This window comes from Rhodospirillaceae bacterium, assembly GCA_028819475.1.
GTDB lineage: Bacteria > Pseudomonadota > Alphaproteobacteria > Bin65 > Bin65 > Bin65.
Genome location: JAPPLJ010000026.1, coordinates 67,890 through 119,452 on the forward strand (window position 1 = coordinate 67,890; position 51,563 = coordinate 119,452).

Consider the following 51,563-nt stretch of genomic DNA (forward strand, 5'->3'; position numbering starts at 1 on the left):
GCTTCCGCGATGCCCGCGGCAGGGTCGTCCCGCCTGTCCCGGCACGCGTCGTGAAGCGGTTCAGCGACCGGGACCGGTTCGGCCTCGCCGTAAACGGGCTGCGCTTCGCCGCCCGGGCCGGCACGCAGGCCGTTGCGCCATATGACGGCCAAATTGTGTTTGCAGGATCGTTCCGCAGCTATGGACCGATCTTGATCATCGAGCATACCGACGGATATCACTCTCTCATCGCCGGTCTGGTGCGAATCGATGTCGTGAACCGGCAATGGGTGCTGGCCGGCGAGCCGGTCGGTATCGTCGGGAAAACGGAAACGCCGACTCCTTGGCTCTATCTCGAGCTGAGACAGCGCGGCCGCCCAATCGATCCGCAGCCCTGGCTGGCGGCGGATAAACGCAAGGTAGACGGATGAAACGTATTGCGCTTGCCGTTCTCTTCCTGGTTTCGGCGACGATCGCCGTACCGGCCTCCGCTCCCGTCCGGGCCGCGGACGAGAAGGAACCCGACACCTACAGATATCTCGACCTGTTCGGCGCCGTCTTCGAGCGGGTGCGCTCCGGCTATGTCGAGAAGGTCACCGACAAAAAGCTGATGGAAGCCGCGATCAACGGCATGCTGCAGTCGCTCGACCCGCATTCCAACTATATGAGCGCCGAAGCCTTCAAGGAGATGCAGGTCGATACGGCCGGCAAGTTCGGCGGCCTCGGCATCCAGGTCACGACGGAGCGCGGCATCGTGAAGGTGATCTCGCCGCTCGACGATACGCCGGCCGCAAGGGCGGGCATCCGCGCGAACGACCTGATCACCCATATCGACGGCAAGCCGATCATCGGCATTTCCCTGCGCGAAGCCGTCAACATGATGCGCGGCCCGGTCGATTCGAAGATCACGATCAAGATCCGGCGCAAGGGAGTCGATCCGTTCGACGTCACCATTGTCCGGGCCATCATTACGGTCAAGTCGGTGCGCCACCGGACGATCGGCAATATCGGCTACATCCGGATCACGGCGTTCACCCAGCAGACCAAGGTCGGCCTGGATACCGCGCTCAGCGAATTCCGGCGCAAGCCGGGCAAGGCATGGGGCGGCGTCGTGCTCGACCTGCGCAACAATCCGGGCGGCCTGCTCTCCCAGGCGATCGACGTCACCGACAGTTTCCTCGACCGCGGCGAGATCGTCTCGACCCGCGGCCGCGAAGCCAAGATCAGCAGCCGATACAACGCCAAGAAGGGCGATATGACCGATGGCCTGCCGATCGTCGTGCTGATCAACAGCGGCTCCGCTTCGGCCTCGGAAATCGTCGCCGGCGCGCTGCAGGACCATCGCCGGGCCATCCTCATGGGCACCAAGAGCTTCGGCAAGGGTTCGGTCCAGACCGTCGTGCCCCTGGGCAACCAGGGCGCCATGCGGCTGACCACCGCCCGCTACTACACGCCGTCGGGCCGCTCGATCCAGGCCAAGGGCATCGTTCCGGACATCGTCGTCGAGCAGGCGAAAGTGACGGCGCTGGCGCCGCGCGGCCTCGGCCGGGAGGTCGACCTGCCGAACGCCCTGGATGCGGAGAGGAAGGATAACGGAAGGAAGCAGGAAGGCGCCGGTTCGAGCGGCGGCGACAGTCCCGCGGCGGCCGGCGAGAAGGCGCCCGACGATTACCAGTTGTCCCGCGCCGTCGACCTGCTGAGGGGGCTCGCGCTCTTCAGGAAAGTGAACGGCGGCGAATAGGCGCCGCCGCAGCGGCCGCACCGGCTACGGACGCCGTGACCGGCGCCGCCCCGCCGCCGGCGACGGACGATGCCGGACCGGGCCCCGAATACCGGCGCGGCGTCGGCATCATGCTGCTCAACCGTGCGGGCCGGGTGTTCGTTGCCGAGCGGATCGATACGCCGGGCGCCTGGCAGATGCCCCAGGGCGGCATCGACGCCGGCGAGGCGCCGGCGGCGGCGGCGCACCGGGAACTCGCCGAAGAGACCGGTATCGACACTGTGACGCTTCTTGCGGAGAGCCGCGGCTGGCTCAGCTACGACCTGCCGGCGGACCTGCGCGGCCGGGTCTGGCAGGGCCGCTATGTCGGCCAGGCGCAGAAATGGTTCGCCATGCGCTTCGACGGAGCGGACTCCGAAATCTGCATCGGCGGCGCCCACGCGGAATTCAGCGCCTGGCGGTGGATGGAGCCGGAGCGCCTGCCGGCGCTGATCGTCGGATTCAAGCGGCCGCTCTACGAAACGGTGCTGGCGGAATTCGCCCCGGCGATCGCGGCGCTGGCGCGCGGATAGCGGGGCCGGGGCGCGTCACCGGCCCGGTCGTTTCGGCTGACAGCGGGCGGATATCCGGCGGATCGCCGGGGTTTCGAGGCGCCGGTCAGACCCCGGCGGCGAGCGGCGGCCGGCCGGCCCGGGTACGCCATTTCAGAACCGCGTAAATGACCCTCGACATCCAGGTGGAAAGACGGCTGTGCGGCTTGAGGCCGGCCGCCTTGAAGGCCATCGCCACCGCGCGTTGGACATGGTGGAAACGGTAGAAGCCGTACACCGTCGCGGAGTATTCCCGGTTGGCGGCTTTACGGTCATAGTCGCCGCCCCGGTTGTTCGCCGCGAAATAGGCGTAGGCGAGCTCGTCGTCTTCCGTCTCGCGCGCCCGGCTCAGTGCAACCCAGAAGCGCCGTATTCGGCCGATCCGTTCGATCTCCAGATAGCGCTTCTCGTGCTTGTAGAAGAGCTTGTAGTGCCGCAATTCGTCGGCGGCGATTTTGTGGCAGATTTGTTTGAGCACCGGCTCCTCGGCCGCGTTGGCGAGGGCCGTGTACATGGAAGAGGTGCCGCATTCGACGACGCAGCGGGCGACCAGCTCGCCGACCCGCGAGCCGCGCACGGATCTGGCCATGCCGGTGGGCAGTTTGACGTTGGCGGCAAAATCGTCGAAGGCGGCAGGAAAATCGAAGGACGGATCGGCCATTTCGGCCCAGCGGCCCAGGGCGTCGCCATGCTGGACCTCTTCCTCGGCCCACCCGACCGCAGCTTCGGAAAACTCGGGATCGTCCTCGAACACTTCCTGGAGATACCGGCCGTAATCGCGGCCGTTCTTCTCCACAAGGCTCGCCGCCTTGACGACCTTGAGCAGTTCGGGATCAACCTTGCCCGGGTCGAACTTCTCCCAGGCAATATCGTCGAGCGTCCAGTGCTTCACCGCTTTGCCTCGAACCGTCGGCAGTCCGCTGCCTTCACCGATGACGGGGCGGCCCCCCAATCCGCCCGGATTGACCGCCCGTAATATAGGCGGCGCGCCCCGGCGCGTCCAGCGGTCGGAAGCGTTTACATCCGGTCCGGTCGTGCGATGAAAGACCGGTCAGCCGGCCGCGGCTAGCATGGCTTCGCGCGTTGCGATTCGCGCCTCGGCGGCGGTGCGTTCCTCGGGCGATTTGGCGTCGGCGGCGTCTTCGCGCAAATTCTTCAGTTCGGCTTCGATGGCGTTGCGGTCGATATCCTCGACCCGGACCGCTTCCTCGGCCAGCACCGTGCAGCGCTCGCCGGTGACCTCACAGAATCCGCCGGCGACGAAGATGCGGTCGGTCACGGCATTGCCGTTCCAGACCTGGATCACGCCGGTGCGCACCCCGGAAATCAGCAGCGAATGGCGCGGCAGGACGCCGAAATCGCCCTCGGCGCCGGGGACGACGACCATGTCGACGGCCTCGGAGGACAACAGCCGCTCCGGCGACACCAGTTCGAATTCGACTTTCTCGTCAGCCATGCTTCAGCCCGTTTCCGGCCCGCCCGTTATTGGCCCGTTTGCGCGTTGCCTGCGCAGGCGCCGCTCAGGCGGCCTCCGCCGCCATCTTTCGCGCTTTTTCGAGCGTCTCGTCGATGTTGCCGCACATATAGAAGGCGCCTTCGGGAATGTGGTCGTAGTCGCCGTCCACGATGCCCCGGAAGCCCGAGATCGTTTCCTCGAGCGGCACCTGAACGCCCGGGAAGCCGGTGAAGACCTGGGCGACGTCGAACGGCTGGGAAAGGAAACGCTGGATCTTGCGCGCCCGGGCGACGACCAGCTTGTCGTCCTCCGAGAGCTCGTCCATGCCGAGGATGGCGATGATGTCCTGCAGCGCCTTGTAGGACTGCAGGACCTCCTGCACATCGCGGGCGGTCTGATAGTGTTCCTCGCCCAGGATGCGCGGGTCGAGGATCCGCGAGGTCGAATCGAGCGGATCCACGGCCGGGTAGATGCCGAGTTCGGCGATCTGGCGCGACAGCACGGTGGTGGCGTCCAGATGGGCGAAGGACGTCGCCGGGGCCGGGTCGGTCAGGTCGTCCGCCGGCACGTAGATCGCCTGCACCGAGGTGATCGAGCCCTTCTTGGTGGTGGTAATCCGCTCCTGCAGCGCGCCCATGTCGGTCGCCAGCGTCGGCTGATAGCCCACCGCCGACGGTATGCGGCCGAGCAGCGCCGACACTTCCGAGCCGGCCTGGGTGAAGCGGAAGATGTTGTCGACGAAGAACAGCACGTCCTGCCCCTCCTCGTCGCGGAAATATTCGGCGAGGGTGAGGCCGCTGAGGCCGACCCGGGCGCGGGCGCCCGGCGGCTCGTTCATCTGGCCGTAGACCAGCGCGGCCTTCGAACCCTCGGTGGTGTCTTCGCCCAGCTTGATCACGCCGGATTCGATCATTTCGTGATAGAGGTCGTTGCCCTCGCGGGTGCGCTCGCCGACGCCGGCGAACACGGAAAAGCCGCCGTGGGTCTTTGCGATGTTGTTGATCAGCTCCATGATCAGCACGGTCTTGCCGACCCCGGCGCCGCCGAACAGGCCGATCTTGCCGCCGCGCTGGTAGGGCGCCAGCAGGTCGACGACCTTGATGCCGGTGACCAGCACCTCCTGCTCCGTCGACTGTTCGACGAATTCCGGCGCCGGCTTGTGGATCGGCGAGGTCCGCGTGTGGCCGACCGGGCCGCGCTCGTCGATCGGGTCCCCGATCACGTTGATGATCCGGCCGAGGGTCTCCGGGCCGACCGGAACCTCGATCGGCTTGCCCATGTCCTCGACGCTCTGGCCGCGCACCAGGCCTTCGGTCGAATCCATGGCGACCGTCCGCACCGTGGATTCGCCCAGATGCTGCGCCACTTCGAGGACGAGGGGCTGGCCGCCCCGTTCGGTGTGCAGGGCATTCAGAATCTCGGGCAATTCGCCTTCGAACTGAACGTCCACGACGGCGCCCAGCACCTGCGAGACCTTGCCGACGTTATTCCTGGCCATCGATAGCTCCCGTTCTCTAGAGCGCCTCGGCGCCCGAGATGATTTCGATCAGTTCCTTGGTGATCTGCGCCTGGCGCGTGCGGTTGTAGGTCAGCGTCAGTCCGGCGATCATGTCTCCGGCATTGCGCGTCGCGTTGTCCATCGCGGTCATGCGCGCGCCGTGCTCGCTCGCGGCGCTCTCCAGCAGGCCGCGGAACACCTGCACCGCCAGGTTGCGCGGCAGCAGGTCGGCGAGAATTTCCGCTTCGTCGGGCTCGTAGGAATAGATTGCCGCCGGGGCCCCGGCGCCGCTGTCGGACTCGTCCTCCGCTGCGCTTTCCGGCGGCGCGAAGGGAATGAGCTGCTGGGCGGTGACGACCTGGCTGATGACCGATTTGAACCGGTTGTAGATCATCGTGCAGACGTCGAATTCGCCGGCCTCGAACATCTCGGTGATTTTTCCGGCGATCGCGTCGGCATCCTCGAAGCCCAGCCGGCGCCGGCCGATATCGCTGTAGGCGCCGACGATCGCATCGGCCCAGTCGCGGCGCAGCAGGTCCCGGCCCTTGCGGCCGACGCAGACGATTTTGACCGTCTTGCCCGCTTCGGTCAGCTCGGCGGCCATCTGGCGGGTCCGGCGCACGATGCCGGTGTTGAAGCCGCCGCACAGGCCGCGGTCGGAGGTGACCGCGACGAGCAGGTGGGTCCGGTCGTCCCCGGTGCCGGCCAGCATGGGCGAAACGCCGGCGCGGCCCTGCAGGCTGGCCGCCAGCGAGCCGAGCATCCGGTCCATGCGCTCGGCATAGGGCCGGGCGGCTTCCGCCTGCTCCTGCGCGCGGCGCAGCTTCGCGGCGGCGACCATCTTCATCGCCGACGTGATCTTCTGCGTCGACTTCACGCTCGCGATGCGGTTGCGCAGGTCTTTGAGGCTCGCCATGCCGCCGATCTATCCCTTTGGCTCCGTTTTCCGGCCGGACCGCGCGACTCGCCGGGCGGTTTCGCGGTCCTTCCCGAAAGCCCCGAATCCCTTACGCGAAGGTCTTGACGAAATCGTCAAGGAAGGCCTTGAGCTTCGCCTCGGTCTCGTCGCTGACCACGCCTTCCTCGCGGACCGTCGCCAGGATATCGGCGCCCTTGTCGCGAATCGCGGCGAGATACTGGGCCTCGAAGCGGGTCACGTCCCGCATCGCGATCGTGTCGAGATAGCCGTTCACGCCGGCGAAGATCGACACGACCTGCTCATCCATCGAAAGCGGCGCATACTGGTCCTGCTTCAGCAGCTCGGTGAGGCGCGCGCCGCGCGCGAGCTGGCGCTGGGTGGCGGCGTCGAGATCGGAGGCGAACTGGGAGAAGGCCTCCAGCTCGCGATACTGGGCCAGTTCCAGCTTGATCGATCCGGCGACCTGGCGCATCGCCTTGACCTGGGCGGCCGAGCCGACGCGCGACACCGACAGGCCGACATTGATGGCCGGGCGGATGCCCTTGTAGAACAGGTTGGTCTCCAGGAAGATCTGGCCGTCGGTGATCGAGATCACGTTGGTCGGGATGTAGGCCGAGACGTCGTTCGCCTGGGTCTCGATGATCGGCAGGGCGGTCAGCGAGCCGGCGCCGTGCTCCTCGTTCATCTTCGCCGCCCGTTCGAGCAGGCGTGAGTGCAGGTAGAACACGTCGCCGGGGTAGGCCTCGCGTCCCGGCGGGCGGCGCAGCAGCAGCGACATCTGGCGATAGGAGACCGCCTGCTTCGACAGGTCGTCGTAGACGATCACCGCGTGCATGCCGTTGTCGCGGAAATATTCGCCCATCGTGCAGCCGGTATAGGGCGCCAGGAACTGCAGCGGCGCCGGGTCGGACGCGGTGGCGGCGACGACGATGGAATAGTCCATCGCGCCGTTCTCCTCGAGCGTCTTGACGATCTGCGCGACTGTGGAGCGCTTTTGTCCGACGGCAACGTAGATGCAGTGCAGCTTGGTCGCCGGGTCCTCGTCGGCGTTGACGCCCTTCTGGTTGATGAAGGTGTCGATCGCCACCGCCGTCTTGCCCGTCTGCCGGTCGCCGATGATCAGTTCGCGCTGGCCGCGCCCGATCGGCACCAGGGCATCCAGCGCCTTCAGGCCGGTCTGCATCGGCTCGTGCACCGAACGGCGCGGGATGATGCCCGGCGCCTTGACCTCGACGCGCGCGCGCTCGGCTGCTTCGATCGGGCCCTTGCCGTCGACCGGGTTGCCCAGGCCGTCGACCACCCGGCCGAGCAGGCCGGTGCCGACCGGCACGTCGACGATGGCGCCGGTCCGCTTGACGGTATCGCCCTCGCGGATGTCCCGGTCGTCGCCGAAAATCACGATGCCGACATTGTCGATCTCGAGGTTCAGCGCCATGCCCTTGATGCCGCCCGGGAACTCGACCATCTCGCCGGCCTGGACATTGTCCAGCCCGTAGACCCGGGCGATCCCGTCGCCGACCGACAGCACCTGGCCGACCTCGGCGACATCGGCTTCGGTATCGAAGTCGGCGATCTGCTGTTTCAGGATTGCGGAGATTTCTGCGGCCTGGATGTCCATGCCCTCAGGCTCCCTTCATCGCAAGTTGCATGCGCTGCAGTTTGGTCCTGACCGAGGAATCGACCATCCGGGAGCCGACCCGGACCACCAGCCCGCCGATCAGCGCCGGATCGACCGCCGTCTCGACCCGCACCTTCGACCCGACGGCTTTCCGCAGGGTCTCGGCGAGCCGGTCCAGCTGTGCGTCGCTCAGCGCCGCGGCGCTCGCCACATAGGCCGTTTCCTCGCCGCGCCGCCGCGCCAGCACGGCCAGAAAGGCGTCGATCATTGCGCCCATCGCGAACAGGCGGCGGTTCTGGCCGACGACGCCGACGAAGCGGCGCGTCAGGTCGCCGACACCGGCCCTTTCGAGAACGGCCATCATCGCCGCGGTCTGGACCTGGCGGTCGATGAGCGGCGACCGGACCAGGCGGCGCAGGTCGTCGCTGTCCTCCAGCATGGATTTCAGCCCGCGCAGGTCATCGGCCACGGCGTCGAGCTGTTTCGCTTCGTCCGCCATGTCATAGAGCGCCGTTGCGTACCGCTCGGCGATGCCGCTGGTATCACTCGAATTTGACGCCAAAATCCGATGTCCCGCTCCACGGCATGCGGCGAACCCTCAGCGCCGGAGCGCGGCAGACTGCCGTGGAAATTGGTGATTTTTCCAGGAAATTCCGGGGCGAACGCATGCCCGGACCCCTGCCTGTCAGGCCGGATTTTGCTAACATAGTGGCTTCGGAATCGGCAAGAAACCGGCGCTGCGTAATGTGGCCGCAGCGATTTGCGGGCGGTTCCGGCGGGTACGGCGCCCGGCCCGTTTTTCTCAGGAAAAGCTGTAGGGATCGATATCGACCTTGATCCGGACGCCGCCGGGCTGCGGGGTCCGCGACAGCCAGCGCCGGATATAGTCCTGGAGGTTGACGGTCCGCGCGGCCTTTACCAGCAGGCGGTGGCGGAAGTAGCCGCGCAGCAGGGCGAGAGGCGCCGGCGTCGGGCCGAGCACCGCCAGGCCGTCCTGCACCGGCGCGTACCGTCCGAGCGCTTGCGCCGCCTGCTGCACCGCTTCGGCGCGGCGGCCCGATACGATGATGGCGGCCAGCCGGCCGTAGGGCGGCATGCCGCAGCGTTCGCGCCCCGCCTTTTCCTCGGCGATGAAACCGTCCCGGTCGCCGGCCGCGATCGCCTGCAATACGGGATGTTCCGGCTGCCAGGATTGCAGGATCACCCGCCCGGGACGCTCCGCCCGCCCGGCCCGGCCGGCGACCTGGTTGAGCATCTGCCAGGTCCGCTCCGCGGCGCGCAGGTCGCCGCCGGCGAGGCCCAGGTCCGCATCGACCACCCCGACCAGGGTCAGCCGGGGAAAATGATGCCCCTTGGCGAGGATCTGCGTGCCGATCAGCAGGTCGACCGCACCGTCCCGGACGTCGTCCACCAGCGCTTCCGCAGCCGCCGGCCCGCGGATCGTGTCGCTGGTCGCCACCAGCACCCGGGCGCTCGGCAGCAGGCCGGCGACCTCTTCCGCCAGCCGCTCCACGCCCGGTCCGCACGGCACGAAGCTGTCTTCCGCGCCGCACTCCGGGCATTCGCGGGGCAGCGTCCGTGTGTGGCCGCAATGATGGCATTCCAGCCGGCCGGCGAGCCGGTGCTCGACCAGCCAGGCCGCGCATTGCGGGCACTCCAGGCGCAGGCCGCAGCCGCGGCACAGGGTGAGCGGCGCATAGCCCCGGCGGTTGAGATAGAGCAGGGCCTGCTCCCCCGCCGCCAGCGTTTCGGCGATCGTGTGGACCATGCGGCCGGCGAGCCAGCGTCCGCGCGGCGGTCCTTCCTCGCGCAGGTCGAGCAGTTCGACCGCCGGCATCGCGGCGCGGCCGTGGCGTTCCGGCAGGACCAGGCGCGCATAGCGCCCCCGTTCGACGTTGGCGACGGTCTCCAGCGCCGGCGTCGCCGAAGCGAGCACCACAGGAACCTCCTCGAGCGTCGCGCGGACGACCGCCATGTCCCTGGCGTGATAGACCACGCCGTCTTCCTGCTTGAAGCTCTGGTCGTGCTCCTCGTCGACGACGATCAGGCCCAACTCGGGCATCGGCAGCATGAGCGCGGAGCGCGCGCCGACCACGACCCGGGCCGTGCCGGTCGCCGCCGCCCGCCAGATCCGCCGCCGCTGGGCGCGGGTCAGGTCCGAATGCCAGGGCGCCGGCGCGGCGCCGAAGCGCTGCTCGAAACGGGCCAGCCACTGGGCGCTCAGGGCGATTTCGGGCAGCAGGACGATCGACTGCCGGCCTTGACGCAGCGCCTCGGCGATGGCTTCGAAATAGACTTCGGTCTTGCCTGATCCGGAGACTCCTTCGAGCACGAGGGTCGCATACCCCGCGCCGACCGCCCCGGCGAGCGCCTGCGCGGCGGCCCCTTGATCTGCGGACAGGGCGACTCCGGCGCGGTCCGGGTCCGGCGCCGGCCAGTCCGCGCGGACGGCGACCGGCGCCGCTTCGACCAGGCCGGCCTTCGCCATGCCCGTCAGCACGGCGGACGATACGCCCGCCGCAGCCCTGAGCCGCTCGGCCGCGACGGTGCCCGCGCCGGCAAGCGCGACCAGAACGCGCTGCCGCTGCGGCGTGATCCGCACACCGGGCGGGGCGGGAGCCGCCGCCGGGGCCGCAAGCCGGTAGCCGGTCTCCGGCGCCGGCGGATCGAGCGCCTCCGGCACCGGGACGGACATGCGCAGCACCGATCCCGGCGCGGCGACGGCGTAGGCGGCGATCCAGTCGATGAACCGGCGGTGCGCGACCGACAACGGCGGCGCATCGTGGCGGGCGATCATTGCCTTGAGCCGGTCGTCCGGCACGGCGCCGTCGGCCGCGCCCCAGACCACGCCCGTCATCCGGCGCGGCCCGAGCGGCACCCGTACGAAATCGCCGGGGGACACCGCCATATCCGCCGGTATCCGGTAGTCGTAGCCGCTGCCGACCGGCATCGGCAGCAGCACCTTCGCCCGGTCGCTCCTAGCCGGCATTGTGCGTCAACGGTATCGGCCGACCGGAGGGAAAAATGCATTCCCGCACGCCGTCCGTCGCCAGCGGGCTGTAGGGGAGGGTTTGAAACCCTCCCCTACGATGCCGGCGGCATGTCGGCGTTTCTACTTCTTTGGAGCAATTGGAACCGGCCATGTTGTCAGGTCTCCGGCTTGGCGCGCCGGTGTTGCTGGGCTATCATGAGACCGACGGATAACAGAGCCATTGGCCGGCGGCCAGTGCGTCGCCGGAAGGACACCGGAAGGACAGGACAACCCGATGAAATTCTTCATCGACACGGCCGATCTCAACGAGATCCGCGACCTGGCGGCGACCGGCCTGCTCGACGGGGTGACGACCAATCCGTCGCTGATCGCCAAGAGCGGCGGCGACTTCATGGAAACCATCGGGGAGATCTGCCGCGTCGTGCCGGGCGACGTCAGCGCCGAGGTGACGGCGACCGACTATCACACCATGGTCCGGGAAGGTCAGAAGCTCGCCAGGGTGGCCGACAACGTCGTGATCAAGGTGCCGCTCACGATGGACGGCCTGAAGGCCTGCCGGACCTTCCGCAGCGAGAATATCAAGGTCAACGTCACCCTGTGCTTCTCGGCCGGCCAGGCGATCCTCGCGGCCAAGGCCGGCGCCACCTACGTTTCGCCCTTCGTCGGCCGGCTCGACGACATCTCGACCAACGGGATGCAACTGATCGCGGATATCGTCGGGATCTACGACAACTATCCGGAGATCGAGACGGAAGTTCTGGTCGCCTCGATCCGCAACCCGATGCACCTGGTCGAGGCGGCGCGCATGGGCGCGCATGTGGCGACCCTGCCGCCTTCGGTATTGCGGCAGCTGTTCCAGCATCCGCTGACCGATAAGGGGCTGGCGGCCTTCCTCGCCGACTGGGAAAAGACCGGTCAGGCCATCCTGTCGGAGGATGCGCCGGCCGAGAAAGCCGGCTAGGGCGGTAACCGGGGGCCGGGGCGGTGAGCAAGGCGGAAGTTTCCAGAGCACCGGCGCCAGCGGCCCTCTCGGCCGACCGGGTCGCGGACTGGCTGTGCCGCCATCCGGACTTCCTGACCGACCGGCCGGAACTGGCCGCCATCCTGACCCCGCCTCCGGTGGCCGGCGCCGGCGAGAAGGACGGCCCGATCGATTTCGGCCGGTACCTGGTGCAGCGCCTGCAGCGCGATCTGGCTGCGGCGCGCCGGGGAGAGGCGGCGGCGGTTGACGGCGCGCGCCGGCTGGTCCGGCAGCAGGCGCGGGTTCACGAAGCCTGCTTCGCGCTGATCGACGCCCGCAACTTCGAACAGTTCGTCGAGGCGATCACCCACGACGTCGTCCGCACCCTGCGGATCGACGCGGTCGGCCTGTGCATCGAGGCCGGCGACGGGCAGCCGAACGGCCGAACGCGCAGCGGCGTCAACCTGCTGCCCTGCGGGGCGGTGAATGCGTTGCTGGGCGGCCCCGACATCGCCGAACGATGCCGCGACACCGTCCGGGCCGAGCGCCTGCTGTATGGCGGGGCAGCCTCGCTGGTGCGGTCCGACCTGCTGATCCGCCTGAGCATCGGCCGCGGCGCGCCGGCCGGCCTGCTTGCCCTGGGCAGCCGCGATCCGGACGCCTTCGTCGAGCGCAGCGGGCGTCAGCCCTATCTCTTCCTCGCCCGCGTTATCGAGAGCACGGCCCGCGCATGGCTGGACCTGCCCGGCTAGGAGCGGAGCCGCTTCCGTCCGGGACATCGGCTGGCGCCGGCGAGGAAATCGACGCTGCATTCGATCCCGCGGTCAGCCGCGATCTGAACGATTGGCTGGCCCGGCTGAGGCACGAAAAGCGGGCCTCCGAGCATACGGTGGCGGCCTACCGGCGCGACCTCACCGCCTTCCTGCTGTTTCTCGGCCATCATTTCGGCGCGCGGGCCGATCGCGTTACGCTCGAACGACTCGGCACAGCGGATTTCCGCTCCTGGCTCGCCTCGCGCTCCGACAAGGCGCGCCGCTCGACCGCGCGGGCGGTATCGGCCGTGCGCAGCTTTTACAATTTTCTGGATAAACAGGATATTCTGCACAATCCGACAGTAGCGGCGTTGCGTGCGCCGAAACTGCCCCACGCCGTGCCCAAGCCTCTGAGCGTGGCCGAGACCGGCGAACTGTTGGACATGGCCGGGACAGACAACACGGAGGCCTGGATCGCGGCGCGCGACGAGGCGGTGCTGACGCTGATCTACGGCTGCGGCCTGCGTATTGCCGAAGCCCTGGGCCTGAACCGCAGCGCCGCGCCCTTCGGCCCGACGCTGGTCGTCACCGGCAAGGGCAGCAAGCAGCGCGTGCTGCCGGTCCTGCCGGTCGTCGGCGAGGCGGTGGAACGCTATCTCGCGCTCTGCCCCCATCCGCTCACGCCGGACGGGCCGCTCTTTGTCGGCAAGAAGGGCGGACGTCTCAGCCCGCGGATGGTGCAACTGCTGGTCCGAAAACTCCGGCCGGCGCTCGGACTGCCCGAGACCGCGACGCCGCACGCGCTGCGCCATTCCTTCGCCACCCATCTGCTCGCCGGCGGCGGCGACCTGCGCGCCATCCAGGAACTGCTGGGCCACGCCAGCCTGTCGACCACCCAGCGCTACACCGATGTCGACACCGCCCGCCTGCTCGACGTCTACGACGCCGCCCACCCGAAGGCGAAAAATTAGGGCGATTTGAGACCTGTTGCGCCCCTCGATACGGCGCTGACGCGCCTACTCGGGGTGAGGGATTGGTAAGTAATCTTCTTTACAGACATGCCCCTCGCCCTGAGTAGCCCCGGATTTTATCAGGGGCGTATCGAAGGGCGGGGCGTATCGAAGGGTCAGGCCGCCACTTCCAGGGCGTCGAGGCCAAGTTCGTGGCGCAGTTCAGCGGTCGCGACCCGCTTGGCGTCCTCCAGCGGGATGCCGGTCGCATCGGCGGCGCGCGGGTAGGCGTTGAAGGCCGCGATGGTAGCCGCAGCGTCGACCATGGCGGCCTCGCCCATCGCCCCGGCTACGGCGGCGCGGGCCGCCGCGACCGCTGACGGATCGCGCCCTAGGATCGCTTCGACGAAGGCGTTCAGTTCGCCGCCGTATGGAATCGCGCCGTCGCCGCCGTCCGTGATGGCGGTGAGATCGTAGTCGTCGCCGGTTTCCGTGCCGCTCAACCTGAGCCGCGCCGCATGGCTGGTGGTTCAGTAGTAGCAGTCGAGCATCATCGAGGCGCGCGAGGCGAGAAATTCCATCTGTGCCCGATTGATCGACCGGTCCAGCCCGTCCAGCTCGCGGATGCGCGGGTCCTGCATGTAGAGCAGGTTCATGACCGACCAGAATTTGCGCGCTTCCCCGGGCAGCAGGGTGAGCGACCGGCGGATATAGAAGCCGGACTCGTTGCCGTAGAAATCAGCGAAATCGGCGCTGGCGTTTTCCGGGGCGATGGTGGCAACCCAGCCGGGGCCGTGGGTCGCGGTCGGATCGCGGCGGCGCGGCGGGGCGCCGACTTGCGCCGTCGGCAGGTCCGGCGCCGGCAGCCCGATGGCCAGGGCGAAGATATCGATCACCGTCGCGATGGTCGCCACGGTGACGAGCTCGATATACTCGTCTTCCCCGATGCCGCGGCCCTGGACCTCGCGGCACCATTTTTCCGTCAGCCGCCCGGCGTCGGTGACGACCCGGTGGATGACGTCGACCCACGGCTCGGGCAGATCCGTCGCCGCGTCGTGGTCGCCGTCTATGGCATAGGGCGATAGCGCCGCTTTGCGCGCCAGGCACACCGCGCAGTCCCACGCCGCCCGCGCCTCGCGCACCACGGCCACCCGTTCCGTGCCGGTCAGCCACGCGCCGGTTTCCCCGAGCTGCGCCCAGCCACGGTCGAGCGCGGCGGCGAGGTCGGCCCGGATCGGCAGGGGTGCGGCGGTGAAATGGCTCATGGGCGAAAGCTACTGCGAGGGCCGGCGGCGATCAAGGCGGCCGCATTCAGCTTTTTTCAGCCCCGCCCGTTTCGACAAATCCGGATACGGCAGATCGAAGTTCCGACGCAAATATCCTGCGAAATTCCTTGCGCTCCCAATCCGTCAAGTCTCTACCGAGACGATTTCGCAGGCGCGCCAATGTCGGACGGTCGATTTCGGGTGGGATCAGGTCTCTGTTCGTGTCTAAATATCTGACGATACGCTCAACGTCTGGCGTTTCCAGCGATGCTATAGTGGATTTCGTTTCGACCGCCGCATCTGCTCCGAACCCGGTCGATTGGGCTAACCCGGCATCTCTTGCGCGCGACGGCAAGGAGTGGGCGCGAACGGGCTCATGTGTCGCCGCGTGTACCTCCATCCATTGGCTAACGGTGCGCTTATCCCACTCGTTGTGCGTATCGGACTCTTGTATCAGATCAGGGGATTGGGAGGCGCTCGCCGGCTTAATTCCAAGTAGATGAATCCTGACGCCGAAAGTCTGTGCGACCTGAACACCGATTCTAATGTCCTCATCGCCTGAAAGAATTAGGGCATCGCTGATTGCTCGATTCCGTGCCAACTCGATAAGGTCTGTAACGATCAGGGAATCCACACCCTTCTGTTGTCCCTGATTGTTCACCATCCCGAGTCGGAGCTTGACGTCAGAGGCATAGGAAATTTCATTCTGTTCGGGTGTGGGGCGATTAGCGCGAGGTAGGCCGTCATACCAATAGATCCTTAGCAGACGCGTTCCTGGAGCTGCCTGTTCCGCTTCTTCGGCCAGCCGCTTCAAGGCGTCCTTAACGGATAGCCTAATCGTTTCCCGCCGCTGTCTCTGACCGGTAAGCAGGGCTGACCCTTGGGCATAGAGATAGCCTGCGTCCACAAAAATAGCGATTTGCACCGATCCGTCCTTCCCCAAAATGTAATGGGGCGCCCGAAGGCGCCCCTAAATAGGTGGCGGACAGCGTTCGATACCTGCCATCCGACTGTAAACATATATTGCACAAGCAACCGATGGTCAATAACGGCGGGCAAGCGCACCAAGCGGCTGCTACGCGACCAAGGGGCGCTTTTCTACTACACCGTCACCACATCCGCCCCTTCGCCCGCGTACAGCCGTTCGACCAGGCCGGCTCTCGCGTTCAGGATGGCGCGCTGGTTGAGGTAGCCCTTGTCGGTGATCTCGCCGGCGTCGATATCCGGCGGCGCGGTCATCAAGAGGACGCGGGCGATGCGCTGGCTGGAGCCGGGATGCTCGCGGTTGTAGGCGGCGATCTTTACCCGCAGGGCGTCGTGCACCGCCGGATGCGCGACGACGTCCGCCGGCGACAGGCCCTCCGCCGCCGGGCCGATCGCCGCCTTGCAGGCGTCCAGGTTGGCGAAGCCGAGCAGGCCGACCTCGTCGCGGTCCTCGCCGGTCACCGCGGCATCCGAGACCAGCGGGCCGAGGAAGGAGAGCGCATCGAGGCGCAGCACGCCGGTCGCGACCCAGGTGCCGGTGAGCAGCTTGAAATTCTCCGCCACCCGCCCGTCGAAGCTGAGGCCCTGCATCGGGTCCGCTTCGTCGATCCATTTCACGGCGTCGCCGATCCGGTAGAAGCCCTCCGCGTCGAAGGCCTCGGCGGTCTTTTCCGGATTGCGGTAGTAGCCCGGCGCGATGTTCGGGCCGCGGAAGCGGATCTCCGTCTTGCCGCCGGCCGGCGCCAGCTTGGCCTCCAGGCCGGGAATCGGCAGGCCGACGGTGCCCGACCGGTCGCACGGCCAGTAGCCCTTGATCGCCGGTGGGCCGGTCTCGGTCGAGCCGAGCGAGGTCATCATCGGGATGCGCGCGCCGCGCACCCGGATCGACAGCGCCTCGATGCGGTCCCACAGCGCCTGGGGCAGGCCGGCGCCGGCATAGAACAGATACTGGCAGTCGCCCAGGACATGTTCGGCGAAGGCGGGATCGGCCTCGAGCGCCGGGACCAGCAGGTCGTAGGCCCGCGCGACGTTGACATACTGGTTGATCTTGACCTCGCGCAGGTTGCGCAGGGTCGCGTCGAACCGGCCCGGCACCGGCTTGCCCTCGTCGAGCCAGTAGGTGCCGCCGAAGCGCAGGATGGTATTGAAGTTGAAGTTCGCTGCGAAGGTGTGGTTCCAGGGCAGCCAGTCGCAGATCACCGGCGGCTCGTCGTGCAGGAACGGCCAGACCTGGCCGATCTGGGTCAGCGACGAGCACATCAGCCGCTGGGTGTTGATCACGCCCTTGGGCAGGCCGGTGCTGCCCGAGGTCAGCAGGATCTTGCCGATGCTGTCGCCCGTCACCGCCGCATAGGCGCGCTCGACCGCCTCGTCGGCCTCGGCCGCCAACAGGTCGCCGAACGGGATAGCGCCGGCGATGGCCTCGACGTTGCGCGTCGCCACGATCGTTGCGGTCGGCTTCACCGCTTCCAGCGCCGGTTTGAACAGCGCCGCGTCCTCGACATAGATCAGGCTGGGCGTGAAGCTGTCGCAGACATGGCGGACCTTGGCGAAGTCCTTCGACATCAGCGAATAGGCCGGCGAGACCGGCATCGCCGGGATGCCGACCTGCATTGCGCCGAGTTGCAGGACCGCAAAGTTCAGGCTGTTGTCGCTCAGGATGGCGACCGTGTTGTCGCCGTTGTGGCCGTTGTCGAGCAGCCATTGCGAGACCCGGTCCGCCCGGTCGCGCGCCGCGGCGTAGGTCAGGTGGACCCAGTCGCCGTCCGCGCCGCGCTGGGCGAGGAAGGTCCGGTCCGGAATGCGCGCGGCCTGCCGGCGCAGGTCGTCGGACACCTGCACCGGATAGGGTTCGAGCGGCGTCGGGTTGCGCAGGATGGTCTCGCCGTTGTCCCGCCGCTCGATCTCCAGCGCGCGTTCGGGGAGCCGGAGCGGCGTATAGGGCCAGTCCTTGGTCCAGCCGGTCGACGGGTCCCTGTCTGGAATCGGGTCAGGGATCGGGCGCACGTCGTTCATCGGGCCTGCGATACCTCCACGACGACCGCCATCGCGCTGTCGCCGGCGGCGCAGCCGGTGAACAGGCCGCGCCCGCCGCCGCGCTGCACCAGTTCTTCGACCAGTTCGATCACCAGGCGCAGGCCGGTCGGCCCGTTCGGATGGCCGAAGATCAGCGAGCAGCCGTAGTTGTTCATCGCGTCGACGTCGAAGCCGGTCTCCCGGGCGAACACGACGTCGTTGACGGCGAAGGGGTTGTGGGTCTTGACCGCGTCGATGTCGCCGATCGTCAGCCCGGCCATGTCCAGCGCCTGCTGCGCCGCCGGCACCGGCGCCGCCGGCATGTAGTGCGGCTTGGTCCGCGCCATGCCGAAGCCGAGCACCGCGATGTCGACGGACGGATCCTTCGACAGCGCACGCGCCTTGTCCGGCGTTGCGAGAATGACGCCGGCGTTGCCATCGGCCGGATGGGTCTGGCCGCCGAAGGTGACCGTGCCGTCTTCCTGGACCGGCTTGAGCCGTGCGAGGCCTTCGCGGGTCGAGGGCCGCACGCCCTCGTCGCCGTCGATGGTCCCGGCCGTCTTCCGGAAGCGCTTGTCCGGCACCTCGAAGGGCAGCTTCATGTAGCCTTTCTGGAAGGCGCGGTCGTCCGCCAGCGCCATCTCATACTGTTCCCAGCGCCGAAACACGACGTCGTGCTGCTCCTCGGTGGAAACCTGCCAGTCGCGGGCGCAGTTCTCCGCCGTGCCGACCATCGGCGGGCCGCCCAGCGGATCGCCCTCGAACCCGTCGATCGGCCAGCGCTCGATATCCGGCGCGCCGCCGGGGTTGGACGGGCTCGGATAGCTCAGCACCGGGCCGTTCGACGTCCGGTCCGCCGCGACGCAGAGCGAGGCGCTGCCCATGCCGCGCTCGATCTCGAAGGAGGCGGTCTGGAGCACGCGCGCGCCGGTCGCGCAGGCCTGGGAGACCTGGGTGCCGGGCACGGCGTCGTTGCCGATCATCTTCATCAGCCAGGGCAGGCCGAAAAAACTCGATTCCTGGGGCGTCGTGATGCCCATCACCGCATGGTCGAAACTCTGCGGGTCGATCTCCCGCTCGGCCAGCGCCTCCCTGGCGACATGGGCGGCGAACCGGATCGAATGCAGCTCGGCGAAGCTGTTCTGCCATTTGGAGAACGGCGTGCTCCAATAGCCGCCATAGGGGATGCGGACATTCTCGATCGCGGCCATGAGGCGGCTCCTTCTTCGGCTATCCCGGACAATGGCGTGAGTGTACACACGGCGGCAACCCGGTCCAGAGGGGCTGACGCGATGCAGGCCATGCGAAAGGCGGCCTGCACGGCGTACAGCGATTGCGGCGCCGGACCTGCGGAGTCGCCACAGCCCAACGGTGCGGTCAGGGCAGCGGGCAGGTCGGGTCGGTCACCGCGGTAAATCTGGCCAGACGGGAAAGAATGCCGTTGAACGTGCGCGCCGGTCCCGCCGCGCCGTAGAGTTCGGGCATCGTCCTGGGCGTGTCGTTGCCGAACCAGACGCCGATCACCAGGTCCGCGGTATAGCCCATGAACCACGCATCGGTGAATTCGTCGCCCGTGCCGGTCTTGCCCGCGACATTCACCTTTGACGGCGGGCCGCACCCGGCAGCCTCGCCCGGTCCGCGCTCGCGCCTCGTCCGGATGGCCTCCGACACGCCCAGTGCCGCCGGTCGGCCGGTGCCGTGCTTCACCACGTCGAGCAGCATGGCGTTCAGGTCGCTGACATGGTGCGGATCGAAGATCGGGGGCCTGGCCCGGGTCTCGCGCTGCCACACGATGTCGCCCGATTCCCGCATGATCGCGAGCATGGCGTAGGGCGTTGCCCGCCGGCCGCCGTTGGCAAGCACGCCGTAGGCGCCCATCATCTCGATCAGCGGCACGCCGCTCTGGCCCAGGGCGATGCCCCATTTTGCCTTGAGGTATCGCGTCTGGAGGCCGAGCCGCCGCAGCACGTCGAACAGACGTTTGTATCCGACCTGCTTGCGCAGCAGATGAACCGCGGCCGTGTTGATCGACTTCACGAGGCCGTCGCGCATCGGAACCTTGCGCCGGTACACCGCGCCGTCATGGTTGGCCGGCTCGTAGCGTTTCCCGCCGGGGATCGGAATGCTGACCGGGCCGGCGTCGATGAGCTGGCTCGGCTTCAGTCCGCGCTCGAGCGCCGCCAGGTAGAGGAACGGCTTGAACGCCGAGGCCGGCGGGCGCGGGAAGAGTTTTTTCGTCCGCTTCGCCCGGTTGGTGCCGCGCGATTTCGGATCGTCGCCGGCGCCGCCCACCATGGCGAGAACCCTGCCGTCGGGACGCATGACGACGACCGCGCCTTCGGCGACCGGAATTCCCCTGTCCCGCCAGCGCCGGACTTCCCTTTGGAGTTCGGCCCTGGCGTAGACATGCGCCTCGGCGTCCAGCGCGGTGACGATCTTGTATTTTCCGTCGGGCCGGTCGCGAAGGACCTTCCTCGCGCGGGGCTCGATCCACATCCACAGATGCCCGAGATAGGGCTTGTTGGGGCGGACCCCGGCCGGGCGCAGGCGGAACCCGGCGCCGAAGGATGCGCCGGCCGGCGCGTAGCCCTGCTGTTTCATAAGTTCCAGAATCAGCCTGGCGCGCTCCTCGGCTCCCGAACGATCGTTGAAAAAGTTCCATCTGGACGGTTTCTTGATCGCCGCCGCCAATAAAACGGCCTCCCCGAGCGACAGGTCTTTCGCATGTTTTCCGAAATAGTGACGGGAGGCCGTTTCCACGCCGTAATTCCGGTTCCCCAGGTAAACGCGGTTGGCGTAGAGTTCGAGTATCTCGTCGTTCTCCAGATGAAATTCCATCTTGAGGGCCCAGACGAACTCGACGATCTTTCGCCAGATGCTGCGGTATTCGCTGGACAGAAGGTTCCGGGCCAGTTGCTGCGGCACCGTGCTGTTGCCGGCGCAATCCCGACTTCGCAAGCCTGTCGATTTTGCCAGGTAGCAGAGCGTCGCTTCGCCGAATTTGAAGACGATGTACGGCAATCGATAGGCCGTCGGCCTGTCGAACTTGTTGTCCTCGCTGGCGATAACCGCATTGAAAAAATCTTCCGAAATATTCTCGCGGCTGTAATTCAGGCTGTAGTCGTAGCGGTTGCCGATCAGCCGCAGACGGACGAGGGCTCCTCCATTGCCCTGCGCCGGGATTGTCGTCTTCTCGACATGGTAGTGGACCGATCGGGCGATTTGCCGGGTCTGGTCGGCATCTGGGAGGCGAAACCAGATGTAGATTACCGATACGGTGGATGCTGCTATCGCAAGGGCCAGGAAAGCGGCGGTGTAGCGGAGCCGCCTTTTCGTCCGCCCGGCCGGGCCGGAGGGCCGGCCCGCCTTTTTGCCTCGCGTCGGCGAAGTCGGCCTGGACCGACGCTGCGACTTGCGGCCCGGCTTCCCGGAGGGCTTGGGCCCGTCTCCCAGGAGGAACCGGATCGTCGCTTCCCGGAACGCGAGGTCGGATGGCTTGGCGCGGCCCTCGCGCTCAAGACCTTCGAGGCGCTTCAGGCGCCGGTCGCGGCGCGCTTCGACCGACAGTGTGGCGACCTGCCCGAGGAACGCGGCGAGGGTCAGCGCCAGCAGCGACGACAGAACGACGAGCGCGTGTAGCGGATTGGGGAACAGGGCTGCCGCGAGTACCGACGCCGCCAGGTGCGCCAGCAACACCGGTAAAAAGAGCTTGGCGACCGGCTGCGTGCGCCAATGGTAATGGTGGAAGGGACCGCGGCGCCGTGCCAGCGCGCCGGCAAGGGCCATCGATACCAGGCCCAGCGCGCCCATCGCGGCGTGGACGGTTGCCAATTCGAGCCAGCCTTCCAATAACCGGCCGGCACCGGGCCATAGCGCCCATTCCTTTAGCGCCGGCGCCCCCGCCGCTGCAGACGAAAACAGGTCGGACCGGTCGTGGAACGCCCGCGCCGCGAGCAGCGGCCAGAACACGGCAACGGCCGTCGCGAAAGCCAGCCGCCCGGGCGGCAGGAAATGCCGGTTGAGGGGCGTGAGGGCGAAGGGATGGCGGATCGGTCCCCGGACGGGATGGAGCGGCACGCCCAGCACCCAGAGCCGGAAGACGGCGAGCGCGACGAGGTTCCAGAGACCCGCCAGGATCGCGGTCGGGACCCAGACAGCGACGGGAACCCCGGGAAGCGCGAAGCCCTCCGGCACCGGAAGCAGGGCTGCGAGGTCTTTCGCCGTCGGAAGTCCGGAGTTTGGCGGCATTAGTCGCGCCAGGAATTCGAACGCCTGCCAGTACAACTGCGCCGCGATATCGACCTGGGCGACCGCGATAGCGACGAGGACAATAACAAGGCCGGTCCCGCCAACAAATCCGGCAAAGCCCCTGAAACCGGCGCCGGCGCTCCGCTGACCGGGGGAATCGTTCATGATCGTCCGAAGCGGGCGCGGACTTTCCCCACAGCGGCCATGAACCGCCTCCATTTTTGGGTATCCCGGAGGTTGCCGCGAGTGTACACACGGCGGCGAACCGGTCCAGAGGGGTGACGCAATGCAGGCCATCCGCGGGACGGGCAATTGTCCGGGCGGTCACCGCCGATGACGGTCCTGCGCATCCTTGCCGGCGCGGTTTTGCTCAACCTGATGACCGGCTCGCTCTATGCCTGGAGCCTGTTCATCGCGCCCGCCCAGGAGGCGCTGGATGTCGGGCGGGCGGCGGTCAGCAGCATCTTTGCGGTCGCGACCGTCGCCTTCGCCGCCACCATGTTCCTGGCACCGGTGCTGGTCCGGCCGGGCACGGCGCTCAAACCGGCCCTCGCGACGACGGCGCTGGCGGCCGGCGGGCTGCTGCTCTCGGGCATGGCCGAAAGCCTGTGGGGCGTGATTCTGGGCTACGGCGTCCTGTTCGGCTTCGCCAGCGGCATCGCCTACAGCGCGGCCCTGCAATCGGCGGTTGGCGCGCTGGAGAGCCGGCGCGGCCTGGCGACCGGCATCGCGGTTTCCTCCTACGCGCTGGGCGCCGTCGTCTTCGCGCCGCTGTTCCGTATCGGCCCCGAACGCTGGGGCGTGTGGGATACCTTCCTGGTCATTGCGGCGATTTTCGCGGCCATGGGGATCGTCAGCGCGATTCTGATTGCCCCGGCGCAGATTCCGCGCCCCGACGACCAGAAGGGCGGCGCGGCAGTCTCCGGCCCGTTCTGGCGCCTGTGGCTCTGCTTTTTCTGCGGCTGCACGGCCGGGCTGATGGCGCTCGGCCACGCTGCTGCCATCGTCAACGCCTACGATTTGGTCGCGCCGGCCGCCGCGCTCGGCACCGGCCTGATCACGGCGGCGAACGGCGCCGGGCGGCTGGCCTCCGGCTTCGCCACCGATTACCTGCGGCCGCGCACCGTCCTGCTCCTCGCGAAGATACTGGCCGCGGCCGTGCTCGGCGCGCTCGCGATATTCGGCTCGGCGCCGCTGGTCTATATCGTCCTCGCGCTGATCGGCTTCGCCTATGGCAGCATGGCGAGCGGCTATCCGGCGGCGACGGTGCAATATTACGGCCCGGCCAACCTGGGCCGGGTCTACGGCCGGCTGTTCAGCGCCTGGGGCGTGGCCGGGCTGACCGCGCCGCTGATCGCCGGCGCCCTGTTCGACCGGACCGGCACCTACACCCTGGCGCTTGCCGTCGCGGCCGCCGCGGCGGTCCTGGGCCTCGTCTTCCTGTGGACCGTCCCGCCGCCGCCGGAAGCGCGGGAGGACACAACGTAACAAGCCGCTCGAACCGACAACCTGCCGGGAAAACGATTGAATTTTGCCGACGCTGCCAAATAAGTTTGGCACATGACCCCCGAGTTCGTTGCAATCCTCGTTCTTGCCGGCATTCTCGGACCGCTCCAGATCGCGATCCTCGGCTTCCTTTGGAGTCTCGCAGGCCGTGTCGGCAAGGTCGAAGGATTGCTCGAAGCCATGGCCGCAGGGCAAAAGCGCGAATAAGCCGCGTTGGCGGCTTTCGGCGGCGCGCCGCTGGTCTATATCGTTATCACGCCGATCGGCTGAACCGGTCCTTTACCTCGGCGCTCGCCGTCGCTGCCGTTGCGGCGGTCCTGGGCCTCGTCTTCCTGTGGACCGTCCCGCCGCCGCCGGAGACCGCCGGGGCGACCGGGTAGACGAAGGGGAAGGAAACCGGGAAGGATGTGAGCGGACGATGGCGGGCGGACGGAAGGGCAGAGAGATGGTCGAGCGCAAATTCTCACTGGCTGCGATTTGCGCCGGGCTGGTGCTGTTGTGCGCCGTCGCGGCGCAGGCAGACTACAAGGCGGGCCAGCGCGCCTGGGAAGACGGGCGCCATGCCCGGGCCGTGGCGCAATGGAAGGTGGCGGCGAAGGCGAACGACGCCCGCGCGATGCTGGCGCTGGGTCTGGCCTACGCCAAGGGGCTGGGCGTGCCGCAGGACTATGTCGAGGCGCACAAATGGTTCGATCTCGCCGCCGCGCGCGGCAGCGCCAGGGCGGTGCCCGAACGCGATGCGTTGGCGATCGACATGACGGCGCGGGAACGAGCCGAGGCGCGCAAACTTGCCCAGGCCTGGCGGCCCGGCAAGAAGCGGGCAGCGACGGTGAAAGCTGCGAAACGCAAACCGGCGGCGAAGACTTCCGCGAAACGCAAACCCGCGGCGGCGAAGAAATCGGCAAAAAGAAAACCGGTGGCGCAGAAATCCGCGAAACCGAAATCCGCGGCTGGCAAGCAAGCCCTGCAGACGGCTGAGCAAAACCGTCTCGACCTGTTGTGGCCGGCGGGCAAAGAGTTCCGGGATTGCGATTTCTGCCCGCAGATGGTCGTCGTTCCGGCGGGCAGTTTCACGATGGGCGGCGAGTCCGAGGGACCGCGCCATCGCGTGACCGTTATGCGGCGCTTCGCGGTGAGCAAATTTGAAATCACCTTTGCGCAATGGGACGCCTGCGTGAACGCGGGCGGCTGCGGCGGCCACCGGGCCGGGGACCGCATCTGGGGCCGCGGCCAGCGCCCGGCGATCTATGTGAGCTGGCGCGACGCGCGGGCCTACGTCCGCTGGCTGCAGCAGTTCCTGGGGCAGCCCTACCGGATGCTCTCCGAAGCGGAATGGGAGTATGCCGCGCGCGCCGGCACCCGGTCCTCCTTCCCCTGGGGCGCTGCCGCGGGCCGGAACCGGGCGAACTGCAAGGGGTGCGGGAGCCGCTGGGACGGCCGGAAAACAGCAAAAGTCGGGACATTCCCGGCCAACGCCTTCGGGCTGCACGACATGCACGGCAACGTCCGCGAATGGGTGGCCGATTGCTGGCACGCCAGCTATCGCGGCGCCCCGGCGGACGGCAGCGCCCGGACGGAGGGCGCCGATTGCCGGAAGCGCGTGCTGCGCGGCGGCTCGTGGAGCGACATTCCCTGGGATATGCGCAGCGGCAGGCGCATGTCAGGCAGGTGGAAGGACCGCAACAGCAAGACAGGGTTCCGCGTCGCCATGACGATCGAGCCCTGAACAGCCGCCGGGCTGCCCGAAACGGCCGGACGGATCAGAACGCGAAGGCGCAGGTTTCCGACGGAATGTGGATCGTCTGGAAATAGACCGGACTGTCGTCGTGCGCCACGGCCCGCGCGCGCAGCTCCAGAACCGGCGCGACGGGCGCGCGTCCGGGAAACAGGTCGCGTACTGCATCGAAATCGGCGCAGTGGATTTCCGTACTCGCCCGGGCGGTCGCGACGCCGAACTCGTCTTGCAGGAAGCTGCGGATGTTGACCGCGTGGAGTTCTTCCGGTGCGATTTCGAGAATGCCCGGCGCGGTCCGGGTGCGCAGGACCATGCGCCCGATAACCGCCTCCCCGTTGGACATCGTCAGGTTGCGGCGAATCCGGACATAGCTGTCGTCCGCGCCGAGAAAGGCGGACCAGACGGGCGCCAGGGGATCGGCCGGTTCGCCCCGGTCCGGTTCCGGGCCGCCGATCTCGTCAATCCGGATTTGCTCCGCCTCGACTGTCAGGCGGCGGCCGCTCTCGCGGTCGACGATGCGGAAATGCCAGATCGCGCTCGAGAAGCCGTCGCCGAGCACGACCCGGCTGCCGTAGCCGCTGCGCCGCACGATCTCGCCGCGCTGCTGGAGCTGCTGCAGGGCCGCCTGAACGGTTCCCACGCTGACGCCGAAGATTTCCGCAAGCCGCTTTTCCGGCGGCAGCAGGTCTCCGTCCCTGAGCACGCCATCGCGCATCGCTTGCGCCACCGCGAGGCGGACGGCGCTGCGCTTGGTGCGCGCCGCCGGATCCGCCGCGCCGTCGAGATAGGCGGCCAGGGCGCGTTCGACCGGATCGGTCAATGGCGGCCCGTCAGGCACGGCGCAGCGCCCGGAGCAGGACGAACAGGGTGAGCGCCAGAAAGACCAGGGCGATCGGGCTGCCGAAGAAGGCGGTCAGGTCCGACTGGTGCAGGCGCAGAGACTGGCGCACCGAATTTTCCAGCATGCCGCCGAGCAGGAAGCCGATCACCATGCAGACGATCGGGAAGCCGAGGCGCTGGAAGGCCAGGCCGAGGCAGGCGAAGGCGAGCATCACGCCGACGCCGAAGATCGACTGGTTGGGCAGGTAGACGCCGACGATGCACATCACCAATACGGGCGGCAGGATGATCGCGCGCGGCGTCCGGGCGATCCGGGCCCAGAGCGGGATGCCGATGCGGCCGATGACCAGGTGGACGCCGTTGGCCATCAGCATCGAGGCGAACAGGGCGTAGACCAGTTCGCCGTGATTGGTCAGCATGAAGGGGCCGGGCACGATGCCGTGGATGATGAAGGCGCCGATCAGCAGGGCCGCCGCGATGTTGCCGGGAATGCCGAGCGCGATGGTCGGCACCAGGTTCGCACCGACAACGGCACTGTTCGCCGCCTCGGTCGCGATGATGCCCTGCGGGTTGCCCCGGCCGAAGCTCTGCGGCTCCTTCGAGGCCCGCCGCGCCGCGCCATAGCTGAGGAAGGCGGCCAGCGTGACGCCAAGGCCGGGCAGCATGCCGACGCCGGAGCCGATCAGCGCCGAGCGCCCGATGGTCTTCCAGTGGCCGAAGAATTCGCGCGCCGGCAGGCGGGTCTCGATCCGGGCGTATTCCTCGACGCTGAGGCGTTTCTCGCCCCTGGCCCGCCACAATTCGAACAGCTGGCCGAGCACCGAGGCCATGGCGAGCGAGCCGACGGCGAGGGAGAACAGGGGAAAGCCGTCGTAGAGCTCGACCTCGTCGAACACCATGCGTTGGGAGCCGTCGACCGGGTCGAGGCCGACGGTCGACAGGAACACGCCGAAGGCGATGGCGATCAGGCCCTTGATCGGCGAATCGCCGGAGATGCCCGAGAGCAGGGCGAAAGCGAACAGCAGCACGGCGGTGTATTCGAGCGGGCCGAATTCCAGCGCGATCGCGGCGAAGGGCACGACGAGCACGATCAGCAGGAGATCGGAAATCGTGTCCCCCGTGACCGAGGAGAACAGCGCGAACTTGAGCGCGCGCTGGGATTCGCCGCGCCTGGCCATCGGATGGCCGTCCAGCGCGGTCGCCGCGGCTTCCGGCGTTCCCGGCGAATTGAGCAGGATGGCCGGTATCGCGCCGCCCGACGTGCCTCCCTTGTTGACGCCGACCAGAAAGGCGATGGCGGCGAGCGGCGACATGTAGAAGGTGATCGGGATCAGGACCGCGAGCGCCGTCACGCTGCCCAGCCCCGGAATCACGCCGATGACGATGCCGAGCGTGATGCCGGCGGCGATGAACAGCAGGTTGGTCACCGTCAGCGCATTGCCGAACCCGGCGATCAGTTGCTCGATCATGCCGCCGACCCGCCGTTACCGCCGGCGCCGGTTCACGGGAGGACCACGCCGAACAGCAGGTCGGCGCCGAACCAGGTCGCGGCGGTCATGCCGGCGATGACGAGCGCGATGACCCACCAGCGCCGTTCGCCGCCGGCGAGCAGGCCGGCCAGCATCACCGCCGGCGCGACGACGAGATATCCGACCGCCCCCAGCGCCCAGGCGACCAGCAGGCCGCCCGCCGCCAGGATCGCGATTTCAGACAGGACAGCAAGGCCGTCGGTTGCCGGCCGGATGCTGCGCAGCTTCGGGAAGCGGACCAGCCGGTGGCCGACCAGCAGCACCGACAGGACGAGCAAGGAGACGGCGGCTATCTGCGGGAAGAAGCCCGGCGCGACCTCAAGATCGTCGGTCGCTTCCCCGGTATGATTCGGGATCAGCCAGAGCAGGACGAACAGCGACAGGCCGATCAGCACCGCGCCCGCGGCAAGTTCCTGCCGCGGGCCGGGACCGCCGGGCGTTCCTGCCGCCGGCGCGTTCGGGTCCGGCGCCGGATTGGCGCCGGTATCGGGCGTGCTTGGCCGGTCCGTCACTTCTTGGTGGCGGCGATGACCCGTTTCATGCCGGCGACGACCTCCTGGATCTGCGCCGTCAGCGCCTTGTGCCCGGCGAATTTGGCCGGGAAGCGCAACTTGTTGGCAAGCAGGTCGAGGAACGCCTTGTCGGTAACGGCTTTCTTGATGGCGCCTTCAACCTTCGCCACGACCGCAGCGTCCATCCCCTTGGGTCCGACGATGACGGCCTGGCTCGGCATCGACACGCCGTACAGTTCCTGCATCGATGGCACGTCAGGCGAGGCTGCGAGCCGGCCGCTGTTGAACGACAGGAGCACTTTCATTTTGCCGCCGAAGCGCTGATGAATACCGCCGCTCCAGGCGAAATCGACTTTCCCGCCGAGCAGGAACGGCACCATCTCGCCGCCGCCCTTGGTGGGGATGCCGGTCCATTTCACGCCTTCCTTCGCGCCCATGAAATCCACGAATGCGCGCTGCATTGGACCTTGGTCGGCATAGTTCAGCCGCTTGGTCTTGGCGTGGGCGATCAATTCCTTCATCGTGTTGAACGGCGCGTCCTGCCGGGCGATCAGCGCCTGCTGATAGTTCGTGATCTGTCCGATATAGGTGAAGCTGTCGACGTCGAAACCGATACTCCGCGTCAGCGGGTGCCAAAGCAGTGACACTGCGGCTGCGAACAGCAGCGTGTAGCCGTCGGGCGCTTTCTTGGAGACTTCCAGGGCGCCGACCCCGCCGCCGGCGCCCGGACGGGTTTTGATGACGATCTTGGTGCCCAGCTCCTTGCCCAGCGCCTTGGAGAAAATCCGGCCCATGGTTTCGGTGCTGCCGCCGGCCCGGTAGGGAATGACCAGTGTGATCGGCTTGCTGGGATAGTCGGCGGCGACGGCCGGTCCGGCCGGTCCGTATGCCGCGAAGGTCGGCAGGATGGCAGCGCCAACCGCAAGCAGCGCGGCGCGGGATATTGGATGATGCGGCATGATACGCCTCCCCGGATTCTTGATCTGCATAAACTGCAAAAAACTATATAGTTTTCGCGCCTTCTGTCGAGTCGCTTTGATGCGTCGGGGCGTGTACCGTCCGCGCGGCGCCGGTCCGATCGGCAACGGCAAATCGATGGCCCGAACCGGCGGGAAGCCGCGCGAAGGAGGACTGCCAGCATGCTCACCAACACGCTCGACGGGCCGGTGCCCGAACATCTGGTTGGCGAGGCCTGGCCGGCGGTCCAGCCCGGCGCGGACCCGGTGTTGCTGGGTCATGCGAAGCTGGAGCCCTCGGATCCGGTGGCGGCGCGCTCGGCGCAGACCTTCACGCTGACCTATACGGTCGGCCGCTACGGCCTGGACGATACCGGCGCGATCCGCGTGGCGTTCAGGGCGATGACCGATTTCGGCCGCCTGCAGGTCGACGATCCGGCTGCGCCCGGCTATGTCTCGGCGCAGACCAGCGGCAATGCGCGTATCGTGCTCGATTATGCCGGCTTCGGCGTCGCTTCCCGGCCGCGCTGGCGGGCGCTCACCGCCCGGGTTCGCGGCGGCTATCTCCGCGAGGGCGATACCATCACGATCGTCTTCGGCGATACCTCGGGCGGATCGCCGGGCATGAAGATGCAGACCTTCGTGGAAGGCGGCTTCGAGTTCAAGGTGCTGGCCGACGTGTGCGCCTCCGGCCATTTCACGCCGATCGTCGACACGCCGAGCGTCGCCGTCGTGCCGGGCCCGCCCGCGGTCTGGCGCGCCGTGCTCTCCTCCCTGCGCCGGCCGGGCGAGCCCTTCCGCTTCGGCCTCAAGGCCGAGGACGCCTGGGGCAACCCGACGCCGCTGGCCGAGGGCGACTTCGCCTTCGAGACGACGCTGCCGGTCAACGGCCTGCCGGAGCGCTACCGCTACGAAAAGGGCAACCGCTCGGTCGTGTTCGACGGGCTGACGGTCGACCGGCCCGGCCTGCTGCGCATAGCCGTGCGCGATGCCGCGGGCGCCGCGGTCGCCGAGAGCCATCCGATGATGGTCCGCGAGGGTGCCTATGCCGGCTACTGGGGCGATTTGCACGGCCAGAGCGGCGAGAGCATCGGCGTCACCACCGCCGAGCAGTATTTCGATTTCGCGCGCAACAAGGCGGTGCTCGACGTCACCAGCCACCAGGCCAACGATTTCCAGGTCAACAACGCCTTCTGGGCCCATATCAACACCCTGACCGCGCGCCATGACGAGCCGGGCATGTTCGTGACCTTTCCCGGTTACGAATGGTCGGGCAACACGGCGGTCGGCGGCGACCGCAACGTCTATTTCCGGCAGGAAGGCCGGCAGATCCGCCGGTCCTCCCACGCGTTGCTGGTCGACCGCTCGGACCTCGATACCGACGCGCCGAATGCCCGGCTGCTGTTCGAGGCGCTCGAGGACGAGGACTGCTTCGTCTACGCCCATGTCGGCGGGCGCTATGCCGATACCGCCTTTGCCCACGATCCGCGGGTCGAAAAGGCGATGGAAATCCATTCGGCCTGGGGCACCTTCGAATGGCTGCTGACCGACGGCTTCGCGCTGGGCCACCGTTGCGGCGTGGTGTGCAACAGCGACGGCCACAAGGGCCGACCCGGCGCCAGCTATCCCGGCGCCTCGATGTTCGGCGCCTATGGCGGGCTGACCTGCTTTCTGGCTGAAGACCTGACCCGCGACGGCATCATGGACGCGGTGCGGCGGCGCCATACCTACGGCACGACCGGAACCCGGATGCACATGGACGTGCAGGTGGCTCTTGCCGGCGGCGGCACCCTGTTCGACCGGGATCCCAACGTCTACCCGGATACGGAAACCCGCCGCGTCGATTCCGTAATGATGGGCGATATCGTGCAGACCGCGGACCGGGAGGCGGCGCTGAAGCTCCATGTTGTGGCCCAGACGCCGATCGAGCGGATCGAGGTGCGCAACGGGACGACGGTGGTCCGGACGCTGCGTCCCTATGGCGCCGGCGACCTCGGCAACCGGCTGCGCGTGCTGTGGAGCGGCGCCGAATATCGCGGCCGCGGCCGGGACAGCGCGTGGAGCGGCGAGGCCCGGTTCAGCCGCGCAAAAATCGACCGGCTGGCAAAGATCAATGTCTGGAACCATGAGCGCCGGCTGGAAACGGAGGGCGACGGCAAGGTCGTCTTCGAGGCCATTACCACCGGCAACTATGGCGGCTTCGACGTCTGGCTGGACGGCGATGCCGGCGCGGTGGAAATCGAAACCAACCGCGGCACCCTGGCGGCGGCGCTGAGCGAAATCGGGTTGGAGGATACCGTGCTGGAAGCCGGCGGACTCGCCCGGCGGGTCAAGGCCTTCCGGCTGCCGGAAACCCTGAGCGTCCGCGAGATGGAGGAGACGGTGACGATCCCGCTGTCCGACGGCGGCGACAACCCGCTGTGGATCAGCGTCTACACCGAAGACGGCTTCCAGGCCTGGAGCAGCCCGGTGTTCGTTTTCCGCTAGGGCGGGGCAAATTTGCCCTCTGGATTTCGCACCCGGCGGCGCCAAGATCACGGCCACCGCACAGCCTAGCCGGAGCCCCGACCGATGGACGACGCCACCCGCACCGAACTGGAAGCCGCCGCCTTCCGCCGCCTGGTCGGCCATCTGCGCGCGCGCACCGACGTGCAGAATATCGACCTGATGAACCTGGCCGGCTTCTGCCGCAACTGCCTGAGCAACTGGTACAAGGACGCCGCCGACGAGAAGGGGCTGGAGCTCGACAAGATGGCGGCGCGCGAGATCGTCTACGGCATGCCGTTTGCCGAATGGAAGGCGAAGCACCAGAAGGAGGCGACGGCCGAACAGCAGGCCGCTTTCGAGGCGGCACAGGCTGACGCCGATCACTGACCGGCGATTCCGGAAACCTTTCAGGACCGCTTGGAACGGAAGAGATCGGGCAGCGGCTATTCCGCAGGATCGGTGTGCGTGCGCCCGGTAAACCCCTCGAACAGCCCCTCGAGCCGCGCCATCCGCTCGCGGAGATCGCCCATATCGCGTTGCAAACCGCTCACATCCCGCCGCAGCGAGTGAAGCGAGGGCAGGATTGTGGCGGCGAGGGCGATGCCTGTGCCGACGACAGCGATGATCTCAGGGCTCAGCATGTTTCTCCAGCCTTTTTGTTCACGATATAGCCCTTCGTGCTGCGTTGCAAGCTGGAAAACCTGTCGTAGAGCTGCTTCGGCTCGCCGTCGGCGACAATCCGCAGGACAGCGCCGCCGGGCCCCGCTACGATCCGGGCATGACCGAAGCCACCGAAAAGCCTGCCGCCGCGCGTAGCCTCGGCATCGTCACCGGCCTCGCGAAAGAGGCCGCCTGTCTGCGCCGGGCCGGCGCGGCGGAGCTTCTGATGGTCCGCGCTGCGGCCGGGCGGCCCGAAGAGGCCGCTGCCGCGGCGCGCGCCATGGCGGCGTACGGCGCTTCCGGCCTGGTCAGCTTCGGCGTCGCCGGCGGGCTCGACCCGTCGCTCGGCGCCGGCGTGATCGTCATCGCGTCCTCGGTCATCGGGCCGGACGGCGCCGCGATGCCGGCGCACGAGCCCTGGGTCAAGGCCCTCCTGCGGATCGACGGCACCTTCGACAGCGGCGCCATCGTCGGCAGCGACCGGCCGGTGATGACCGCGCTGGACAAGCGCCGGCTGTTCCGCCGCCACGGCGCCCTGGCGGTCGACATGGAGAGCCACGCCGTCGCCGCCGTGGCCCGGGACGCCGGTATCCCGTTCGCGGCCATCCGCGCTATCGGCGATCCGGCCGGCCGGACGGTGCCGCGCGCGGCGCTCGCCGGCCTCATGCCGGACGGCAGGACGCGGGCCTTGCCCGTGCTCGCCGGCCTGCTGCGCCGCCCGCGCGACTTCGCCGGCATTTGGCGGCTGGCGCGGGAGACCGACCGGGCGCTTTCCGCCCTGCGCGCTGCGGTCGAGGCCGGCGCGATCGACGCGTTGCGGTAGAGGGATCCGGGCGCTTTCCGAACCGGAAGGGCATCGGCTGCCGCCCGCCGTTACACGCTCGGAATCGTATAGGCCCCGACCCCGACGATGTAGCGGCCGACCCGGATGACATAAGTCATCTTGGGCTGCATGGAGCGCGTGCAGGGGCTGTACCAGTTGTAACGGACCCAGCCGCGGCCTGCCGGAGACGCGGCGCGGCGGCGGATGCGGGCATAGGGGCCGCCGGCGCCGTCAGGACCGACGACATTCGCTCCGACATGCTCCGGCCAGCCGCCGCTGGCCAGCATCGTGCCGTGGAAATCGAAGACGAAGACATAGAGGTCGCCGGCGCCGAAGCCGTGCGTCCGCGCGGTAAAGGCCGGCAGCGCCACCCCTGCGCCGTTCGACTTCAGGAAGGCCGCAGCCCGTTCCGCCAGCGCCCGGGCCCGTTCCTCGGTGGCCACGGGGCAGCGCGGGTCGAAAGCCCGTGCGCCGGGCGCGGCCGACAGGATCGACAGGAGGAGAAGCGCGGCCGCGGCCTTCCTGAACGGCATGGCGGCGCCGGCGGGTTTCAGTGCAGTTTCGGCGGCTTGAGCATGCTGCCGCGATCGATGCTCCTGACCGAGACCTGGGAGACCTCGCCCTCGCGCGCGATTGTCAGTGGCACCCGGGTTCCGGCTGTGCCGGTTTCCCAGACCGTGCGGAAGAAATCCGGCAGATCGCCGACCGGCGAGCCCATGACCTGAAGCACGATATCGCCCGGCAGCAGCCCGGCCTTATGGGCCGGCCCGTCCTCGACCAGGCCGATGATGACGAGCTGGTCGGACACTTCGGCAGCATAGAGGCCGAGCCACGGGCGCGCGCTGCGGCTGGAGACGCCGTAGGTTTGCAGATCGCTCAACACCGGCGGCAGCAGATCGATCGGCACGATCATGTTGCCGTCGGAGCGCTGCTCGCCGCCGCGGGCGTTTTGCACGAACAGGGAGCCGACGCCGTAGAGCTTGCCGTCCGGTCCGATCAGGGCGGCGCCGCCCCAGTTGGGATGGGCCGGCGCGGTGAAGATCGCCTCGTCCAGGACGTATTCCCAATAGCCGGCAAATTCGCGTTTGCCGACCACCCGGGCCGCCAGGGCATGTTCGTATCCGCCGTGCCCCGCGACCACGACCTTCGAGCCGGCGCCAAGGTTCCTCGAACTGCCGAATTCGAGCGCCGGACAATTCAGCCGCCCGAGCGCCTGGACCAGGCCGAAGCCGGTCTCGAAATCGTAGGCCACCGCGTGGCCCGGCACCGCGGCGCCGCTATGGGTGTTGAGCCAGATCGTTTCGGCTTCGGTGGTGAGATAGCCGATGGTGAGGACAAGGCCGGATTCGTCGATCACGATGCCGTTGCCGGCCCGCTCCGTGCCCAGAATACCGGCGGTGAAGGCGTCCTCGGGGATTTCCGCCCGCAGGGCCACCATGGACTCGAGCACCCGGTCCAGATCGTAATCGACCTCGTCCGGATTTGCCCGGTCGGTTTCCGCGAACGCCCAGTCGCCTTCGCTATCGTCGTCGCTCATTCCCGGATGATAGCGCGCCGCGCCGCGGAAGCAATCGGCGAGACCGGGACGGGAGAGCGGGTGCCGGTTCAGGCGGCCTGCTCTTCCTCGATCGTGATCACCGGCTCCATCGCCGTCAGCTGCTCCGGCTCAAGATGGCAGGCGATGTTGTGGCGGTCGGCGAACTCACGCACCGGCGGCGCGGTCACGTCGCACACGCCCGGCATGGCATAGGGACAGCGGGTGCTGAACACGCATCCGGAGGGCGGATTGGCCGGCGACGGCAGTTCGCCGGTCAACACGACCTTGCGTTTGTTCACCGACGTATCGGCGATCGGCACCGCCGACAGCAGCGCTTCGGTATAGGGATGGTAGGGCGGGGCGAAAATCTCGTCCGTCGTGCCCTTTTCCATGATCCGGCCGAGATACATCACGACGATGCGGTCGGCGAGATAGCGGACGACCGAAAGGTCGTGGCTGATGAACAGCAGCGTCGTGCGGTTCTCGCGCTGGATGTCCATCAGCAGGCCGGTGACCGCCGCCTGGACCGACACGTCGAGTGCCGAGACCGGCTCGTCGGCGATGACGACCTTCGGATCGCCGGCGAAGGCGCGGGCGATGCCGACGCGCTGCTTCTGGCCGCCGGAGAGCTGGCGCGGTCGCCGCTTGGCGAAATCGCGCGGCAGCTTGACGATATCGAGCAATCTGTGGACCCGTTCCTCGACCTTTTCGCGGTCGGTCTCGACGCCGAACTTCCGGATCACCCGGCCGATCTGGCCGCCCACGCTGTGGCTCGGGTTGAGCGTGTCGAACGGATTCTGGAACACCATCTGCAGGCGCGAGATCGTTTCCTCGTCGCGTTTCTGAACGGCCAGCTGGCCCAGTTTGACATCGTCGAGCGTAACTTCGCCGTCGGTTGCCGATTCCAGGCCCATCAGCACCTTGGCGAAGGTCGACTTGCCGCAGCCGGATTCGCCGACGATCGCGACCGTTTCGGCCTCCCGCGCCCGGAAATCGAGCGCCTCGTTGGCCTTGACGGTTTTCTTTTCGCCGGGGAGGAACAGGCCGCCGGTCTCGATCTCGTAGTGCTTCTGCAACTGCTGCACGTTGAGGACCACATCGCCCGCCTCGACCGGCGGACCGGGATCCGGCAGCTCGAGCGGCACCGACCAGTCGATCTCCCTGAAGCGGACGCAGCGCACGGCGTGGCGCTCGCCGGCCCCGGTATCCTCCATCGGGATCAGTCCGTGGTCACAGCGGCCGGCCTCGAAATAGTCGCAGCGCGGGCCGAAATAGCAGCCCTCCGGCCGGTCGTGCGGCAGCGGAAGCTGGCCGCGGATCGGCAGCAGCGGCCGCGCGTTCTTGTCGGCGCTCGGCAGCGGGATCGACGAGAACAGGCCCCGCGTATAGGGATGGCGCATGTTGTCGAACACGTCGGTGATGCTGCCGTTCTCGACGGCTTCGCCCGAATACATCACGGTCAGGCGGTCGCAGGTCTCCAGGATCAGCCCCAGATTGTGGGAAATGTAGATCATGGAGGTGCCGAACTCCGAGGAAATGTCCTTGATGAGTTCGACGATGCCGGCCTCCACCGTGACGTCGAGCGCGGTCGTCGGCTCATCCAGCAGCAGCAGCCGCGGATTGGCGAGCAGCGCCATGGCGATCACGACACGCTGCTGCTGGCCGCCGGATATCTGGTGCGGATAGGCATTCATGATACGCAGCGGGTCGGGCAGGCGCACCTTGGCGAGCATCTGCTCCGCCCTGTCGTAGGCCGCTTCCTTCGAGGTCTCCGCTTCGTGGTAGAGCGGCACTTCGGCGAGCTGTTCGCCGATCCGCATGGCCGGATTGAGCGACGCCATCGGCTCCTGGTAGACCATGGAAATCTTGGAGCCGCGAATCTGGCGCAATTCCTCGCCGCTCATGGTGCGCATGTCGCGCCCCTCGAAGAAGATTTCGCCGCCGGTGATGCCGCCGTTCTTGCCCATATAGTTCATGACGGCGAGCGCGACCGTGGACTTGCCGCAGCCCGATTCGCCGACGATTCCGTGGGCTTCGCCGGGCATCAGCTTCAGGTTGAAATCGACGACCGCGGGGATCTCGCCGGCGCGGACATAGTAGGAAATGCTGAGATTCCGGCACTCCAGGACAGGAGTCGCGTCGTTCATGTCAATCTCCCGTCCCTAGTCGCGCAGACTCATTTCGCGCAGGCCGTCGGCCATCAGGTTGAAGCCCAGGATCAGGCTCGATACGGCCAGCGCCGGGATCAGCAGCATGTAGGAGAACTTCCAGACCATGAGGTTGGAAGCTTCCTTGATCATCAGGCCCCAATCCGGATCCGGCGGCTGCAGGCCGAGGCCGAGGAAGGTCAGCGTGGTGATCGCCACCGTGGTGTAGCCGAGGCGCAGGCAGGCATCGACGATGATCGGTCCGCGCACGTTGGGCAGCAGTTCCCACACCATGATGCGGAGCGGATGCTCGCCGCGTGTCTGCGCGGCGAAGACGTAGTCCCGCGTCTTGTTGTCGAGCGCGAGGCCGCGCACGATACGCATGATCGCCGGCGCCGAGGCGAAGGTGACCGCGATGACGATGTTGAAGCCGCTCGGTCCGAGATAGTTCAGGATCAGGATGAACAGCACCATCACCGGGAAGGACAGCAGCACGTTGGAGACGAAGGAGATGATCTCGTCCCAGATGCCGCTGATATAGCCGGCGATCAGGCCGAAGATGCAGCCGACGACATAGGCGACCGCGGTTGCCGTCACGCCCCAGACGAGGACGCGCTGGCAGCCCCACAGCATGCGGGAGAGCATGTCCCGGCCCTTGAGGTCGGTGCCCAGCCAGAAAGTGATGTCGCCCATCTCGGTCCCGGGTGACGCGAAGGGCCGGATCGGCTTGTTGGGATCGAGCAGGGGCAGGTAGGGCACCGAAACGGCGATGAACACCCAGAAGAAGACTAGGGTGCCGCCCAGCACCGCGACCCAGGATTCGCGCCAGCTCGCCATGGCGATGGCGTAGAGGATCAGCGTCGCCGGGACCGCCGGGGCCAGCACAATTTCCCGGATTCCCGCTTTCGCCAGCGGTTCGCCGAACATGACGTAGCCGACCAGCGGAATGATCATCAGCAGGCAGAGGACGATCAGCACCCTCGGCCGCTTCAGACGCTGCATCAGCGACAGGCGCGGCGCCGGCATGGTGGTATCCGTCATCGCCGCCTCCTAGCTGAACCGGATGCGCGGGTTTAGGAAGGTGTACCCGACGTCCGAAATGATCTGGGAAAGCACGGCGACGAAGACCGCGACCAGGGTCGCCGCCTGGATGACGTAGACATCGCCGAACAGGGCAGCCTCGAGCAGCATCTTGCCGAAGCCGTTGAACTGGAAGAACACCTCCACCACCACGACGCCGGACAGAAGCCAGTTGAGCTGCAGCACGATCACCGTGAACGGCGCGATCAGCGCGTTGCGCAGCGCGTGCCGCATGATCACCCGGGCATAGGGAATGCCCTTCAGCACGGCGGTCCGGATGTATTGCGAGGTCATCACCTCGGCCATCGATGCCCGCGTCATGCGCGCCACATAGCCGAAGTCGTAAAGCACCAGCGTGAGGACCGGCAGAATCAGCTCTGCCGAATTCCATCCGCCGGTCATCGCCGATTTCGCGGGCAGCCAGCCGAGGCCCAGCGCGATGATGACGGTGAGCAGGATTGCGGTCGCGATCTCGGGGATCGAGGTCGTGAAGACGGCGATGAAGGACACCGATCTGTCCTGTAGCGAGCCCTCCTTCATGCCCGCAACGATCCCGAAGACCAGCGACAGCGGAATCATCAGGAAGAAGACCCAGAAGGCGAGGATGCCCGTATTGACCAGCCGTTCGCCCATCACCTGCGAAACCGGCGCGTTCTTCTCGAAGGACTTGCCGAAATCGCCCTGCAGCAGACCGCCGACCCATTGGGCGTAGCGTTCGTACACGGGCACGTCGAGGCCCTTGCTCTTCAGCCACTTCTGATAGTCGTGGTCCGACATCGCGGCGACGGAGAAGCCGCCGAGTTCGGCCGTGGCGATCTGTTTCTTAAATTTGTCGCTGTCGAAAATGACGAACAGCACCAGCGACACCACCACCATGATGAGAATCATCTGGAGGAGGCGCCGGGCGATCAGCTTGAGCATGAGAAGCCTGCCGGTCGGTGATCAGGAAAAACGCCCCGGCCAATTCCGGCCGGGGCGTCTCGATTTCCTGGGGCTATGCCATCCAGACCTTGTTGAACTGGTGGAAGCCCGTCGGGTGCATCACATAGCCGTGCACGTTCTTCAGCGCGGCCGTATAGACCGGCTGGTAGATCGGCAGGACCATCACGGCCGCGTCCTGGAGGAGCTTTTCGACCTTCTCCATCTTCGCGCGCCGCGCCTCGACGTCGAACGTCGCTTCTGCGTCGCTCAGCGCGTCGTCGAACTCCTTGCTGGCGTAGTGGGTCTCGTTCCACGGCACGCCGGTCCGGTAGCCCAGACCCATCACCATGGTGCCGAGCGCACGGTGCGTCCAGGCCGTGGCGCCGAACGGCGTCGTGTCCCAGACCTCCCAGTATTTCGACGATGGCATCACGTTGATCTTCAGCTTGATGCCCGCCGCCTTCACCTGGTCGCGCAGGGCCTCGCACACGGTCTGTTGCCACGGACCGTTGGTGTTGCCGACGTCGATGGTCAGCTCGATGCCGTTCGGATACCCGGCCTCGGCCAGCATCTTCTTCGAACCCGCAATGTCCTGCTTGAGATCCGGCAGTGCGAAATATTCCGGATGCACCGGCGCAACGTGGTGGTTCTGGCCGATGTCGCCGCCCTTCGGATAGACCAGGCTCTTGATCTTCGCGTTGTCGGCCGCCATCACGACGGCCTGGCGCAGCTTGTGGTTATCGAACGGCTTCTTCGAGATCTGCATCCGGCAGCACAGGGTGCGCGCCGTCCGCGCCGGGAAGATATTGACCGGCAGGGACGTGGCGAGCGCCATTTGCTCGACCGTGAATTCGAGGATGGCGTCGACCTGGTTCGAAGCGAGCGCCGAAAGCTGGTTCTCGTTCGAGAAGTTGTAGTACTGGATTTCGTCCAGATAGACCGCGCCGCCCCAGTATTTGAACGGCTTGCCGTTCGTCATCTTGGAGACGCGCTTGAGGATGCACTGCTTGCCGACCTCGAGCGACGCCAGGGTGTACGGGCCCGTGCCGATCGGGTTTTTCGACAGCGGCCGCTTGAAGGACGGATGCAGGATCGCCGCCGGATAGTGGTAGCAATCCTCCGGCACGGACAGGACCGGCTTCGAAAGGTTGAAGCGCACGGTGTATTTGTCGAGCGCCTCGACGGCGTTCTCGATCCCCACCATGATCGCCTTGCCCTTCTTGTCCTTCTTGCCGCTGTCCTTGCGCATGGCGCCGAAGGTCGCGAGACCGACGTTCGAGGTGCCGAGGCCCGGAGTCAGCCAGCGCTTGACGTTCGAGACGACGTGATCGGCGACCAGTTCCTCGCCGTTGTGCCACATCACGCCCTTGCGCAGCTTGAAGGTCCAGGTCTTCAGGTCCTTCGACGGCGTCCAGCTCTCCGCCAGCATCGGCCGGGTGATGTTGTCCGGGCCTGTCATCGACAGGTATTCGACGATATGGCGTGCCTGGTTCGACATCTCGATCCACGAGAATGTCGCCGAATCCTCCATCTTCTGGATCGCCATGCCGACGCGAAGCTTGCCACCCTTCTTGGCTTTCGGATCGTCGGCCGGGAAGGGGGAGTTCTCCAGCGCCCAGGCCGGAGACGGGATGCCCGCCATGGCATAGGCGGCGCCCGCCGACACGCCCAGAAGGGCGGCGACGCGGACGAATTCGCGACGGTCCATCCTGCCGTCCTTCATCACCTCATAGGCTTCATGGACTTTCGGATGATCGTCTTTGCGCGGTTTGAGAAACGACATGTTTCCTCCCTGGGTCACGGTTATCCAGCGCATGACCTTGTCCGGGGAAGCGTTCGTCTCCGGGGAGTGCCGCCATACGCTGCGGACGGCAACCATATCATTTTCGATTGCCGGGAAAAGCATCATTTTCATTTCGCGAACTATTGCAAAAAACAATTTAACGTTATCGGGCATACGGTTCAGGGCACAAAGATTGATCGTTGCTTCGGCTTTGCCGGATGTCTGAATTACCCCGAATTACAGGGAAGATTGTTGTTGACATCCGGCAATGCGGTGGTTTATGTTCGTTAATTGAACAAAAGTTCGAATATCGAACATTTTGAGGAGGAAGACCGTGACGGACTACAAGACCGTATTCGGCGGCTTGAACGACTTTACGCCGGGCGGCGTCGACGCCATCGACGACAACCCGAAAAACTATGTGTTCTCCAACGTGTTCGACGTTGCGGCCCGGAGTGCGCCCTACGAACGCGTCGCCGTCGGCAAGAACCTCGAATATGTCATGGAGGCGGTGCGCGCCGAGGGGCAGTCTCCCTGGTATGCCTGCGCCCACGACGAATTCGCCCTGTGCATGGACGGCGAAGTGGAGATCCATCTGGTCAAGCCGGACGATGCCGACAGCCTGCTCGATCCGGACAGCGAGGGGGCCGTCGTTCTCGACGAGGCACCCGACGGCAGGAAGATGGGACGCATCGTGTTGCGCCGCGGCCACCAGGCCCTGCTGCCCGGCGGCTCCGCCTACCGCTTCGAGGCCGGCGCTCCCGCCGTGATCCTGACCCAGACGATCCAGGGCCCGGCCACGGTCGAGCGCTGGGCCGAAATCTGCCATTCCGAGAGCCTTTCGGCCAGCTGACGCCGCCGCCAGCCGGAACACACCGCATTCGAGAGGACCGACCGATGACCGAAGCCCTGCAAACCCACTACAAGATCAATCCAGCCTCCAACGAGACCGGCTACAAGTCCTACGAGGCCGGCTCCTTCACCTTCAAACGCGACGAATACTTCGTCGCCATCGCCTGGCCCAAGGGCGCCCACACCATGGCCGCCGACGGCTTCATGCGCGCCATGATGCGCACCGTCGCCTGGGGCTTCTTCTACGGCACGCTGAGCTACGATCCGGTGTTCGGCACGACGAACCACTACGGCATCGTCGACATGTTCGCCGGCACCTATCATCCGGTGTTCAAGGAAAACGGCCGCGACCATCTCGAGAAGTTCAAGGCCGAGGACCTGCTGGAGCTGTTCCGCGACCTGGTCGACGACTGGACCAACGAAGGCTACGACCCGTTCGCCGCGCCGGGAGAGGACGACGCCGGCCAGCCCTGGGGCCGCAAGAACGGCAACAACGCAGACGCCGTCACCCGGATTCGCGTGACGGCAAACCGGATGGTGGGCCTGCCGGGCGATGCCGTAATCCGCACCGACGAGAACGGCTATCCGCAGAACCGCATGTTCGCTGACGTTTCGTCGGATCAGCCGCTGGTCGAAATCGAGCCCGGCTTCGAGGACGAAGTCGCCGCGTTCAATCTCTACGATTATCTGTCCCGCTCCGACGTGACCTGGAACCCCTCGGTCTGCTCGGTGGTCAAGGAGAGCCTGTTCTGCCCGACGTCGGAGGAGTTCATCCTGCCGGTCGAGCACGGCAACGACCGCTGCGAATGGTTCGTGCAGCTGTCCGACGAGATCACCTGGGAGGTCAAGGACAAGGAGACCGGCAAGCCGCGCAGCCGCATCGTCATGCGGGCGGGCGACGTCGCCTGCATGCCGGCCGATATCCGGCACCAGGGCTACAGCCCGAAGCGGTCGATGCTGCTGGTCTGGGAAAACGCCAGCCCGCGCATCCCGGACATGATCCAGAGCGGCGAGGCGCCGGTCGTCGCGGTGCAGTTCTAGCGCCGTCCTTCGAGACGGGGCTTCGAGACGCGGTTCTGCGAACCGCTCCTCAGCCCCTCCTCAGGACGAAGTGAAATTCTATCGGAAGATCGTTTCGCCTTCACCCTGAGGAGGCCATTGAGGAGGCGCGAAGCGCCGTCTCGAAATGGCCATCTCGAAGGAGGCCCGGGCGTTCCAGGGAGGACAACAGCATGGACGGCATTAGTGCTTCGAACGATCCGACGGCCTGGAAGCCGGCGTCGCTGCGGAACAAACTGTTCATCGGCGGCCGGTGGGTCGACGGGATCGAGGGCGGCACGATCGACGTGATCAACCCGCACGACGGCTCGGTCATCACCGCGATCGCCGAAGCGACGGCAGCGGATGTCGACCGGGCGGTCGAGGCTGCGCAAAAAGCCTTCCCGGCCTGGTCGTCGATGGCGGCCATGGACCGGGGCCGGCTGCTGCTCAAGCTGGCCGACCGGATCGAGGAAGAGCAGGTCGAACTCGGCCGCCTCGAAGCCCTCAACACCGGCCATCCGTTCCGCGACACGCAGATCCTCGACGTGCCGCGCACCGCCGTCACCTACCGCTATTTCGGCGGCATGGCGGACAAGTTCGAAGGCTCGGTCATCCCGGTCGAGGCCGGATTTCTCAACTACCTGGAGCGGGAGGCGGTCGGTGTCGTCGGCCAGATCGTGCCGTGGAACTTCCCGCTCATGTTCACGAGCTGGAAGATGGCGCCGGCGCTCGCCGCCGGGAACTGCATCGTCATCAAGCCGTCGGAGATCACGCCGCTCTCGACCCTGCGCATCGCCGAGATGATGCAGGAGGTCGGGATTCCTGACGGCGTGGTGAATGTGGTGCCCGGCTACGGCCGGACAGCCGGCGCGCGCATCGCCGAACATCCGGAGATCGCCAAGGTCGCCTTCACCGGCTCGACCGCGACCGGCCGGACCGTCGTTAAGGCCTCGGCCGGCAACCTCAAGAAGCTGCAGCTTGAACTGGGCGGCAAGGGCGCCAACATCGTATTCGAGGACGCCTTTATCCCGGCCGCGGTCGGCGGCAGCGCCTTCGCGATCTGGCACAACCAGGGCCAGGCCTGTATCGCCGGCTCGCGCCTGATGCTGCACGAGAGCATCGCCGACGACTTCATGGAGAAATTCCTCGTCCTCACCGAATCGATCCGGCTGGGCAACCCGCTGGACCCGGCCACCGAGATGGGGCCGCTGACCTCCAGGATGCACCAGCAGCGCGTGCTGGACTATTGCGCCGTCGCCCGGGAGGAGGGCGGCGAGATCGTGACCGGCGGCGCGGCCCCGGACGATCCGGCGCTCGCCGCCGGCTGCTACGTCCGGCCGACCGTCGTCCGCGCGAAGCCGTCGGACCGGGTGTGCCAGGAGGAGGTCTTCGGCCCGTTCGTCTCCGTCATGACGTTCAAGGACGATGCCGAGGCGCTGGAGATCGCCAACGGCACCGAATACGGGCTCGGCAGCGGCCTGTGGACCGCCGACCTCAAGCGGGCGCACAAATTCGCCGGCGCGCTCCACGCCGGCATGGTCTGGATCAACAGCTACAAGCGGGTCAATCCCGGCTCGCCCTTCGGCGGCGTCGGCCAGTCCGGCTACGGCCGCGAAATGGGCTTCGAGGCGATGCGCGAATACACCCATCCCAAATCGGTCTGGGTCAATGTCGACGCGCAGATCCCGCCCTATTATCCGCGCTGACGCCCGGATGCCGGCCCGATAGCAGGCCCGAGAGCAGGAGCCCCGCAGCGTGATCGATCCCTTCACCTATACCGGCCTGCCCGCCCGGGTCGTTTTCGGGCCGGGCCGGCGCCGGGAACTGCCGGCCGAGGTGGAGCGGCTGGGCGCCGAGCGGGCGCTCGTGATCTCGACACCCGAACAGCGCGGCGACGCCGAAATGGCCGCCGGGCTGCTGAACGGCCGCGCCGCCGGCATTCACGACAAGGCGGTCATGCACACGCCGATGGAAACGGTACACGAGGCGCGCCGCGTCGCCGACGAACTCGACGCCGACTGCTATGTCACGGTCGGCGGCGGCACCGCCATCGGCCTCGGCAAGGGCATTGCGATTGAGTCCGAGAAGCCGGTGCTCGCCGTGCCGACGACCTATGCCGGCTCGGAAATAACGACCATCCAGGGCTTCACCGAAGACGGCGTCAAGACGACGAAGCTCGACCCGCGGATGCTGCCTCGGACGGTGATCTACGATCCCGAACTGACGGTCTCGCTGCCGCCGTCCTACAGCGGGCCGAGCGGCATGAACGCCATCGCCCACGCCGTCGAGGCGCTCTATGGCGAACACGCCAACCCGGTCACCTCCCTGATCGCCGAAGAGGGCATCAGGGCGCTCGGCATCGGCCTGCCGAAGGTGTGCGCCGAACCCGGCGACCTGGACGGCCGCACCCATGCCCTCTACGGCTCGTGGCTATGCGGCATTGCGCTGGGGGCGGGCGGCATGGCCCTGCATCACAAGCTGTGCCATGTCGTAGGCGGCAGCTTCGGCCTGGCCCACGCGCCGACCCACACCGTCATCCTGCCCCACGCCATGGCCTATAACGCGCCGGCCGCCAAAGCCGCCATGGCGCGGGTCTGCCGGGCGCTAGGCGCGGCGAATGCGCCCCGGGCCGTCTACGACCTGATCGGCGCGATCGGCGCGCCCGTGGCGCTGAAGGACATCGGCATGCCCGAGGACGGCCTCGACCGCGCCGCCGACCTGGCGGTGCGCAATCCGTATTACAATCCGCGCGCGATCACCCGCGACGGTATCCGCAATCTGCTGGACGACGCCTTTCACGGGCGCCGGCCGGCAGCCTAAGCAATCCCAACCCGCACTATGCTTCAAGACAGGAGGAAACCCGGGATGAGTGACATGACCAAGACGACGCTATCGCGGCGTCACGCCCTGCAGATCGGCGCCGGCGCGGCGGCGGCCTCGGCCATCGGCGCCCCGGCGGCGCTGGCCGCATCCAAGACCGTCAAGATCGGCTTCGTGAGCCCGAAGACCGGGCCGCTGGCGCCGTTCGGCGAGGCCGACCGCTTCGTGATCGACAAGGTCCGCGAGGCGCTCAAGGGCGGCGTCAAGTCCGGCGGCAAGACCTACAATATCGAGATTATCGAGAAGGACAGCCAGTCCAACCCGAACCGCGCCGCCGCCGTCGCCGCCGACCTGATCCTGAAGGACGAGGTCCATCTGATGCTGGTCGGCTCGACGCCGGAAACCACCAACCCGGTCGGCGACCAGTGCGAGGCCAACGACGTGCCCTGCATCTCGTCGCTAGCGCCCTGGCAGCCCTGGTTCTTCACGCGCGGCGGCAAGCCGGGCGAGGGCTTCAAATGGACCTACCACTTCTTCTGGGGGCTGGAAGACGTGATCGCCGTGTTCACCAACATGTGGTCCAAGGTCTCGACCAACAAATCCGTCGGCGCCCTGTTCCCGAACGACGGCGACGGCAACGCCTGGGGCGACAAGAAGCTCGGCTTCCCGCCGGTCCTCGCCAAGAAGGGCTATACGCTTACCGACCCCGGCCGCTACCAGAACCTGAACGACAACTTCTCGAACTACATCGATGCGTTCAAGAAGGCGAAGGCCGAGATCGTCACCGGCGTGATGATCCCGCCGGACTTCATCACCTTCTGGACCCAGGCCCAGCAGCAGGGTTTCGCGCCGAAGGCCGTCTCGGTCGGCAAGGCGCTGCTCTACCCGGTCGTGATCGAGAGCATGGGCAAGAATGCGCACAACCTCTCGTCCGAGGTGTGGTGGACGCCGACCCATCCGTTCAAATCGTCGATCACCGGCGAGTCGGCCGGCGCCTTCGCCCAGTCCTACACGGCCGGCACCGGGAAGCAGTGGACCCAGGTCATCGGCTTTGTCCACGCGCTGTTTGAGGTCGCCGTGGACGTCGTCAAGCGGTCCGCGGACCCGACCGACAACGAGGCCAACCTGAAGGCGCTGACGGCGACCAAGGCCAGCACCATCGTCGGCCCGGTCGACTGGACGAAGGGCGGCCCGTTCGCGAACGTGTCGAAGACCCCGCTGGTCGGCGGCCAGTGGCGCTATGTGAACCAGAAGTTCAAATACGACCTGGTCATCACGGCGAACGAGACCGCCCCGATCATCCCGGCGGGCGGCAAGATGGAGCCGATTTCGTAGCCCTTCGAGACGAGGTTTCGAGACGCAGTCCTGCGGACTGCTCCTCAACCTCTCCTCAGGATGAAGGGAAAATGGAGGCAAGCCGCCTTACACATCTCTTCATCCTGAGGAGGCCATTGAGGAGGCGCGAAGCGCCGTCTCGAAATGGCCGTCTCGAAGGCCGGCCGGCCAGGACCGCGAGGGGACCCGTACGAAACCATGCCGCAGATCGAGCTGCATAACGCGCGCAAGTCGTTCGGGTCGCTGGTCGTGATCGACGATCTCAGCATGCATCTGGACGAGGGCGAGGCGCTCGGCGTGATCGGGCCGAACGGCGCCGGCAAGACGACGCTGTTCAACCTGATCAGCGGCGGCCTGGCGCCGGACGCCGGGCGGATCGCCTTCGACGGCGCGGACATCACGAAGCTGTCCGCCCACGAGCGCTGCCGCAGGGGCATCGGGCGCTCCTATCAGATTCCGCACCCCTTCGTCGGCATGACGGTGTTCGAGAATCTGCTGGTCGGGGCCGCTTTCGGTACCGGCAAGGCAGAATCCCAGTGTTACGGGCCGTGCGCGGAGATCCTCGAAAAGACCGGGCTGATCGCCAAGGCCAACGCGCTGGCCGGCAGCCTGTCGCTGCTCGAGCGCAAGCGGCTCGAACTGGCCCGCGCGCTGGCCTCCGACCCCAGGGTGCTTCTGCTCGACGAGATCGCCGGCGGCCTGACCGAAGACGAGTGCTTCGCTCTTGTCGACACGATCCGCGAAATCCGTGCCGGCGGCGTCTCGATCGTCTGGATCGAGCATATCGTGCATGCGCTGCTCTCGGTCGTGGACCGGCTGATCGTGATCAATTTCGGCGTGAAGATCGACGACGGCGATCCCCACGCGGTGATGAACAGCGCCCAGGTGCAGGAAATCTACATGGGGATCGGTGCGGAATGAGCCTGCTCGAAACCCGCGGCCTCACGGCCTTCTACGGCGATTTCCAGGCCCTGTTCGGCATCGATTTCGCGATCGCGGAAGGCGAGACCGTCGCTATCATCGGCTCCAACGGCGCCGGCAAGTCGACCTTCCTGCGCAGCCTGACCGGCCTGCTCGCCAACGCCGCCGAGGCCATCCATTTCAACGGGCAGCCGATCGGCGACCTGCCGGCCAACCGGATCGTCGGCCTCGGCATCGCCATGGTGCCCGAGGGCCGCAAGCTGTTCCCCTCGCTTACTGTCGAGGAAAACCTGAAGATCGGCGCCTACAGCGGCCGGAGCGGAGACTGGTCGGTCGACCGGATCCTCGACCTGTTCCCCTTCATGCAGGAACGCCGCCGGACGCCGGCGACGGCGCTTTCCGGCGGCCAGCAGCAGATGGTCGCCATCGGCCGGGCGCTGATGTCGAACCCCGAACTGCTGCTGTGCGACGAGATCAGCCTCGGCCTCGCGCCGACGATCATCAAGGACATCTACGACGCCCTGCCCGCCATTCAGGAGGCCGGCACCACCGTCGTCGTGGTCGAGCAGGATATCCAGCAGGCCATGGCGGTCTCGGACCGGGTCTACTGTTTCATGGAGGGGCGCGTCACGCTGGAGGGCCCGCCCGACGAACTCAGCCACGACGCCATCCGGGAAGCCTATTTCGGGCTCAAGGGCGCCGCCTGATGGAACGGGCCGACTGATGGAACGGATCGACTGATGGACTGGGTCAACGCCGTCATACAGGGCGTTCTGGTCGGCGGGCTGTACGCGCTCTTCGCCACCGGCCTGTCGCTCATCTTCGGCGTGATGCGGCTGGTCAACATCGCCCATGGCGACCTGATCGTGCTGTCGAGCTTCCTCGGCCTGGCGATCGTCAGCGGCCTCGGCCTGCATCCGCTGATCTGCCTGCTGATCGTCGTGCCGCTGATGTTCGCGATCGGCTATGCGCTCCAGCGCGGCGTGCTCAACTTCACCCTGGGGCCGGATATCCTGCCGCCCCTGCTCGTCACCTTCGGCCTGTCGATCATCATCCAGAACGCGCTGCTGGAAATCTTCTCGGCGGACAGCCAGAAGCTGCCGGCCGGCGCCCTCCAGACGGCGAGCCTCCAGATCGTCGAGGGGCTGGCGGTCGGCGTGTTCCCGATGATCGTGTTCGCCTGCGCTATCGCGGTGATCGCCGGCCTGCAATTCCTGTTCTACCGCACCGCCTTGGGCAGCGCCTTCCGGGCGACCTCCGACGATGCGGACACGGCCCGCCTGATGGGCATCGACAACCGCCACATCTTCGCCCTCGCCATGGCGATCTCGCTCGCGGTCGTGGCGCTCGCCGGCGTGTTCCTCGGCATGCGCACCTCCTTCGATCCCAGCATCGGACCGGGCCGGCTGATCTACGCCTTCGAGGCGGTCATCATCGGCGGGCTGGGCAGCCTGTGGGGCACGCTGGCCGGCGGCATCATCCTCGGCGTCTCCCAGATCGTCGGCGGCAAGCTGTTCCCCGGCGCCGACCAGCTCGCCGGCCATGTCGTGTTCCTGATCCTCCTGGTGGTCCGGCCGCGGGGCCTGTTCCCCCGGGCGGTCGACTGAGGCCGCGGCACATGGCGGATACCGCGCAATACCGCGTCGCGACGGCGACCCGCACGAGCCGGATCGGCCTGCTGGTCCTGCTCGCCGGCGTCGTCTTCCTGGCGGCGACGCCCCTCTGGGGCGGCCGGGCCGAAATGCGGCTGGTGGTCGAGTTCTGCTATTTCCTGGCGCTGGCGCAGATGTGGAACCTGCTGGCGGGCTATGCCGGGCTGGTCTCGGTCGGCCAGCAGGCCTTCGTCGGCCTCGGCGGCTATGCGCTGTTCGTCTTCTCGATCTGGCTGGGCGTCCATCCGCTGCTGGCGCTGCCGCTGGCCGCCGTGGCCGCGGCCCTGTTCGCCATTCCGACTGCGCTCATCGTGTTCCGGCTGCGCGGCGCCTATTTCGCCATCGGCACCTGGGTGACGGCGGAGGTCTACCGCCTCAGCTTCGCCCAGGTCTCCGACCTCGGCGGCGGCTCCGGCATGAGCCTGCCGATCGGCGTCATCAAGGCGGTCGCCGGCAGCCGGTCGGAACGGGAACTGGTGGTCTTCGCGATCGGCATCGCGGTCGCCGTGGCCTCGACCGGTATCGTTTACTGGATGCTGCGCTCGCGCTACGGGCTGGGGCTCACCGCCATCCGCGACAGCGAGGCGGCCTCGGAAAGCCTGGGCGTCAACAATTTCCGCACCAAGCTCTACGTTTATGTGCTGGCGGCCTCGATCACCGGCTTCATCGGCGCGCTGATCTATCTGCAGAAATTCCGCATCGCGCCGGACGCCGCCTTCAGCCTGATCGACTGGACCGCCTATGTCATCTTCATCGTGGTGATCGGCGGCATCGGGCGGATCGAGGGGCCGATCGTCGGCACCATCGTCTTCTTCATCTTGCGGGAATTTCTCGCCGACCTGGGCAGCTGGTACCTGATGATCCTCGGCCTGGTCGCCGTCGTCATCATGCTGCGCGCGCCGCAGGGCATCTGGGGCCTGCTCGCCGCGCGCTTCGACCTGCATTTCTTCCCGGTCCAGAGGCGGCTCTATCTGCGCGACGGCCGCCCGCCGGGCAGTCCGTAACGGGATGCGGGCATGACGGTACGCTTCGACCGGCCGTGGTACAGCCGCCCCTTCGCGCCGTCGCCCGGCGACCGGCTGTGCGCCGCGGCGGAAATCGGCGCCGGCGAGGCGCGCGCGTTCACCTGGGGCGAGGGCAAGACGGCGTTCGACCTGATCCTGGTCGGTACGGAGGGCGGGCCGCGCGCCTACATCAACCAGTGCCCGCATTTCAAGATCCGGATGACCGCCCGGCCCGACGAGCTGCTGAATTCCGACGGCCTGATCCAGTGCGCCTGGCACTATGCCTGCTTCCGGCCGGTCGACGGCCATTGCGTCTCCGGCCCGGTCGAGGGCTATGCGCTCAACGCCGTGCCGGTCGAGGTGCGCGGCGGCGCGGTGGTGATCGGCGATCCGGAACCGGAGGCCCGGGCGGAGAGCGCGGCATGAACCGGCCGGAGAGCGCGTATCCCGCCCGGCCGCCAGCCGCCGACCGGGAACGGGTTCGTTCGCTGGCCCGCGGCCTGGCGGTGATCCAGGCCTTCGGGCCGGAGCGGCCGTCGATGACGCTCACCGAAGTTTCCGCCGCCACCGGCATGACACGGGCCGCGGCGCGCCGCTTCCTGCTCACCCTGGAAGACCTCGGCTTCGTCGCGTCCGACGGCAAGCATTTCTCGCTGACGCCCCACATCCTGCGTCTCGGCTATGCCTATCTCTCCTCCATGAGCTGGTGGCATATCGCCCAGCCCTTCATGGAGCAGGTCGCCCTCACGGTGCAGGAAAGCTGTTCGGCGGCGGTGCTGGACGGCGACGAGATCGTCTATGTTGCGCGCGTCCCGGCGACCCGGATCATGGCGGTCAATCTCAGCATCGGCACGCGCCTGCCGGCTTACTGCACGTCGCTCGGCCGGGTGCTGCTGGCCCACCGCCCGCCGGACTGGCTGGACGGCTACCTGGCGCGGACGACGCCGGCGAAACGGGCGCCGCGCACGATTACCGACCCCGACCGCCTGCGCGCCGAGATCGACAAGGTACGGGCCCGGGGCTTCTGCCTGGTCGACGAGGAACTGGAGCCCGGCGTCCGCTCCATCGCCGTGCCGCTCTTCGACCGCACGGGCGCCTGCATCGCCGCGCTCAATATCGGGGGCGCCGCCGCACGCACGCCGGTTCAGCGCATGCTCGACGTCTATCTTCCCGCGCTCCGTGACGCTGTACGCAAGACGACGGAAGCGCTGCCGTAGGATGGCGGGCAAAGCCCGGTCTGCTCATTTTCTTGTTTTGTTCTTGTATTCGCAGCTCATTTGCCTATTTCTGCGTCATGGCCCGGACGCCTCCCCGAGCCGCCGCCCGACCCCTCCCCTAGGCCCTCCCCCAGGGATTCCCCTGCGAAAAGCCGTGAGCCGGGCCGGTCTTTCAACTATATTCCTTTTTTTCGTTAATATTGGCTTTATTCCAATCGCGTAGTGGTCCTTCCCGGCCCCTTCCGGCTTACCACAGT

At 67.2% G+C, this 51,563-nt stretch carries 46 protein-coding genes and 1 pseudogene (1 of these 47 only partly in view); 24 read left to right on the top strand and 23 right to left on the bottom strand.

Annotated elements, in window-relative coordinates; translation table 11 throughout:
• The 3 genes in view from OXM58_07065 to OXM58_07075 are tightly spaced (at most 35 nt apart) and all read left to right on the top strand, a layout consistent with a single transcriptional unit that may run on beyond the window.
• A protein-coding gene (locus OXM58_07065) for a peptidoglycan DD-metalloendopeptidase family protein (protein ID MDE0148116.1) crosses the window boundary here: on the top strand, positions 1-410 show its 3' portion. Its footprint begins 757 nt before the window's first position; 410 of the gene's 1,167 nt are visible here — the last part of the coding sequence; the start codon falls outside the window, past its left edge; it ends in the stop codon at positions 408-410.
• Positions 407-1,720 carry a S41 family peptidase gene (locus OXM58_07070; protein MDE0148117.1) on the top strand — a complete coding sequence of 438 codons (1,314 nt, stop codon included), beginning with the start codon at positions 407-409 and terminating at the stop codon, positions 1,718-1,720. The genes OXM58_07065 and OXM58_07070 overlap by 4 nt, the downstream gene beginning before the upstream one ends.
• 35 nt (positions 1,721-1,755) lie before the next feature.
• Positions 1,756-2,271, top strand: coding sequence for an RNA pyrophosphohydrolase (locus OXM58_07075; protein ID MDE0148118.1), 516 nt, complete (start codon positions 1,756-1,758; stop codon positions 2,269-2,271).
• Positions 2,272-2,356: 85 nt separating this feature from the next.
• Here OXM58_07075 and OXM58_07080 read toward each other — a convergent pair whose 3' ends face one another.
• The 7 genes from OXM58_07080 to OXM58_07110 form a co-directional block, all read right to left on the bottom strand.
• Positions 2,357-3,181: a ferritin-like domain-containing protein gene (locus tag OXM58_07080; protein ID MDE0148119.1), complete on the bottom strand. Its 825-nt coding sequence runs from the start codon at positions 3,179-3,181 to the stop codon at positions 2,357-2,359.
• A gap of 159 nt (positions 3,182-3,340) precedes the next feature.
• On the bottom strand, positions 3,341-3,745 hold the full coding sequence (locus OXM58_07085) for a F0F1 ATP synthase subunit epsilon (GenBank protein ID MDE0148120.1): 405 nt from the start codon (positions 3,743-3,745) through the stop codon (positions 3,341-3,343).
• 64 nt (positions 3,746-3,809) lie between these two features.
• On the bottom strand, positions 3,810-5,243 hold the full coding sequence (atpD, locus tag OXM58_07090) for a F0F1 ATP synthase subunit beta (protein ID MDE0148121.1): 1,434 nt from the start codon (positions 5,241-5,243) through the stop codon (positions 3,810-3,812).
• 16 nt (positions 5,244-5,259) lie between these two features.
• A complete protein-coding gene (locus OXM58_07095) occupies positions 5,260-6,159 on the bottom strand; it encodes a F0F1 ATP synthase subunit gamma (GenBank protein ID MDE0148122.1) in 900 nt (299 codons plus the stop codon).
• Between the two features lie 91 nt (positions 6,160-6,250).
• Positions 6,251-7,780, bottom strand: coding sequence for a F0F1 ATP synthase subunit alpha (gene atpA, locus OXM58_07100; GenBank protein ID MDE0148123.1), 1,530 nt, complete (start codon positions 7,778-7,780; stop codon positions 6,251-6,253).
• 4 nt (positions 7,781-7,784) lie between these two features.
• Complete coding sequence (locus OXM58_07105; protein MDE0148124.1) at positions 7,785-8,342, bottom strand: F0F1 ATP synthase subunit delta; 558 nt, start codon at positions 8,340-8,342, stop codon at positions 7,785-7,787.
• 240 nt (positions 8,343-8,582) lie between these two features.
• On the bottom strand, positions 8,583-10,769 hold the full coding sequence (locus tag OXM58_07110; GenBank protein MDE0148125.1) for a primosomal protein N': 2,187 nt from the start codon (positions 10,767-10,769) through the stop codon (positions 8,583-8,585).
• A gap of 277 nt (positions 10,770-11,046) precedes the next feature.
• Between OXM58_07110 and fsa the strand changes: the two genes are divergently transcribed.
• From fsa to OXM58_07125, 3 genes are read left to right on the top strand one after another with little or no spacing between them, the layout of a single operon-like run.
• Complete coding sequence (gene fsa, locus OXM58_07115; GenBank protein MDE0148126.1) at positions 11,047-11,733, top strand: fructose-6-phosphate aldolase; 687 nt, start codon at positions 11,047-11,049, stop codon at positions 11,731-11,733.
• A 23-nt stretch (positions 11,734-11,756) separates the two neighbouring features.
• Positions 11,757-12,485 (top strand): DUF484 family protein, encoded by a 729-nt coding sequence (locus OXM58_07120; GenBank protein MDE0148127.1) that lies wholly within the window; start codon positions 11,757-11,759, stop codon positions 12,483-12,485.
• Positions 12,464-13,456, top strand: a complete 993-nt coding sequence (locus OXM58_07125; protein MDE0148128.1) for a tyrosine recombinase XerC — start codon at positions 12,464-12,466, stop codon at positions 13,454-13,456. The genes OXM58_07120 and OXM58_07125 overlap by 22 nt, the downstream gene beginning before the upstream one ends.
• Before the next feature lie 155 nt (positions 13,457-13,611).
• On the opposite strand, the gene OXM58_07130 is transcribed toward OXM58_07125, so the two are convergent.
• The 5 genes from OXM58_07130 to OXM58_07150 form a co-directional block, all read right to left on the bottom strand.
• A complete protein-coding gene (locus OXM58_07130) occupies positions 13,612-14,700 on the bottom strand; it encodes an alkylhydroperoxidase-related (seleno)protein (protein MDE0148129.1) in 1,089 nt (362 codons plus the stop codon).
• Between the two features lie 46 nt (positions 14,701-14,746).
• The gene (locus OXM58_07135) at positions 14,747-15,607 is read right to left on the bottom strand and encodes an NYN domain-containing protein (protein MDE0148130.1); all 861 of its coding nucleotides are present in this window, start codon (positions 15,605-15,607) and stop codon (positions 14,747-14,749) included.
• Between the two features lie 194 nt (positions 15,608-15,801).
• Positions 15,802-17,700 carry a feruloyl-CoA synthase gene (locus OXM58_07140; GenBank protein MDE0148131.1) on the bottom strand — a complete coding sequence of 633 codons (1,899 nt, stop codon included), beginning with the start codon at positions 17,698-17,700 and terminating at the stop codon, positions 15,802-15,804.
• Positions 17,697-18,911 carry a thiolase family protein gene (locus tag OXM58_07145; GenBank protein ID MDE0148132.1) on the bottom strand — a complete coding sequence of 405 codons (1,215 nt, stop codon included), beginning with the start codon at positions 18,909-18,911 and terminating at the stop codon, positions 17,697-17,699. The genes OXM58_07140 and OXM58_07145 overlap by 4 nt, the downstream gene beginning before the upstream one ends.
• Positions 18,912-19,077: 166 nt before the next feature.
• The gene (locus tag OXM58_07150; protein MDE0148133.1) at positions 19,078-22,113 is read right to left on the bottom strand and encodes a transglycosylase domain-containing protein; all 3,036 of its coding nucleotides are present in this window, start codon (positions 22,111-22,113) and stop codon (positions 19,078-19,080) included.
• A 168-nt stretch (positions 22,114-22,281) separates the two neighbouring features.
• Here OXM58_07150 and OXM58_07155 point away from each other — a divergent pair, with 168 nt between their 5' ends.
• From OXM58_07155 to OXM58_07170, 4 genes and pseudogenes are all read left to right on the top strand, one after another.
• A complete protein-coding gene (locus OXM58_07155; protein ID MDE0148134.1) occupies positions 22,282-23,436 on the top strand; it encodes an MFS transporter in 1,155 nt (384 codons plus the stop codon).
• Between the two features lie 72 nt (positions 23,437-23,508).
• Positions 23,509-23,661, top strand: a complete 153-nt coding sequence (locus tag OXM58_07160; GenBank protein MDE0148135.1) for a hypothetical protein — start codon at positions 23,509-23,511, stop codon at positions 23,659-23,661.
• Between the two features lie 409 nt (positions 23,662-24,070).
• Positions 24,071-24,178: pseudogene (locus OXM58_07165) on the top strand (SEL1-like repeat protein).
• 321 nt (positions 24,179-24,499) lie between these two features.
• Entirely contained in the window at positions 24,500-25,180 is a 681-nt protein-coding gene (locus OXM58_07170) for a formylglycine-generating enzyme family protein (GenBank protein MDE0148136.1), read from the top strand.
• A 34-nt stretch (positions 25,181-25,214) separates the two neighbouring features.
• Here OXM58_07170 and OXM58_07175 read toward each other — a convergent pair whose 3' ends face one another.
• The 4 genes from OXM58_07175 to OXM58_07190 are packed head-to-tail and all read right to left on the bottom strand — an operon-like array spanning position 25,215 to position 29,248.
• Complete coding sequence (locus OXM58_07175) at positions 25,215-26,009, bottom strand: GntR family transcriptional regulator (GenBank protein MDE0148137.1); 795 nt, start codon at positions 26,007-26,009, stop codon at positions 25,215-25,217.
• Between the two features lie 10 nt (positions 26,010-26,019).
• The gene (locus OXM58_07180; GenBank protein ID MDE0148138.1) at positions 26,020-27,498 is read right to left on the bottom strand and encodes a tripartite tricarboxylate transporter permease; all 1,479 of its coding nucleotides are present in this window, start codon (positions 27,496-27,498) and stop codon (positions 26,020-26,022) included.
• A gap of 32 nt (positions 27,499-27,530) precedes the next feature.
• Positions 27,531-28,070 carry a tripartite tricarboxylate transporter TctB family protein gene (locus OXM58_07185; protein ID MDE0148139.1) on the bottom strand — a complete coding sequence of 180 codons (540 nt, stop codon included), beginning with the start codon at positions 28,068-28,070 and terminating at the stop codon, positions 27,531-27,533.
• Complete coding sequence (locus OXM58_07190; protein MDE0148140.1) at positions 28,067-29,248, bottom strand: tripartite tricarboxylate transporter substrate binding protein; 1,182 nt, start codon at positions 29,246-29,248, stop codon at positions 28,067-28,069. Before OXM58_07190 ends, OXM58_07185 begins: the two co-directional genes overlap by 4 nt.
• Here OXM58_07190 and OXM58_07195 point away from each other — a divergent pair.
• Positions 29,210-31,513: a DUF3604 domain-containing protein gene (locus OXM58_07195; protein ID MDE0148141.1), complete on the top strand. Its 2,304-nt coding sequence runs from the start codon at positions 29,210-29,212 to the stop codon at positions 31,511-31,513. The two genes, OXM58_07190 and OXM58_07195, sit on opposite strands and share 39 nt — an antisense overlap.
• 84 nt (positions 31,514-31,597) lie before the next feature.
• Entirely contained in the window at positions 31,598-31,900 is a 303-nt protein-coding gene (locus tag OXM58_07200) for a DUF1244 domain-containing protein (protein MDE0148142.1), read from the top strand.
• Between the two features lie 56 nt (positions 31,901-31,956).
• Here the strand turns inward: OXM58_07200 and OXM58_07205 are convergent, their stop codons facing one another.
• Positions 31,957-32,154: a hypothetical protein gene (locus tag OXM58_07205; protein MDE0148143.1), complete on the bottom strand. Its 198-nt coding sequence runs from the start codon at positions 32,152-32,154 to the stop codon at positions 31,957-31,959.
• 137 nt (positions 32,155-32,291) lie between these two features.
• Here OXM58_07205 and OXM58_07210 point away from each other — a divergent pair, with 137 nt between their 5' ends.
• Entirely contained in the window at positions 32,292-32,996 is a 705-nt protein-coding gene (locus tag OXM58_07210) for a purine phosphorylase (GenBank protein ID MDE0148144.1), read from the top strand.
• A 50-nt stretch (positions 32,997-33,046) separates the two neighbouring features.
• On the opposite strand, the gene OXM58_07215 is transcribed toward OXM58_07210, so the two are convergent.
• The 6 genes from OXM58_07215 to OXM58_07240 all read right to left on the bottom strand — a co-directional run bounded on the left by OXM58_07215 (position 33,047) and on the right by OXM58_07240 (position 40,497).
• Positions 33,047-33,529: a cache domain-containing protein gene (locus OXM58_07215; protein MDE0148145.1), complete on the bottom strand. Its 483-nt coding sequence runs from the start codon at positions 33,527-33,529 to the stop codon at positions 33,047-33,049.
• A 17-nt stretch (positions 33,530-33,546) separates the two neighbouring features.
• Positions 33,547-34,533: a S1C family serine protease gene (locus OXM58_07220; GenBank protein MDE0148146.1), complete on the bottom strand. Its 987-nt coding sequence runs from the start codon at positions 34,531-34,533 to the stop codon at positions 33,547-33,549.
• A gap of 68 nt (positions 34,534-34,601) precedes the next feature.
• Entirely contained in the window at positions 34,602-36,680 is a 2,079-nt protein-coding gene (locus OXM58_07225) for an ABC transporter ATP-binding protein (protein ID MDE0148147.1), read from the bottom strand.
• Positions 36,681-36,695: 15 nt separating this feature from the next.
• Complete coding sequence (locus OXM58_07230; GenBank protein MDE0148148.1) at positions 36,696-37,721, bottom strand: ABC transporter permease; 1,026 nt, start codon at positions 37,719-37,721, stop codon at positions 36,696-36,698.
• Positions 37,722-37,730: 9 nt separating this feature from the next.
• Positions 37,731-38,681, bottom strand: coding sequence for an ABC transporter permease (locus OXM58_07235; protein MDE0148149.1), 951 nt, complete (start codon positions 38,679-38,681; stop codon positions 37,731-37,733).
• A gap of 73 nt (positions 38,682-38,754) precedes the next feature.
• Positions 38,755-40,497 (bottom strand): ABC transporter substrate-binding protein, encoded by a 1,743-nt coding sequence (locus tag OXM58_07240; protein MDE0148150.1) that lies wholly within the window; start codon positions 40,495-40,497, stop codon positions 38,755-38,757.
• A gap of 301 nt (positions 40,498-40,798) precedes the next feature.
• On the opposite strand from OXM58_07240, the gene OXM58_07245 reads away from it, so the two are divergent.
• The 11 genes from OXM58_07245 to OXM58_07295 all read left to right on the top strand — a co-directional run bounded on the left by OXM58_07245 (position 40,799) and on the right by OXM58_07295 (position 51,306).
• A complete protein-coding gene (locus OXM58_07245; protein ID MDE0148151.1) occupies positions 40,799-41,317 on the top strand; it encodes a hydroxyquinol 1,2-dioxygenase in 519 nt (172 codons plus the stop codon).
• 44 nt (positions 41,318-41,361) lie between these two features.
• Positions 41,362-42,357: a hydroxyquinol 1,2-dioxygenase gene (locus tag OXM58_07250; protein ID MDE0148152.1), complete on the top strand. Its 996-nt coding sequence runs from the start codon at positions 41,362-41,364 to the stop codon at positions 42,355-42,357.
• Between the two features lie 191 nt (positions 42,358-42,548).
• Entirely contained in the window at positions 42,549-44,063 is a 1,515-nt protein-coding gene (locus tag OXM58_07255) for an aldehyde dehydrogenase family protein (protein ID MDE0148153.1), read from the top strand.
• A gap of 49 nt (positions 44,064-44,112) precedes the next feature.
• The gene (locus tag OXM58_07260) at positions 44,113-45,177 is read left to right on the top strand and encodes a maleylacetate reductase (GenBank protein MDE0148154.1); all 1,065 of its coding nucleotides are present in this window, start codon (positions 44,113-44,115) and stop codon (positions 45,175-45,177) included.
• 45 nt (positions 45,178-45,222) lie between these two features.
• Positions 45,223-46,512 carry an ABC transporter substrate-binding protein gene (locus tag OXM58_07265; protein MDE0148155.1) on the top strand — a complete coding sequence of 430 codons (1,290 nt, stop codon included), beginning with the start codon at positions 45,223-45,225 and terminating at the stop codon, positions 46,510-46,512.
• A gap of 198 nt (positions 46,513-46,710) precedes the next feature.
• Positions 46,711-47,433: an ABC transporter ATP-binding protein gene (locus OXM58_07270; protein MDE0148156.1), complete on the top strand. Its 723-nt coding sequence runs from the start codon at positions 46,711-46,713 to the stop codon at positions 47,431-47,433.
• Complete coding sequence (locus OXM58_07275; GenBank protein MDE0148157.1) at positions 47,430-48,140, top strand: ABC transporter ATP-binding protein; 711 nt, start codon at positions 47,430-47,432, stop codon at positions 48,138-48,140. The genes OXM58_07270 and OXM58_07275 overlap by 4 nt, the downstream gene beginning before the upstream one ends.
• A gap of 33 nt (positions 48,141-48,173) precedes the next feature.
• Complete coding sequence (locus OXM58_07280) at positions 48,174-49,040, top strand: branched-chain amino acid ABC transporter permease (protein ID MDE0148158.1); 867 nt, start codon at positions 48,174-48,176, stop codon at positions 49,038-49,040.
• An 11-nt stretch (positions 49,041-49,051) separates the two neighbouring features.
• Positions 49,052-50,089, top strand: coding sequence for a branched-chain amino acid ABC transporter permease (locus OXM58_07285; protein ID MDE0148159.1), 1,038 nt, complete (start codon positions 49,052-49,054; stop codon positions 50,087-50,089).
• Positions 50,090-50,101: 12 nt separating this feature from the next.
• Positions 50,102-50,515, top strand: coding sequence for a Rieske 2Fe-2S domain-containing protein (locus tag OXM58_07290; protein ID MDE0148160.1), 414 nt, complete (start codon positions 50,102-50,104; stop codon positions 50,513-50,515).
• On the top strand, positions 50,512-51,306 hold the full coding sequence (locus OXM58_07295; GenBank protein MDE0148161.1) for an IclR family transcriptional regulator: 795 nt from the start codon (positions 50,512-50,514) through the stop codon (positions 51,304-51,306). Before OXM58_07290 ends, OXM58_07295 begins: the two co-directional genes overlap by 4 nt.
• The last annotated feature ends 257 nt before the right edge of the window (positions 51,307-51,563 follow it).

What these genes read in the sequence shown, in the direction of transcription:
- OXM58_07070 (MDE0148117.1), top strand. Translation starts at nt 407, where the DNA reads ATGAAACGTATTGCGCTTGCCGTTCTCTTCCTGGTTTCGGCGACGATC.
- OXM58_07085 (MDE0148120.1), bottom strand. Translation starts at nt 3,745, where the DNA reads ATGGCTGACGAGAAAGTCGAATTCGAACTGGTGTCGCCGGAGCGGCTG.
- atpD (MDE0148121.1), bottom strand. Translation starts at nt 5,243, where the DNA reads ATGGCCAGGAATAACGTCGGCAAGGTCTCGCAGGTGCTGGGCGCCGTC.
- OXM58_07095 (MDE0148122.1), bottom strand. Translation starts at nt 6,159, where the DNA reads ATGGCGAGCCTCAAAGACCTGCGCAACCGCATCGCGAGCGTGAAGTCG.
- atpA (MDE0148123.1), bottom strand. Translation starts at nt 7,780, where the DNA reads ATGGACATCCAGGCCGCAGAAATCTCCGCAATCCTGAAACAGCAGATC.
- OXM58_07110 (MDE0148125.1), bottom strand. Translation starts at nt 10,769, where the DNA reads ATGCCGGCTAGGAGCGACCGGGCGAAGGTGCTGCTGCCGATGCCGGTC.
- fsa (MDE0148126.1), top strand. Translation starts at nt 11,047, where the DNA reads ATGAAATTCTTCATCGACACGGCCGATCTCAACGAGATCCGCGACCTG.
- OXM58_07125 (MDE0148128.1), top strand. Translation starts at nt 12,464, where the DNA reads ATGGCTGGACCTGCCCGGCTAGGAGCGGAGCCGCTTCCGTCCGGGACA.
- OXM58_07140 (MDE0148131.1), bottom strand. Translation starts at nt 17,700, where the DNA reads ATGAACGACGTGCGCCCGATCCCTGACCCGATTCCAGACAGGGACCCG.
- OXM58_07145 (MDE0148132.1), bottom strand. Translation starts at nt 18,911, where the DNA reads ATGGCCGCGATCGAGAATGTCCGCATCCCCTATGGCGGCTATTGGAGC.
- OXM58_07150 (MDE0148133.1), bottom strand. Translation starts at nt 22,113, where the DNA reads ATGAACGATTCCCCCGGTCAGCGGAGCGCCGGCGCCGGTTTCAGGGGC.
- OXM58_07155 (MDE0148134.1), top strand. Translation starts at nt 22,282, where the DNA reads ATGACGGTCCTGCGCATCCTTGCCGGCGCGGTTTTGCTCAACCTGATG.
- OXM58_07160 (MDE0148135.1), top strand. Translation starts at nt 23,509, where the DNA reads ATGACCCCCGAGTTCGTTGCAATCCTCGTTCTTGCCGGCATTCTCGGA.
- OXM58_07170 (MDE0148136.1), top strand. Translation starts at nt 24,500, where the DNA reads ATGGTCGTCGTTCCGGCGGGCAGTTTCACGATGGGCGGCGAGTCCGAG.
- OXM58_07180 (MDE0148138.1), bottom strand. Translation starts at nt 27,498, where the DNA reads ATGATCGAGCAACTGATCGCCGGGTTCGGCAATGCGCTGACGGTGACC.
- OXM58_07195 (MDE0148141.1), top strand. Translation starts at nt 29,210, where the DNA reads ATGCTCACCAACACGCTCGACGGGCCGGTGCCCGAACATCTGGTTGGC.
- OXM58_07190 (MDE0148140.1), bottom strand. Translation starts at nt 29,248, where the DNA reads ATGTTCGGGCACCGGCCCGTCGAGCGTGTTGGTGAGCATGCTGGCAGT.
- OXM58_07200 (MDE0148142.1), top strand. Translation starts at nt 31,598, where the DNA reads ATGGACGACGCCACCCGCACCGAACTGGAAGCCGCCGCCTTCCGCCGC.
- OXM58_07205 (MDE0148143.1), bottom strand. Translation starts at nt 32,154, where the DNA reads ATGCTGAGCCCTGAGATCATCGCTGTCGTCGGCACAGGCATCGCCCTC.
- OXM58_07210 (MDE0148144.1), top strand. Translation starts at nt 32,292, where the DNA reads ATGACCGAAGCCACCGAAAAGCCTGCCGCCGCGCGTAGCCTCGGCATC.
- OXM58_07215 (MDE0148145.1), bottom strand. Translation starts at nt 33,529, where the DNA reads ATGCCGTTCAGGAAGGCCGCGGCCGCGCTTCTCCTCCTGTCGATCCTG.
- OXM58_07220 (MDE0148146.1), bottom strand. Translation starts at nt 34,533, where the DNA reads ATGAGCGACGACGATAGCGAAGGCGACTGGGCGTTCGCGGAAACCGAC.
- OXM58_07225 (MDE0148147.1), bottom strand. Translation starts at nt 36,680, where the DNA reads ATGAACGACGCGACTCCTGTCCTGGAGTGCCGGAATCTCAGCATTTCC.
- OXM58_07230 (MDE0148148.1), bottom strand. Translation starts at nt 37,721, where the DNA reads ATGACGGATACCACCATGCCGGCGCCGCGCCTGTCGCTGATGCAGCGT.
- OXM58_07235 (MDE0148149.1), bottom strand. Translation starts at nt 38,681, where the DNA reads ATGCTCAAGCTGATCGCCCGGCGCCTCCTCCAGATGATTCTCATCATG.
- OXM58_07240 (MDE0148150.1), bottom strand. Translation starts at nt 40,497, where the DNA reads ATGCGCTGGATAACCGTGACCCAGGGAGGAAACATGTCGTTTCTCAAA.
- OXM58_07250 (MDE0148152.1), top strand. Translation starts at nt 41,362, where the DNA reads ATGACCGAAGCCCTGCAAACCCACTACAAGATCAATCCAGCCTCCAAC.
- OXM58_07255 (MDE0148153.1), top strand. Translation starts at nt 42,549, where the DNA reads ATGGACGGCATTAGTGCTTCGAACGATCCGACGGCCTGGAAGCCGGCG.
- OXM58_07265 (MDE0148155.1), top strand. Translation starts at nt 45,223, where the DNA reads ATGAGTGACATGACCAAGACGACGCTATCGCGGCGTCACGCCCTGCAG.
- OXM58_07270 (MDE0148156.1), top strand. Translation starts at nt 46,711, where the DNA reads ATGCCGCAGATCGAGCTGCATAACGCGCGCAAGTCGTTCGGGTCGCTG.
- OXM58_07275 (MDE0148157.1), top strand. Translation starts at nt 47,430, where the DNA reads ATGAGCCTGCTCGAAACCCGCGGCCTCACGGCCTTCTACGGCGATTTC.
- OXM58_07280 (MDE0148158.1), top strand. Translation starts at nt 48,174, where the DNA reads ATGGACTGGGTCAACGCCGTCATACAGGGCGTTCTGGTCGGCGGGCTG.
- OXM58_07285 (MDE0148159.1), top strand. Translation starts at nt 49,052, where the DNA reads ATGGCGGATACCGCGCAATACCGCGTCGCGACGGCGACCCGCACGAGC.
- OXM58_07290 (MDE0148160.1), top strand. Translation starts at nt 50,102, where the DNA reads ATGACGGTACGCTTCGACCGGCCGTGGTACAGCCGCCCCTTCGCGCCG.
- OXM58_07295 (MDE0148161.1), top strand. Translation starts at nt 50,512, where the DNA reads ATGAACCGGCCGGAGAGCGCGTATCCCGCCCGGCCGCCAGCCGCCGAC.